The 51,705-nt window shown below is 40.4% G+C and carries 45 protein-coding genes and 2 pseudogenes; 17 read left to right on the top strand and 30 right to left on the bottom strand.

The window, feature by feature from the left end; genetic code table 11:
• Nucleotides 1-318: 318 nt before the first annotated feature.
• Together ACE1CC_RS32380 and petN are read right to left on the bottom strand one after the other, a co-directional pair.
• On the bottom strand, nt 319-471 hold the full coding sequence (locus ACE1CC_RS32380) for a hypothetical protein (protein ID WP_413274550.1): 153 nt from the start codon (nt 469-471) through the stop codon (nt 319-321).
• 4 nt (nt 472-475) lie between these two features.
• A complete protein-coding gene (gene petN, locus ACE1CC_RS32375) occupies nt 476-565 on the bottom strand; it encodes a cytochrome b6-f complex subunit PetN (RefSeq protein ID WP_413264374.1) in 90 nt (29 codons plus the stop codon).
• A gap of 75 nt (nt 566-640) precedes the next feature.
• Here petN and ACE1CC_RS32370 point away from each other — a divergent pair, with 75 nt between their 5' ends.
• Nucleotides 641-1,078 carry a hypothetical protein gene (locus ACE1CC_RS32370; RefSeq protein WP_413274549.1) on the top strand — a complete coding sequence of 146 codons (438 nt, stop codon included), beginning with the start codon at nt 641-643 and terminating at the stop codon, nt 1,076-1,078.
• A 110-nt stretch (nt 1,079-1,188) separates the two neighbouring features.
• Here ACE1CC_RS32370 and ACE1CC_RS32365 read toward each other — a convergent pair whose 3' ends face one another.
• On the bottom strand, nt 1,189-1,860 hold the full coding sequence (locus ACE1CC_RS32365; protein WP_413274548.1) for an SDR family oxidoreductase: 672 nt from the start codon (nt 1,858-1,860) through the stop codon (nt 1,189-1,191).
• Between the two features lie 185 nt (nt 1,861-2,045).
• On the opposite strand from ACE1CC_RS32365, the pseudogene crcB (ACE1CC_RS32360) reads away from it, so the two are divergent.
• Together crcB (ACE1CC_RS32360) and crcB (ACE1CC_RS32355) are read left to right on the top strand one after the other, a co-directional pair.
• A pseudogene (gene crcB, locus ACE1CC_RS32360) lies at nt 2,046-2,368 on the top strand (fluoride efflux transporter CrcB).
• A gap of 67 nt (nt 2,369-2,435) precedes the next feature.
• The gene (crcB, locus tag ACE1CC_RS32355; protein ID WP_413274547.1) at nt 2,436-2,855 is read left to right on the top strand and encodes a fluoride efflux transporter CrcB; all 420 of its coding nucleotides are present in this window, start codon (nt 2,436-2,438) and stop codon (nt 2,853-2,855) included.
• 115 nt (nt 2,856-2,970) lie between these two features.
• Here the strand turns inward: crcB (ACE1CC_RS32355) and ACE1CC_RS32350 are convergent, their stop codons facing one another.
• Nucleotides 2,971-4,026: a mevalonate kinase family protein gene (locus ACE1CC_RS32350; protein WP_413274546.1), complete on the bottom strand. Its 1,056-nt coding sequence runs from the start codon at nt 4,024-4,026 to the stop codon at nt 2,971-2,973.
• Between the two features lie 131 nt (nt 4,027-4,157).
• Here ACE1CC_RS32350 and ACE1CC_RS32345 point away from each other — a divergent pair, with 131 nt between their 5' ends.
• From ACE1CC_RS32345 to ACE1CC_RS32330, 4 genes are all read left to right on the top strand, one after another.
• Nucleotides 4,158-4,496 carry an SRPBCC family protein gene (locus ACE1CC_RS32345; RefSeq protein ID WP_413274545.1) on the top strand — a complete coding sequence of 113 codons (339 nt, stop codon included), beginning with the start codon at nt 4,158-4,160 and terminating at the stop codon, nt 4,494-4,496.
• A gap of 177 nt (nt 4,497-4,673) precedes the next feature.
• A complete protein-coding gene (locus tag ACE1CC_RS32340; RefSeq protein WP_413274544.1) occupies nt 4,674-5,495 on the top strand; it encodes a squalene/phytoene synthase family protein in 822 nt (273 codons plus the stop codon).
• Between the two features lie 269 nt (nt 5,496-5,764).
• The gene (locus tag ACE1CC_RS32335) at nt 5,765-7,423 is read left to right on the top strand and encodes a B12-binding domain-containing radical SAM protein (RefSeq protein WP_413274543.1); all 1,659 of its coding nucleotides are present in this window, start codon (nt 5,765-5,767) and stop codon (nt 7,421-7,423) included.
• 33 nt (nt 7,424-7,456) lie between these two features.
• Nucleotides 7,457-8,470 (top strand): lysylphosphatidylglycerol synthase transmembrane domain-containing protein, encoded by a 1,014-nt coding sequence (locus ACE1CC_RS32330; RefSeq protein WP_413274542.1) that lies wholly within the window; start codon nt 7,457-7,459, stop codon nt 8,468-8,470.
• Nucleotides 8,471-8,651: 181 nt separating this feature from the next.
• Here the strand turns inward: ACE1CC_RS32330 and ACE1CC_RS32325 are convergent, their stop codons facing one another.
• Together ACE1CC_RS32325 and ACE1CC_RS32320 are read right to left on the bottom strand one after the other, a co-directional pair.
• Complete coding sequence (locus tag ACE1CC_RS32325; protein ID WP_413274541.1) at nt 8,652-8,948, bottom strand: type II toxin-antitoxin system RelE/ParE family toxin; 297 nt, start codon at nt 8,946-8,948, stop codon at nt 8,652-8,654.
• Nucleotides 8,945-9,172, bottom strand: a complete 228-nt coding sequence (locus ACE1CC_RS32320; RefSeq protein WP_413274540.1) for an addiction module protein — start codon at nt 9,170-9,172, stop codon at nt 8,945-8,947. The genes ACE1CC_RS32325 and ACE1CC_RS32320 overlap by 4 nt, the downstream gene beginning before the upstream one ends.
• A gap of 580 nt (nt 9,173-9,752) precedes the next feature.
• On the opposite strand from ACE1CC_RS32320, the gene ACE1CC_RS32315 reads away from it, so the two are divergent.
• Entirely contained in the window at nt 9,753-10,769 is a 1,017-nt protein-coding gene (locus tag ACE1CC_RS32315; protein ID WP_413274539.1) for a lysylphosphatidylglycerol synthase domain-containing protein, read from the top strand.
• A gap of 61 nt (nt 10,770-10,830) precedes the next feature.
• Here the strand turns inward: ACE1CC_RS32315 and hpnH are convergent, their stop codons facing one another.
• Genes hpnH through ACE1CC_RS32300 form a run of 3 tightly spaced genes read right to left on the bottom strand, consistent with a single transcriptional unit; the run spans nt 10,831 to nt 15,518 of the window.
• Nucleotides 10,831-11,847 (bottom strand): adenosyl-hopene transferase HpnH, encoded by a 1,017-nt coding sequence (gene hpnH, locus ACE1CC_RS32310; RefSeq protein WP_413274538.1) that lies wholly within the window; start codon nt 11,845-11,847, stop codon nt 10,831-10,833.
• 18 nt (nt 11,848-11,865) lie between these two features.
• On the bottom strand, nt 11,866-12,873 hold the full coding sequence (hpnA, locus tag ACE1CC_RS32305) for a hopanoid-associated sugar epimerase (RefSeq protein WP_413274537.1): 1,008 nt from the start codon (nt 12,871-12,873) through the stop codon (nt 11,866-11,868).
• A 17-nt stretch (nt 12,874-12,890) separates the two neighbouring features.
• Nucleotides 12,891-15,518 (bottom strand): efflux RND transporter permease subunit, encoded by a 2,628-nt coding sequence (locus ACE1CC_RS32300; RefSeq protein WP_413274536.1) that lies wholly within the window; start codon nt 15,516-15,518, stop codon nt 12,891-12,893.
• A gap of 240 nt (nt 15,519-15,758) precedes the next feature.
• On the opposite strand from ACE1CC_RS32300, the gene ACE1CC_RS32295 reads away from it, so the two are divergent.
• Together ACE1CC_RS32295 and ACE1CC_RS32290 are read left to right on the top strand one after the other, a co-directional pair.
• Complete coding sequence (locus ACE1CC_RS32295; RefSeq protein WP_413274535.1) at nt 15,759-16,583, top strand: ferritin-like domain-containing protein; 825 nt, start codon at nt 15,759-15,761, stop codon at nt 16,581-16,583.
• Between the two features lie 197 nt (nt 16,584-16,780).
• A complete protein-coding gene (locus tag ACE1CC_RS32290) occupies nt 16,781-17,479 on the top strand; it encodes a phosphorylase family protein (protein ID WP_413274534.1) in 699 nt (232 codons plus the stop codon).
• A gap of 218 nt (nt 17,480-17,697) precedes the next feature.
• Here ACE1CC_RS32290 and ACE1CC_RS32285 read toward each other — a convergent pair whose 3' ends face one another.
• The 3 genes from ACE1CC_RS32285 to ACE1CC_RS32275 form a co-directional block, all read right to left on the bottom strand.
• Entirely contained in the window at nt 17,698-18,876 is a 1,179-nt protein-coding gene (locus ACE1CC_RS32285; protein ID WP_413274533.1) for a glycosyltransferase, read from the bottom strand.
• Between the two features lie 359 nt (nt 18,877-19,235).
• Nucleotides 19,236-23,687: a two-partner secretion domain-containing protein gene (locus tag ACE1CC_RS32280; RefSeq protein ID WP_413274532.1), complete on the bottom strand. Its 4,452-nt coding sequence runs from the start codon at nt 23,685-23,687 to the stop codon at nt 19,236-19,238.
• A 244-nt stretch (nt 23,688-23,931) separates the two neighbouring features.
• A complete protein-coding gene (locus tag ACE1CC_RS32275; RefSeq protein ID WP_413274531.1) occupies nt 23,932-24,204 on the bottom strand; it encodes a GlsB/YeaQ/YmgE family stress response membrane protein in 273 nt (90 codons plus the stop codon).
• 252 nt (nt 24,205-24,456) lie between these two features.
• Between ACE1CC_RS32275 and shc the strand changes: the two genes are divergently transcribed.
• Entirely contained in the window at nt 24,457-26,373 is a 1,917-nt protein-coding gene (shc, locus tag ACE1CC_RS32270) for a squalene--hopene cyclase (RefSeq protein WP_413274530.1), read from the top strand.
• 105 nt (nt 26,374-26,478) lie between these two features.
• On the opposite strand, the gene ACE1CC_RS32265 is transcribed toward shc, so the two are convergent.
• The 6 genes from ACE1CC_RS32265 to ACE1CC_RS32240 all read right to left on the bottom strand — a co-directional run bounded on the left by ACE1CC_RS32265 (nt 26,479) and on the right by ACE1CC_RS32240 (nt 34,481).
• Nucleotides 26,479-26,658, bottom strand: coding sequence for a DUF2949 domain-containing protein (locus ACE1CC_RS32265; RefSeq protein WP_413256575.1), 180 nt, complete (start codon nt 26,656-26,658; stop codon nt 26,479-26,481).
• Between the two features lie 144 nt (nt 26,659-26,802).
• Nucleotides 26,803-27,228, bottom strand: coding sequence for a DUF1824 family protein (locus tag ACE1CC_RS32260; protein ID WP_413274529.1), 426 nt, complete (start codon nt 27,226-27,228; stop codon nt 26,803-26,805).
• Between the two features lie 98 nt (nt 27,229-27,326).
• Complete coding sequence (locus ACE1CC_RS32255; protein ID WP_413274528.1) at nt 27,327-28,838, bottom strand: hydroxysqualene dehydroxylase; 1,512 nt, start codon at nt 28,836-28,838, stop codon at nt 27,327-27,329.
• Between the two features lie 78 nt (nt 28,839-28,916).
• Nucleotides 28,917-29,438 carry a DUF1499 domain-containing protein gene (locus tag ACE1CC_RS32250; RefSeq protein WP_413274527.1) on the bottom strand — a complete coding sequence of 174 codons (522 nt, stop codon included), beginning with the start codon at nt 29,436-29,438 and terminating at the stop codon, nt 28,917-28,919.
• A gap of 391 nt (nt 29,439-29,829) precedes the next feature.
• Entirely contained in the window at nt 29,830-31,290 is a 1,461-nt protein-coding gene (locus ACE1CC_RS32245) for a glycosyl hydrolase family 57 (protein ID WP_413274526.1), read from the bottom strand.
• An 86-nt stretch (nt 31,291-31,376) separates the two neighbouring features.
• Nucleotides 31,377-34,481, bottom strand: coding sequence for a PAS domain S-box protein (locus ACE1CC_RS32240; protein WP_413274525.1), 3,105 nt, complete (start codon nt 34,479-34,481; stop codon nt 31,377-31,379).
• A 390-nt stretch (nt 34,482-34,871) separates the two neighbouring features.
• Here ACE1CC_RS32240 and ACE1CC_RS32235 point away from each other — a divergent pair, with 390 nt between their 5' ends.
• On the top strand, nt 34,872-36,248 hold the full coding sequence (locus ACE1CC_RS32235) for a cytochrome P450 (protein ID WP_413274524.1): 1,377 nt from the start codon (nt 34,872-34,874) through the stop codon (nt 36,246-36,248).
• 125 nt (nt 36,249-36,373) lie between these two features.
• Here the strand turns inward: ACE1CC_RS32235 and ACE1CC_RS32230 are convergent.
• From ACE1CC_RS32230 to ACE1CC_RS32195, 8 genes and pseudogenes are all read right to left on the bottom strand, one after another.
• Nucleotides 36,374-36,520 (bottom strand): annotated as a pseudogene (locus tag ACE1CC_RS32230) (Tn3 family transposase); the annotation flags it as partial.
• A gap of 395 nt (nt 36,521-36,915) precedes the next feature.
• Nucleotides 36,916-37,239 (bottom strand): Grx4 family monothiol glutaredoxin, encoded by a 324-nt coding sequence (gene grxD / locus ACE1CC_RS32225; RefSeq protein ID WP_413274523.1) that lies wholly within the window; start codon nt 37,237-37,239, stop codon nt 36,916-36,918.
• Between the two features lie 159 nt (nt 37,240-37,398).
• Nucleotides 37,399-37,635: a BolA family protein gene (locus ACE1CC_RS32220; protein ID WP_413274522.1), complete on the bottom strand. Its 237-nt coding sequence runs from the start codon at nt 37,633-37,635 to the stop codon at nt 37,399-37,401.
• A gap of 54 nt (nt 37,636-37,689) precedes the next feature.
• Complete coding sequence (locus ACE1CC_RS32215) at nt 37,690-38,193, bottom strand: hypothetical protein (RefSeq protein ID WP_413274552.1); 504 nt, start codon at nt 38,191-38,193, stop codon at nt 37,690-37,692.
• A 638-nt stretch (nt 38,194-38,831) separates the two neighbouring features.
• The gene (locus tag ACE1CC_RS32210) at nt 38,832-39,557 is read right to left on the bottom strand and encodes a lysophospholipid acyltransferase family protein (RefSeq protein ID WP_413274521.1); all 726 of its coding nucleotides are present in this window, start codon (nt 39,555-39,557) and stop codon (nt 38,832-38,834) included.
• 164 nt (nt 39,558-39,721) lie between these two features.
• A complete protein-coding gene (tadA, locus tag ACE1CC_RS32205; protein WP_413274520.1) occupies nt 39,722-40,192 on the bottom strand; it encodes a tRNA adenosine(34) deaminase TadA in 471 nt (156 codons plus the stop codon).
• Nucleotides 40,193-40,264: 72 nt separating this feature from the next.
• The gene (gene grxC, locus ACE1CC_RS32200) at nt 40,265-40,579 is read right to left on the bottom strand and encodes a glutaredoxin 3 (protein WP_413274519.1); all 315 of its coding nucleotides are present in this window, start codon (nt 40,577-40,579) and stop codon (nt 40,265-40,267) included.
• A gap of 180 nt (nt 40,580-40,759) precedes the next feature.
• Complete coding sequence (locus ACE1CC_RS32195; protein WP_413274518.1) at nt 40,760-41,182, bottom strand: VOC family protein; 423 nt, start codon at nt 41,180-41,182, stop codon at nt 40,760-40,762.
• A 138-nt stretch (nt 41,183-41,320) separates the two neighbouring features.
• On the opposite strand from ACE1CC_RS32195, the gene ACE1CC_RS32190 reads away from it, so the two are divergent.
• Complete coding sequence (locus ACE1CC_RS32190; protein ID WP_413274517.1) at nt 41,321-41,506, top strand: hypothetical protein; 186 nt, start codon at nt 41,321-41,323, stop codon at nt 41,504-41,506.
• A gap of 2 nt (nt 41,507-41,508) precedes the next feature.
• Nucleotides 41,509-41,766 (top strand): hypothetical protein, encoded by a 258-nt coding sequence (locus ACE1CC_RS32185; protein ID WP_413274516.1) that lies wholly within the window; start codon nt 41,509-41,511, stop codon nt 41,764-41,766.
• Between the two features lie 234 nt (nt 41,767-42,000).
• On the opposite strand, the gene ACE1CC_RS32180 is transcribed toward ACE1CC_RS32185, so the two are convergent.
• From ACE1CC_RS32180 to ACE1CC_RS32170, 3 genes are all read right to left on the bottom strand, one after another.
• Nucleotides 42,001-42,702 carry a hypothetical protein gene (locus tag ACE1CC_RS32180; RefSeq protein ID WP_413274515.1) on the bottom strand — a complete coding sequence of 234 codons (702 nt, stop codon included), beginning with the start codon at nt 42,700-42,702 and terminating at the stop codon, nt 42,001-42,003.
• 185 nt (nt 42,703-42,887) lie between these two features.
• The gene (locus ACE1CC_RS32175; RefSeq protein WP_413274514.1) at nt 42,888-43,877 is read right to left on the bottom strand and encodes a hypothetical protein; all 990 of its coding nucleotides are present in this window, start codon (nt 43,875-43,877) and stop codon (nt 42,888-42,890) included.
• Nucleotides 43,878-44,066: 189 nt separating this feature from the next.
• Nucleotides 44,067-44,720 (bottom strand): Uma2 family endonuclease, encoded by a 654-nt coding sequence (locus ACE1CC_RS32170; RefSeq protein WP_413274513.1) that lies wholly within the window; start codon nt 44,718-44,720, stop codon nt 44,067-44,069.
• A gap of 317 nt (nt 44,721-45,037) precedes the next feature.
• Here ACE1CC_RS32170 and glpX point away from each other — a divergent pair, with 317 nt between their 5' ends.
• The 3 genes from glpX (at nt 45,038) to ACE1CC_RS32155 (ending at nt 51,113) form a co-directional block, all read left to right on the top strand.
• Nucleotides 45,038-46,075, top strand: coding sequence for a class II fructose-bisphosphatase (gene glpX, locus ACE1CC_RS32165; RefSeq protein ID WP_413274551.1), 1,038 nt, complete (start codon nt 45,038-45,040; stop codon nt 46,073-46,075).
• 305 nt (nt 46,076-46,380) lie between these two features.
• Nucleotides 46,381-47,676: a glutamyl-tRNA reductase gene (locus ACE1CC_RS32160; RefSeq protein WP_413274512.1), complete on the top strand. Its 1,296-nt coding sequence runs from the start codon at nt 46,381-46,383 to the stop codon at nt 47,674-47,676.
• A 437-nt stretch (nt 47,677-48,113) separates the two neighbouring features.
• Entirely contained in the window at nt 48,114-51,113 is a 3,000-nt protein-coding gene (locus ACE1CC_RS32155) for a UPF0182 family protein (protein ID WP_413274511.1), read from the top strand.
• A gap of 108 nt (nt 51,114-51,221) precedes the next feature.
• Here ACE1CC_RS32155 and ACE1CC_RS32150 read toward each other — a convergent pair whose 3' ends face one another.
• Complete coding sequence (locus ACE1CC_RS32150; RefSeq protein ID WP_413274510.1) at nt 51,222-51,455, bottom strand: hypothetical protein; 234 nt, start codon at nt 51,453-51,455, stop codon at nt 51,222-51,224.
• Nucleotides 51,456-51,705 lie beyond the last annotated feature (250 nt).

Here is a 51,705-nt window from a genome sequence, read left to right as displayed (position 1 = left end):
AAGTTTGTTAGACTTCCACCATCGCCAAGCTGTTTGGTATGAGATCCCTAAGTGCTTAGCATAGTCTGATAGCTTCATTGTTATATGATACTATGCCTGATTATATTTGTTTATATAATGAGAGAAGTTTTATAATACTTTGATTTCCAGTAACGGGCAATTGTTAGCAGTGTTGCAAGGAGTTCAAGCTAATACCATTACTCAAGCAGATTTCTATATTTTGTAAGGCAGAACTAGGGAGGTGGGGAGATAGGGAGGTAGGGAGAGCCGGGGGAGTATTTTTTCCGCCATCCCCCCATCTCCTAGAGCCCCGAAGTTTCAGCGACGACGAGAAGAACGTTTATCTCGGTCTTGCCTTCTGCGATCGCGCCACTCTGCTAACGTTAAATAGATAACGCCACCAGTGACAGTAAATAGCAGCACTAAGGCTGCTACGGCGAGAATGTTGTAAATAGGTATTGTTGATTCCACTTTTCTACAAACCGTTACGCGCCCAAACTACCATTGAAATCGAATAGGTAAAGAGAACTAACAGAGCAACCCAACCTAAAGAGAGAATATCCATAAGCTTTGTTTACAACCAAAAGATCGAAAATGACTCCAAGGATTATCATACTTCGTTAGTGGTGGGATCTGAACTTTGGACGACTTAAACGCAGAACGGATAGAATCTCTCAAGGCTGGTATTTTCAGTGCTTTGTCGCTGTCGCTGGCATTTAGCGCCCTGACGCTGTTGCATTTGTTTTTGGCAAAGCAGTTTCCAGCTGTCGGTATTTGGCAAACTCCAACGTTGATTAATCTGTTATTTAGTGGGGGAGTAGCTTTTTTAAGTGGTTTCCTCTTCGGTATCACTTACCGCTACATTATTCGCCAAGATGAAAATTCCCATCTCCAAGAAGGTGCGGTTTTATCTTTTGGGCTAGTTCGAGGTTTAGCCCAAGTGGATATCGGGTTAAAGTTAGAAAATACCCTTTGGTCTTTGGGTATTCTCTGTATTGAAAGTCTTTTACTATTCGCTTTCGCCCGTTTCGCCCTCGATTTAGCAATTTACCGTCAGTGGGTGAAGTCTGCAAGGTAGCAGGGATAGGGGGATGGGGAGGTGGGGGGATGGGGAGATAACTTAAAATTCATAACTTTCTCCCTAACTTAAAACTTTCCCAGTCCCTAGTCCCCAGTCCCTAGTCCCTGTTAAACTGTGAATTCGGTAAATTCTGGTTGTCCGTAGATCATGTTGCGATCGATCGCACAGAGAATTTTATTGTCGGCAACTTGGGAAAATAGACAGCGACAAACTAATTTTGCTACATCAGCGCGGTGAATTGTTCCGGCAATTTTGTAGTCTTCTGTAAGTACTCCATTGCCAGTGCTCGGTTCTGATTTTAATCCCCCTGGTCGGATAATTGTGTAAGTTAGTCCACTTTCGATTAAATGTTGTTCCGCTTTTTCTTTTTCGGCTAAAACTGCGCCCAAGGTTTGCATTGCTTGGGGCGGTAAGGCAACGGCACTATTGCCAGTACCAATAGAAGTAACTAAAATAAATTTTTGCACTCCGGCTTTAACTGCGGCATCAATCAGGTTTTTGTTACCTAAATAGTCCGCCCGTTCGCCATCTTTAGGTAAACCGCCTATTGTGCTAATAACTGCTTGAATGGTATCACCTTGCATTGCTTGTTCCATTGCAGTTTTGTCTAAAGCGTCTCCCATGACAATTTTAATTCCCATCGCTTCCAGTTCTGGGCGAGTTGTTTCGGCACGCAGTAGTGCTTTGATTTTTTGGTTTTGTTCAGTTAAATTTATGGCAATTTCTCGTCCTACGCCGCGACTTGCCCCGGCTAGAAATATATAGGATGCTTCTGTCATGTTGGTTCCTAAAATTTATAATTGACCTTAATTATAAGGCATATTGCTTTATTATTCTTTGTACATACATATATGTTGCTGATTTTGATTATATAAGGAGAAGTTAGTTGCTGCAAAATGTTACTTTGTCTGGTGTTATTGCGATCGCTCTTGGTGCGATTCCTGGTGCTTTAACTCGCTATTATGTGACCCAATGGTGTAAAAGTGCGATCGGGAAAAACTTTCCTTACGGCACTTTTATTATCAATTTTACAGGTTGTTTACTAATGGGGTTTTTCTTCACCTTATTTAAGGGGATTCCCGGATTTCCACCAGAAATAGATTTGATGGTAAGAACGGGTTTTTGGGTTCTTATACAACCTTCTCAACCTACGGATACGATACCTTAACACTGTGGCGGAATAACAAGCAAAGAAGCACCATTTTTTACTGGGCAGGTAGCGCAATGTTAGCGATTTTTGGTATTGTAATAGGTCGTTATCTCGCGCAGCTAATTGTAGGACAGTAGCAATTCTCTTGAGTATAAATTATCAAACTTTATCCAATAATTTAATTACTGAGGAAACTCTTCAATCATGCAAAATAGTATTGCTCGCACGATATTAGCAATCTCTGTTGGTGCTATTCCAGGTGCAGTAGGGCGCTACCTGATCGCTGAATTAACTAAAGGAATAATTGGGAAAGACTTTGCTTACTATGGAACATTTTTTGTTAATATAACTGGTTGCTTTATCATGGCGTATTTCTATACATTAAACGAGACAAAGTTTAGGAGTATTCCCACTGAATATAGGTTAGCGATCGCCACTGGTTTTTGTGGTGCTTATACCACTTTCTCGACTTACGGATTAGAGACTGTTGGGCAAATAGATAAAGGTGCTACAACAGTCGCTTTAATCTATTGGTTAGGCAGCATGATCTTGGGAATGGTGGCTGTAAAATTGGGTGTAATGTTAGGTAGCCTTAATTCTAATTCCGAAGAATTTGATAGCTGAAGGGAAATATTTTACAATCTCAATAAACAGAAACCCGGTTTCTTGAAGAAACCGGGTTTCTTCTGGGGTTTAGTGCGATCGACAATATTGATAAAAGCATTTATCAAAGTTGTGGTTATTTCTCGCTAGTTTGGAGAGTCAAATTTAAACATGGTAAACCTAAATCTTTTTCAATTATTGACTGCGTTAATGTTCTAGCTTCGGCGCTACGAGTTAGTAATTGGGCAGTTCCATCGCCTTGAGAACCGACTCCTTTGCCACCCCAAATTAGGTTTTGAATGGGGGAATAGTTTAGTAAATGATGCAGTTTTGGCGCTTGTAATTCTGTGGGGGAGGCGGGGGCGATTAGGCGATCGAATATTTCCTGCGCTTCTCTCATTAATTCTCCAAGTCTTTCAGCATTTCCGGCAATTAATGCTTGCTTTGCTTGGGTGGTAATTTCTTGATTTAAAGAACCAAGGGCGCGACGCATTCCTTGGGTTAATTCACCTTTTTGGCTACAAAATTGAGCATTCAAATCTCGGAGAATTGTCACAGTGTCTTTTTGCCCTTGTAAATCGACAATTAAATAGTGAAAGCTGCCATTTAAGGGAATTGGTTCAATTTCTAATGCTTCGCCATCGAATGTAAGAAAGGTTGGGATTTGTCCAAAAGCACAAATTTGATCCATCCTGCCACAACGCGAAGGTGTCAGGGTTTCTCCGCGATAAGCTAAGTCCATTTCTTGTTGTTTGGAAAGACTTAAATTATAAATTTGGTTACAAGCTTGAGCGACTAAAACACAAATTGCGGCTGAGGAGGAAAGCCCTTTTTTTAAGGGTAAATCCATGCGATAACAATCTATTTCTAATCCCTTAATTGGATAATTATGCCAAATTTCGTGAAAAGTTCCAGCGACGTAACTCCAAAAATCACTTTTTTTGGCTTGTGCTAATAATTGTTCTGATTCTAATGGTAAAGAGAGGCTTTGTTGTTGGTTGTTGGGAAGGATGGAACGAACTATTAATTGATTTTCTTGTTGACGAACACGAGCATAAATGCCTTGGTTAGTACCAACTGCAATGCAGTAACCGGGGGTTTCGCGAAACTGAAGGTAAGCACCAGCCCAGTCTGAGTGTTCGCCAAATAAGCAAAGTCTACCAGGAACAAATAAGTTTAGCCAATCAGACATTTGCCCGGAGGTAAAGTATAAATGTAAACATAGATACCATTTATTGCCGCTAAATTTCTAGCTTTTGCCTTTTCAATTAGTTTATGAGTGGAGAGAATGATTTGTATTCTCTTGCTTTTTTGGGAGGGTTCATGAGACTAAACCATTCTACTTTATTGTCGGCTTTTCCCAATCTGTTTCTGAGTCTATTTCCTGATTATGTGATGGTGCATCGACTATTGCCACAAAGCAAGAGTGAAACTCAGATTGTTTGTGAATGGTTGTTTAGTCCAGAAAGCTTTAACCAAACTGGGTTTAATCCATCTGATGCGGTGCGGTTTTGGGATCGAGTCAATCAGCAAGACTGGCAGGTGTGCGAATTGATGCAAGCTGGAGTAAGTTCTCGCGCTTATACTCCTGGGCCTTATTCTAGTGCAGAAAGTTTGCTGGCACAATTCGATCGGGAATTTCTCCGACTAATGGGACACTAAGTATAACAGGGAGTCGTATTGCGTCATCAAAACATGATTTTATTTTTCTTGAGTTCCTTAATTTTCGGGCAATTCCTGCCTTTCCAGAACAGGGTGTTTACTAACTGTCAGCTATTTGGGCTGCGTATTTTTTCGGCATTGGTTTAAACTCCATACATATTCAGAGGAGTGAACAGAATGGATTTACGTAGAGATGCTTTGGAGATTCTTAAAGAAACCAGCCGGACTTTCTACATCCCAATAAGTCGTCTACCGCTAGAACTACAAGCAGCTGTGGCTTCTGCTTATCTATGTATGCGTGCCATTGATGAGATTGAAGATCATCCTGAATTGGAAAATTCCGTCAAGGCAAAATTGTTACGCAGTATTAGCCTGAGTTTACAGGGCGCAGCTGATGGGGTGATTCCTGATGATTTTTATCAGGAGTTCCACTCTCAGGATGTTTTGTTACCCGAAGTGTCCCTGCGGGTGAAAGAATGGGCTTTGCTGGCACCAGAAAGCATTGCGCCTCGTGTTTGGGATGCTACTGCGGCTATGGCCGATCGCATGGCTTACTGGGCGGAACGCAACTGGGAAATTCACACGGAGGCAGATCTTGATCGCTATACTTTTAGCGTGGCTGGTGCTGTGGGTCTGCTGCTTTCTGATTTGTGGGCTTGGTACGATGGGACTCAGACTAACCGGAGTTATGCGATCGGTTTTGGTCGGGGTTTACAAGCGGTTAACATTCTTCGCAATTACAAGGAAGATTTACTACGTGGAGTAAGTTATTTTCCCAATGGCTGGAGTGTTGACGATCTGCAAATCTATGCCCGTCGTAATCTCAAGCTGGCTGATGCCTACACTCGGTCTTTACCTCATGGCCCAGCTTTGGACTTTTGCCGCATTCCTCTGGCTTTAGCTTATGGCACTTTGGATGTGCTGGCTCATGGCGAAAGTAAACTGACTCGTAGCGCAGTTATGGCTCTCATTGAGCAGGTAACTAGCTCGAAAAAGTAGTTGCTAGGGAACAGGGACAAGGGAACAGGGACAAGGGGACAAGGGAACAGGGACAAGGGAACAGGGACAAGGGAACAGGGACAAGGGGACAGGGACAAGGGGACTCTTGAGAATTTTTTTACTTTCTGCCCCTGGAGTCCCTGGAGCCCCTGGAGTCCCTGGAGCCTACAGCAGCAAAAAGGCGGAAAAGGGGATAAACTAAAGCCATTTACCGCTTTATTGCGCTAAAACTCTAAATAGCATCATCGCTTGTGAGGAGAAAATTTTAGATGACTGCTAAGGTCAAATCTTTTGATTCGCCTGTGCCGGAGATGACTACTGGGAGAAAGCGCTACGTTCCCCGAAATTATCGGCGTATTCTTTGTGCTTTTCCTAAGTATGCTCCTTCATTTGGTACTTTTTATCATGCTTACCCACTTTCAGGTCGTCGGGTGAAGGCGATGATGCCTCCCCAAGGTCTTTTAATTGTGGCTGCTTATTTGCCTCAAGAGTGGGAAATTCGTTTTATTGATGAGAATGTTCGACCTATTAAAAAGTCTGATTTTCAATGGGCTGATGTGGTAATTGTTAGTGGAATGCACATTCAACGCCCAGAAATTAATTATATAAATGAACGGGCGCATCAAGCTGGTAAAATTACGGTTTTGGGTGGGCCTTCGGTTTCTGGTTGTCCAGAATATTACCCCGATTTTGATATTTTAAATCTGGGGGAATTGGGTGATGGGACCGAGCGCTTAATTGAGTATTTAGATCTACATAAAGAACGCCCAAAAAGTCAAATTCGCTTTGAGTCTAAGGAACGTTTACCTTTAAGAGAATTTCCGATTCCGGCTTATCATTTGATAGATTTAGATAATTATTTTATGGGGGATATCCAGTTTTCTAGCGGTTGTCCTTATCGTTGCGAATTCTGTGATATTCCTGAGCTTTATGGACGCGATCCTCGAATTAAATCACCGTCACAAGTTTTGGCAGAATTAGATGGGATGCTCAAGGTGGGAAGTCCGGGGGGAATTTATTTTGTTGATGATAATTTTGTGGGCGATCGCAAGGCGTTAATGCAGTTATTACCTGCTTTAATTGACTGGCAAAAACGCAATGGTTATCCGGTACAATTTGCTTGTGAAGCTACTTTGAATTTAGCCCAAAGTCCGAAGATTTTAGAAATGATGCGGCAGGCTTATTTTACTACGGTTTTTTGTGGAATTGAAACGCCCGATACCAAAGCTTTGCACTCAATTTCTAAGGTACAAAATTTGAGTATGCCGATTTTAGATGCGGTAAAGACTTTGAATAGTTATGGCTTGGAAGTAGTATCGGGAATTATTTTGGGATTGGATACGGATACTCCTGATACGGGCGATCGCATTTTAGAATTTATCCGACTTTCTAATATTCCGGTTTTGACAATTAATCTACTTTACGCTTTGCCCAAAACTCCTTTGTGGCGCAGGTTAGAAGCGGAAGGTAGATTGGTTTTTGATGAGAAACGAGAATCGAATGTAGAATTTTTAATGCCTTACGAACAAGTGGTGGAAATGTGGCGGCGCTGCATTACTAAGGCTTACGAACCTGAGTTTTTATATCAAAGGTTTGCTTACAATATGGAGCATACTTATCCTCATCGAATTAAAGTGCCAAATAGCCCGCAGCGTGCTTCCTCGGCAAATATTAAAAGAGGTTTATTTGCTTTGGGAAATATCCTAGTGCGCGTTGGGATATTTGGTAATTACCGACAGACTTTTTGGAAGTTTGCCAAGCCAGCTTTCCAAGCGAAAAAAATTGAAAGTGTCATTCATGTGGGGTTAATTGCCCATCATTTAATTACCTTTGCTCAAGAGTGTGGTAAAGGTAAAGAGTCGGCTTCTTTCTATTCTCAGAAAATTCGCAAAGCGGAAATGTCAGTAATCAAAATTGGTTCTCGATAATTAGCGGGAAATCTTCCCAAGGATGAAGGAGAAATGAGAAAAATTACCTCTGGTATTAGAGCAGACATTCGCTGGGTAATTCTTACCGGAATCCAATTTTTATTTAGCAAAGTTAAGCGGTTTATTCGCTGGCTAATTTTCGGGGCGATGCTGTTTTTCTTAATAGGAGTGCTGCGGAACAATTGGCAACAAGTAGCAGCAATTCGGATCGATAAAACAGGTTGGTTGTTTTTAATAAGTTCCCTAATAGTAACGATTTTAGCTCAGACTTGGGCGGGTTGGGTTTGGAGTTGGATGTTGCGGGAGTTTAAACAACCAAGAAATAGTTTATGGATGATTAATGTTTATTTAAAGACGAATATTGCTAAGTATTTACCGGGGAATGTTTGGCATTATTATGGGAGGGTGAAAAAACTCAGAGATTCGGGTGTTCCTACTTCTACTGCTACTTTGAGTGTGTTGATTGAACCAATTTTACAAGCAGCGGCGGCGGTTTTAATGATTATTATTGGGCGGCAAATCAGTGGCTCAATTTTAGATAAAACAAGTATTTGGAGTTGGCAAGTTTTTGGCGCGATCGCAGTTTTAATGCTCTTACATCCTTGGGTTCTCAATCCAATTTTACAATTTTTGGGTAAGTTTGAAAAGCCACCTAAAGGAGTAAATAATTTTGCTCCTTTGAGTTGGAAGATTGATAATTATCCGGTTAAACCTTTGGTAGGATCTCTGTTATTTTTGAGTTTACGGGGTTTAGGTTTTTGTTTGATTTTATCGGCTTTTACTACATACAATTTAAACCAATTACCCATGTTATTGAGTGCTTTTAGCATTGCTTGGGTAACAGCTTTAGTTGTTCCAGGAGCACCGGGAGGTATTGGGGTGTTTGAAGCAACGGCGATCGCACTTTTAGCTCAACCTTTTTCCACTGCTGTTGTTTTGAGTGCAGCAGCACTTTACCGTTTAATCAGTATTATTGCTGAAACTTTAGCTGTTGGCATAATTTGGTTAGATGAAAAGCGTGGGAAATACAAAAAAGCAAATACTTAGTATTTTAGCGAAAGGCTCTAATTTAGGACTAAAGCTGCGTGTCACACTTGAATCGAGTAGTAGGGTGCGTCAGACCCTAGATATTATCGACAAAATAAGCGTTTGAGGTTCTGACGCACCCTACTAATTGTGCCAGTTGCGTAAGTCCTGTAATTGTCTAGTGGCAGAAATCTAAATGACACTAAATTCTATCCAACCACTGTTTTGGATCGCGTTTTGTGTGGAAACAAGCAAGCACAAAAACTGTATCTTGGTCAAAAATGTAGAGAATTAGGTAGGGGAATCGACGGATTAATGCTCTTCTTACCTGTTTATGGATGACTTGGTAAGCAAGGGGGTTTCGTCCAATCCCAGACAAACAAGCATCGACTGCACGGACAAACTCAGAACCCAAACCTGGATTTTTAGATTCATACCACTCAAAAGCATCCTGAATATCGTATTCGGCTTCGGGTTGGATAATCAGATGATAGTTCATCGGGCGAAGCCTAACCGTTTTTTCACATCTTCCCAACTAGAACCACTTACGGGGTTCTTTTGGTAACTTTCTAACCGTCGATCTAATTCTTGTTGTTGTGCTTCAGTCAAGGGAAGTTCCTCTTGCTGCTCAAAGATACTGTCCCATAAATCTTCAGCTAGTTGGATACGTTCTGCAACACTAAGTTGAGAAATGTCAACTTTCAAGAGGGGATGGGAACTCATTAGTTAGTCCAGAGTTATAGTTTAAATTTTACCTCATTTTACAATATTGCAGTTTGAGTTGACGATCTCTATGCTTGTGGTGGCAATTTTAATCGCCGTTATTACCAAATATTAACTAAATTTTCAGATCAATTCCTGACAATTTTGCTCCAAATCCATAAAATACAGATTATTACTAGTCTTTCATCTATTCTAAAGAATCTATAAAAATTCTTGATTCTAGCAAGGAATAGGTTAACCTGAAAAACGAAGCAAGTAACTAATTAATCATTCCTTTACCTATTGGTAAAGAATGTTAAAGCTTGCTGCCTGCTACTTAGTAGTTAGTTGAGGTGTGAGTTAAGTAGCCGTTTTGACTGAATTGCACTCAGTTAGCTTTCTATTCCTTAAGACAGATGAACTGAGAAAATTAATAGTTAGATATAGTTAAAGTTCTGTAAATTAAACTGAAGCGGCAGCAGTTTAATCGCAGCACAAGTTAAGTAAGATTAACTATAAATCTAGATATTTATTTAGATTTGTGGTAAGGTCTGTTAGTTGAATTGGCAAAAATCTGTAGAATTCAAAGTGATTAAAAATCATGAACCAAGTGTGGTCTAAAGCAAAACGTTACTTGCAATGGGTAATGTTAGGAGGAGTGCTGTTTTTCTTCGCCAAAGCATTCAGCCGTCACTGGCAAGAAGTAACAGAGAAATTAACAGAGATAGATGGTTCAGGGATGATATTTTTGGGACTAGGTGTTACTTTGAGTTTATTAGCTTTTGCCTGGTCTGGAATAGTTTGGCATTGGACGTTAGGGGAGTTTAAGCAAAAACTGAAACCTTTTTGGTTAGTCAAGCTTTACTTAAAAACACATATTGCCAAATATTTACCGGGGCACGTTTGGCACTATTGCGGGAGAATTTGGGGCGTTAAGCAAGTGGGAGTACCCGGAGAAATTGCCACTCTCAGTGTAATTATTGAACCTTTCTTGATGATAGCGGCGGCTTTGACGACTGCGATCGTCAGTTGTCAGTTAGCTGGAGAAGGGACGAGAGACTTTAATAATTTCAATAATTGGGGTTGCCAAATTATCTCATTGATGGGAGTAATGTTGATTGTACATCCCAAGTTTTTAAATCCCGCTTTGGGAATTTTGGGGAAAATTAAAGGTAAGAAAAAAGACTGCCCTGGGATAGATTTAAAACATTATCGTATAGAAAGATATCCTGTCAAATTGTTAATTGCTGAATTAGTTTTTGTTGCTTTGAGATGTAGCGGTTTTATCTTCACTTTCATGGCTTTAAACCCAGTTGCACCACATCAATTACCAATTTTGGTGAGTGGTTTTAGTTTAGCTTGGTTAGCAGCTTTGGTGTTACCGGGAGCACCCGGAGGCGTGGGGGTATTTGAAGCGGCGGCGATGATGATTTTAAGTAAATCATTTTCACCGGGAGTGGTTTTGAGTGTGGTGGCTGTGTTCCGTTTAGTCACTATTTTAGCAGAAGCTATTGGTGCAGGTTTAGCTTATTTAGATGAACGCCGCACCAAAAAAGCTTATCAATTAGCATTAGTTGAAGAACGATTTGTAGACAGGGAATTTATTACCCTGAAATAAGAAAAAATTGGTCAAATGACAAATGACAAATGACAAATGACAAATGACCAATAACAAATGACTAAATCCCCAAAACGCTGGTAATGGCGCGTCCTACGTTGTTCGGCTGCATTGCGTCAACTGCTGCTGTGGGTTCATAGCCGCAATGTACCATGCAATCTGCACATTTGGGATTTCCGCTTTTGTTACCGTATTTACTCCAGTCTGTGTTTTCTAGGAGTTCTTGGAAGGTGGCGTAATGTCCTTCGTTTAACAGGTAACAGGGTTTTTGCCAACCTAAAACGCTGTAACTGGGACTTCCCCAAGGGGTGCATTCGTAATCTTTTTCCCCGGTGAGAAAGTCTAAAAATAGGGGGTTATGGTTGAAGTTCCATTTCTTTTTCCCGGCTTTGTAGGGTGCTAATATTTCCCGGAATAAGGCTTTTGTTTGTTCCCTTTTTAAGAAGTGTTCTTGATCTGGTGCCCATTCGTAACTGTAACCGGGGGAAATCATCATTCCGTCGATGTTTAGGGTTTCGAGAAAGTCGAAAAACTGCTGCATTTCTTGAGGGTTTGCACCTTCAAAAACTGTGCTATTTGTGGTGACTCGGAAACCTTTGGCTTTGGCGGCGCGAATGGCTTTTACTGCGGTGTCAAATACGCCTTTGCGATCGACACATTTATCATGTAATTCCTGTAACCCATCTAAGTGAACGCTGAAAGTTAGGTAAGGTGAAGGTTCAAATTTATCTAAACTTTTTTCTAGTAAAATACCGTTTGTACAAAGGTAAACAAATTTTTTCCTTTCTACTAAACCTTTAACTATTTGGTCAATTTGTGGGTGTAAAAGTGGTTCTCCGCCAGGGATAGAAACTACTGGTGCGCCGCATTCTTCCGCTGCTTTAAAGCATTGTTCGGGGGTGAGGTTTTGCTTGAGAATGTCGGTTGGGTGTTGAATTTTTCCGCATCCAGTACAAGCTAAGTTGCAGCGAAAAAGGGGTTCTAGCATTAAAACTAAGGGATATTGTTTGCGTCCTTTCAAACGCTGACTGACGATATATTTGCCGACTTCAAACGCTTGCAGTAAGTTAATTGCCATTGAGTGTTTATCTCCTCGTCACCGTGCGGAATTATACTTGAAATCTAACGCAAAATTTTTACTAAACCAGTCTACGGCATTTTTTAAGGCTGTGGGAATTGGTGTTTGGGGTAAACCTAATTCTCGCACAGCTTTAGAGGCATCATAATACATTTTTTGTTCGGACATTCGCACGCTATCTAAGGAAAGGAAAGGGGGTTTACCTAATGGTGCTAACACATATTCATCAATCCAAGCTACTGTCAAAGGTATGAAGGAGGGAAGGGTGCTTTGTGGTGCTGGTATTCCGGTAATTTCTGAGAGTTGATCTAGGAATTGTTTGAGGGTGAGGTTTTGGTTTCCCAGAATATAGCGATCGCCCTTCTTCCCCTTTTCTAATGCTAGCAAATGTCCTTGGGCGACATCTCGCACATCTATAAAGTTTAACCCAGTATCTACGTAAAAAGGCATTTGGCGACGGAGGAATTTTAAAATTATATCACCTGTGGGAGTGGGTTTGATATCCCAAGGACCGATCGGACTACTAGGGTTAACAATTACCACATCTTGTCCTAATTTTACTGCATTTTGTGCTTCTTGTTCTGCCCAAAACTTCGATTTTTTATATTCGCCAATTAGCTTGTCTACTGGACTTTGGTAGGTTTCGTCAGCTATTGAGCCTTCTTTTACGCCTATTGCGGCTACAGAACTAGTATAAACGGTACGCTCTATTTTGGCTTTTCGGGCGGCGGCTAAAATGTTCTTGGTTCCTAACACATTTTGCTGATAAAGTGGGTCTTTATCTGATTGCCAAAGGGAGTAAAGGGCGGCAACATGAAATAATGCCTCACAACCAATCATTTTATCAGCTAGCTCTGGGTCGTTGAGGTCGCCTTTGACGATTTCAATATCTAAGTTTTGCAGGTTATCTAATTTGCTAGTCGGACGAACTAAGGCTTTTACTTTGTACCCTTCTTGTAAAAGTAACCTGACCAAATTTGCGCCGATAAAACCTGTTCCGCCTGTGACAAAAGCTGTTTTAGTCATTGGTTATTTGTCATTTGTCATTGGTTATTTGTGATTGGTTCTTTTAATTTTAACTTAGAACGAAAATCATCTAATAAAGTGTAGACTACGGGAACGACTATGAGGCTGAGTATAGTTGATGATACTAAACCACCTGCGATCGCAATTGCCATTGGTACTCGTAATTCTGCACCTGCACCTCTACTTAAAGCTAATGGCACCATCCCCAAAATTGTCGATGCTGTTGTCATCATAATAGGTCGGAGACGTACTGGCCCTGCGGTTAAAATTGCTTCATTTCTCTCCATTTTGGAATTTCGTAATTGGTTGATGTAATCTACCAAGAGAATCGCATTTTTGTTGCTAATTCCTAAGAGAAACACAAATCCAATTAAAGATATCATTCCGAAGTCGCTTTTAGTTAAGAATAGTGCCAGTAAAGCACCCACCAATGCTAAAGGCAAAGATAAGCCAACTACAAAAGGATCGGCCCAATTTTTAAACAGCAACAACAATATTACAAAAATACAAAGCGCCGACAAAATTAAGGTTGTCCCAAAACTGGTAAATATTTCATGGCTACGTGCAGAATCTCCGCCTAAACGTAAAGTAACACCTGGAGGAATTATTGGGTTAGCAATAGCTACGATTTGATCGGTAGCTTTGCCAATGGTAATTCCTTGGCCTAAATTGGCGCTAATATTAACTACTCGTTGTCGATCGTTGCGTTCTATTTGGAAAATAGCACCTTGTTCGTCTGTAGCCCCAATTAAAGATACATCTTCTAATCCGGGGATTTTGGTAATTTCGGCTTTAATTTCTCGTGCTGCTTTACTGCTAAGTGCTAAATCTTTACCAATTAAACCAATTTGTAGGGGTTTTTGTCCGCCAGTATCGACAAATTGAATATCTTCGATGCTAGTTGAAACGCCTGGTAATTCTGGTAATTCCTGACGAATTTTATCTTGAAATTCGGCGGTAGTAATTCGGCGTTCTGGCTTTAATTTAACGTAAAGATTGCCGTGATTTGGTTGTTGGGGACGAGTACCAACAGTAGTGTATACTGTTGTCACTTCGGGCGCTTTTAATACTGCTGCTTCCAGTTGTTTAGCTACATCTAAAGATTCTTGTAAAGGATCGCTTTGTTGTCCGGGAACTTGTAGCCAAGAGGGAAGTAAGGAAGAAACTGATAACGGCGCGGTGTAACTAATATTGAATTCGCCGCGATCGAGTTTTGGGATAAAACCTTTAGGAATAAATGGAATTAATGCCACACCTCCAATTAAACTTAAAGTGGCTATTCCCACAACAATGCGTCGATGAGTTAAAGACCATTTCAATATTTGACGATAACCTTCAGCGAACTTTAACCAAATTCTTTGTTCCCGGCGAGTACCTTTATTTGCTGGACATTTAATCCAATAGATTGCTAACACAGGTGATAATGTTCGGGCGACTAGCCAGGAAGCGATCATAGCAGCGGAGACGGTAATACCGAAAGGCTGAAAAAATTGACCGATCACACCTCTCATCAAAGCGATCGGCAAAAACACGGCTACAGCTGTTAAAGTTGTTGCGGTTACAGTTAAACCTATTTCTCTGGTAGCGTTTAAAGCAGCGTTGCGGGGAGTTTCGCCGTTTTCAACGTGACGAGTAATATTTTCCACATCGACGATCGCATCATCGATAATACTCCCAATTACTAAGGCTAAAGCTAACAGGGTAATTGTTTCTAAATTAAAGCCAAAAAATGCCATCACGATGAAAGTTCCCAACAACGAAATTGGGATCGCTAAGGCGGAAATAAAAGTAGCTCGCCAATTCAACAAAAAGGGGTAGATTACAATTACCGATAAAATTATTGCTTCAATTAACGCATCGATAGTTGCTTGAGTGGCAGCTTTGATGTAATCTGCTTGCGTGGCGGCTAAATTGATGAGAACATCGGGTAATTGCGATCGCAATTTGTCTACTTGCTTTTCTACATTCGCCGTTACTTCTAAGGCGTTAGCGTCACCTTTTTTCACTACTTGAAAAGCTAGTGCATCATTTCCATTAAACCTAACTGCGGAAGTGCGTTTGTTTGCGTTCCCCGTCGTTCCGCCTAACAAGTTAACCCGCTCAACTCCTGGTAATTTAGAAATACTTGGAACAATTTGCTTTTGGGCTATTTGTGTCAACTGGGTGAGATTTTTTGTTGAACTATCAATGGCGTAGCTAACAACAGCAGATTCATTTAAATTTATCGGAATTACATTCAGCTTTGTTCCAGCCGGAAGAGTTAATTTCTGGAGTGCAGTTTTTACTTGCTGTTCCGCATCGTCCAATTTTGTCCCGACATTGAAAGATAAATTAACTAATGATTGTTGGGGATAGGAAGAAGAGTTAGTGCTTTTCCGCCGGGGAATATTTTCCACAGACTGTTCAATAGGAATGGTAAGTTTGGCTTCCACTTCCGTCGCTTGGGGGAGAGATGAGGAAGCACTCACGACTACTACCGGAAAAGTGATGTTCGGGAAAAGGGCGTATTTTAGGGAACTAAAAGCCAACAGTCCTGCTACCACAACGGCGATCCAAAAGCCGATGGTAAGGCGGGGGTGAGCGATCGCCACCCTGGAAATGTTAAACTTATCTCTCTTGGAGACTTTGGGAGTTGGCTTTTGCATAAAAAAACTTAGCCCAAACTAAATTAGCTTACTCGCAATCCTTTTCTTCTCATGCTAACTGCGTGACAGTTGATAATCTGTAATAATCTGCCATGTAATGTAACAAGTCTGTCTAAGGACGTAGGCTAGTGCCAGAAGGCAGAAGGGAACAAGGCTGAGACAACCCTTTTCCATCTGTGTTTAACTGTATAGTTATGTTTGCCATGCTGCACTAGTAGAGATGATAACGGAGTGTGAGGAATGAAAATCGGTTCTGAGGCGCATAAACAGCTATTTTGCCAATCCTTCATGGATAGCCATTTAAAGTATGAACCAGAAAAGTTACCTTGGCCCAAATTGAATGAGGAGGACTTGCAGCGTTTGCGGGGTATTCCGTTCTGGGAAGAAGCGCTATCTACGGAACGGAATGCGGGGACAATGGTGAAAGCTTTTGCAGATACGATCGAAGATGAGACAATTCGAGAAGCGATCGCTTTACAAGGAATGGAAGAAGCCCGCCATGCCAAACTAATTGAATACATGGTAAACCATTATCAAATTGAAACTCCTGAGCGTCCAGCCAAAGCTGTACCGGAAAATATTGAAACGGAATTTATCAAATTTGGTTATGGTGAATGCTTTGATTCCTACTTCGCTTTTGGCTTATTTGGTATTGCCAGAAATTCCGGCTTTTTCCCCGATGAATTCTTCGCCATTTTCGATCCGGTAATTCACGAAGAAGCGCGTCACATTGTCTTTTTTGTCAATTGGATTGCTTACAAACAAATCCAAGAAGGTAGAGGTGCAAAAATACTGCGCGGTGCCAATTCTTTATGGCAATATAGCAACGCATTAAAGCGCAGATTGGGCAGTTTTAAAGGTACTAAAAAAGGCAGTGGCAAAGGTTTTACTGCTAGTGGTGCTAAGTCGGTAACAGGTAGTTTGACTTTAGAAAAGTTTCTCGCTACTTGCATTCAAGAATATGACAAACGCATGAGTGTTTTTGAACCGGAATTATTACGCCCTGAGTTTCTTTTATCTGCTACTAAAACTGCTTACGGAACTCTCAAACTTCTACCATCTTAGGGACTGGGGACTGGGAAAGATTTTAATTAGTAGGGTGCGAAGCGTGATAACGTAACGCACCATCCCACTGATATCATGCCCGGTCGATCGACCATAATATGCTTAATCCATAATCATAATGTAGAGACGTTATATATAACGTCTCTACATTATGATTATGGATAATCAAACAGACATAATATAACACAAAACTTCTAATGACCAACGAACAATTAATCATTTTAGTTCCCAAAGGTGCAGAATACAATTCTGTGTGTCGAGGTGTAAAATCCCCAGATCCCCGACTTCTTGAAGAAGTCGGGGATCTAGAATCCAAGGTTTTTTCAATTCCTGTGGGTGTGAAAGCTTTAAGGCAATATTTGGAAAATGATTTTTCGGCTTTTCCATCTAAAGTTTTAATCATGGGTTTGTGTGGTAGTCTTTCACCTAAATATCAAGTGGGTGATGTGGTTTTGTATGAAAGTTGTGTTTATGGGGGAGAGGTGTTAGAGTGCGATCGACCTTTCACCACCCAACTTTACCACCACCTGAAAACCAAAGTTACTTTAGTTAAAAGTTTAACCAGTGATTCAGTTGTTTACTCAACTTCCGAAAAACGCCAATTAGCCGAAACTTATTCAGCAGAAGTCGTTGATATGGAAGGTTTTGCTGCTTTAAAAATTTTGAGTCAAAGAGGAATTTCTGTGGCAATGTTAAGAGTAGTGAGTGATGATTCACAACACAATATTCCTAATCTTAACTCAGCAATTGATAATCAAGGAAATTTACAACCTCTGCCTTTAGCTTGGGAAATGATTACCCAACCAATCGCTGCATTTAATTTAATTAAAGGTTCCCTAAAAGCGTTAAAATTATTACAGGAAGTAGCAAGTGAATTATATCGTTTACCCAATTGATTGAGTCCAATTAAATTGGTGTAAATAAATAAAGTGATAATAGTTATCTTTGGATGGGGCGGGCAGGATGCCCACCCCACAAGAAAGCTATAAATCTTGTGGGGTGGGCATCCTGCCCGCCTTAGTTTTCACGAAATTATCAGAAGCCGATCGAATTTGGGTCGATGGGCTATTAGCTACACTACCCAGATCCCCGACTTCTTAAAGAAGTCGGGGATCTAAATTCGGTAAACTCTCCCTTTCCAAGCGCCACCTTTTCCGCGCCAATGTCGCCAAGCAGAGTCGATCGTCATTAAGTTGTAAAGTAAGGCAATTATTGGTAAACAAAAAGCGAAAATGGGGGAACAATGGTATAATTTGATGGTGGGGAAATAAGCTATTGCCATCAGCAACCAAGTGATTAAGCCTGGGAGTGCGATCGCCAAATTACCCGTTAACAACCCACCAATTAAAGCTAATGGCGGAACCAAATAAACTAAAGTCATCCCCAGCACAGTTCCCAATAATAAAAACGGCGAATAATTCAATTGAGTATATGCCGTTCTCGCTACCATATCCCAAATACTTTCTAAACTTGGATAAGGGCGTAAACTGCGAGTTGATTGAGTTAAACCTAACCAAATTTTACCCGGATTTTTCACCGCAGCCGCTAAAGCACAATCATCAATTAACGCTTGTTTCACTCTTTCAATTCCGCCAATTTTAGTTAAAGTTTCCCGCTTAATTAAAATACAACCTCCCGCAGCAGCAGCAATAGATTTTTTCGGATTATTCACCAAAGGAAACGGGTAAAGTTTTTGAAAGAAAAACACGAAAGCCGGAATTAACAGCTTTTCCCAAAAACTCTCGCAGCGCAGCAAAACCATTAAAGAAACTAAATCTAAATTCTCTTGTTTTGCTTTAGTGACTAATTCGTAAAGATTTGTTGAATGATGTTGAATATCTGCATCAGTTAAGAGAAAATAATCAGGTAATGGGTTGAGAGTTTCGGCGTAACGAATACCTTGTTCCATTGCCCAAAGTTTGCCACTCCAACCAGCAGGTAAAGGGGTGCCAGAAAGAATATGTAATTGTTCGGTTTTATTTAATTCTTGAGCAAGTTCTTGGGCAAGAATAGCCGTATTATCTGTGCTATTATCATCAATTAAGATGATGGTGAAAGAACCGGGATAGGATTGTTGAAAAAGCGATCGCAAACTAAAAGCAATCACCTCCGCCTCATTCCGTGCCGGGATGACAGCACAAATTGTCGGATAATCTTTTAATAGCGGTGAATCTGGAGAGAGAACAGGTAACAGTTGATTGCAACGCCAAAACTGACCCCGAAAAGCAAGTAAGAATATCCAAATTACTAAAGAGAGAAAAGATAGGAGTGAGGGAAGATTTGCGATCGGCATAAGTTAAAATAACTAACATCAAAAAGCAGGATACAACATTTCCCAAGTACGTAGGGCTTGCTGAAAAAGTCTGTTGGTGAGGGTAGGGACACGGCATCATAAATATTTGCAATTCTTACCGTTATCTCTTTCATGCCTTGCTGAAAAAGTCTGTTGGTGAGGGTAGGGACACGGCATCATAAATATTTGCAATTCTTACCGTTATCTCTTTCATGCCGTGTCCCTACAATTTCCTGGAAAAAGGCCAGGATGAAAGCGCCAAAAGGTCAGAAAAACTTACACTTGTTTTGAGCAAAAAAGGCGCTTTCACCCTTGCCTATCTTACTTTTTACCTTTATTCAGTAAACCCTACATACTTCCTACTGCGGACATTCCCAACCCAAAACCATTTGACCATTTTCCAACTTATAAACCCCTTGCGCCTCAATAATTCGCCCATTAACTTCTGACCTATCAGAAGAGTTATTTTCCGGGATAGAACGCACTTCCCCAGTAGGCAAAGGCGACATCAAACCATCCCCCGGACGATGTTGAAACCCACCATTCCCAGTAATATAAAATGTTCCGGTTTCCTTTCTCCTAGCAACACAACCTTTAGGAACTAATCGCGAAACATCAACCGCATTTTCTGGTAAATTCACCAACCCCGAATTAGGGTCAACATCAGGAGTATTAATTTGCACCGAACCACTAAATTGAGGGCCGAGTTTAGAAGTAGCAGTAATATCACTTTCAGGAGTAGTATCAGGACGAAACTTAGTACCAAAAATCCCTTGAGCATTAATAATAACTCGACCACCGAAACTATCTTCAGCATTGGCGCTAATGTCGCTGTTTTCTAAAGCGGCTAAAACATCAGTGTTGATAATAATATTGCCACCTGTAGCTTTACCTTTAGCATTGGTAGAAATTTCGCTGCCACGACGCATAATTAAAGAAGAAGTTTGCAAATTAATATTACCTTGAGAACCTGCTGTACTTGTGGCTCTCACAAGTCCGCCGTTGTCAACTAAAATAGAATTTGCTGTCACCTCTATGTTGCCAGCTGACCCAGTGCCAAAACTGTTAGCACTAAGACTTGCCCCATCTCGAACAATTAATCGCCCAGTATTTATTATCAAGTTTCCCCCATCACCAGCGCCTTCAGTGCTAGCGAACAAGCCGGAAAACAGACCATCTGTACTTTTTCCTGTTAATTCGACTATTTCAGCTGTAATCTTTAAATCACCTGCCTTTCCTGTACCAGCAGTAGCAACAGCTATCCGTGCCCCATCTCGGACAATGAAACTTCTGGCATTAATATTCAAAATTCCGCCATTGCCAGCATCTGAAGTGCTAGATTCTATCAACCCCTCGCTTTGAACAGTCAATTGCTTAGTTTTAATACTTATGTTTCCAGCATTACCAGTTCCTAGAGTACCAGCTGATATTTGTGCATTATCGCTAACAATTAATTGCCCTGTTTCAACTATCAAGTCTCCTCCATTGCCAGTTCCAGAAGTACCAGTCGATAGAAAGCTGTTATTAATTTCCACTGACTCGCTAGCACGTACTGTCAGAGTTCCCCCTTGTCCTTGACCAAAAGAGGAATTTCCTATGTAAGACTGATTAGCAAGCTGCAATCTTCCAGTTTTGATAGTAATTTCTCCACCATTGCCAGTCGCTGGTTCGGTAGTATTAGCCAATATACGGCTATTATTGTTCAACTCCACTGCTTCGGATACTCGTAGCAAAATATTGCCAGCGTTTCCGTCTCCAAAGGTGAAAGTATTAATATTACTACCTGTGAGAGTTAGCCGTTTAGTCTCTACAGTAATGCTACCACCATTGCCTTTCGCGCCAAACACACTAGCTGTTAGGCTACTTCCAAATGATAGTTCAGGGTCGGCTGATTTTCCTATTAGTTCTACTGCTTCTGTTGCCCGGATGTAAATATTGCCTGAATCTCCTACACCACCTGAATCTCCTACACCAAAAGTACCAGTAGATAATAGACCATCATCGCGGAGACTTAAGAGTTTGGTATTGATAGTAATATCTCCGCCTTTCCCTGCTCCACTCATTCTTGTAGAAATAATGCTAGGCAAATTTTGGCTATCGGTTCCCACGACCTCTACCAGTGCGTTAGCTTGTATCCGAACATTGCCTGCATCTCCTTTACCATAAGTATTGGCAGAAATACTTCCACCATCCCGGAGGCTTAATACCTGAGTATTAATATTAATATCACCCCCAGAACCCATACCATTTACTGACAGACTTGTATCAATGCTACTAGAAAATCTAAAACTTTCATTGTCTTCAAATTTTCTAATTCTCCCGGCTCCAACTACTTCTACCTGTTCACTGGCTTTTATTTGGATACTCCCGCCTTTCCCTTGACCATTCACTCTTGCTGATACTTGACCGCCATCTCTAACACTTAACCGTTGAGTTTCAATATTAATATCCCCTCCAAAACCTTCCCCATCTCTCGTTATTCTTGTATCAATGCTGCTAGACCGTCTAATACTACTGTCTTCAAACTCTCTAATTTTCCCAACACCAACTACTTCTACTAGTTCACTAGCTTTTATTTGGATACTCCCGCCTTTCCCTTTACTTAAAAGACTTGCTGAGATTTCACCACCATCTCGAACGCTTAATCTTTGAGTCTCAATAGTTAAATTCCCGCCATTAGCAACATCATCAGATAAAACACTTGAACTGAGGCGACTGGTGAACCCAACAGGTGAATTAGAGGTAGCTGGCCCTTCTCCCACAACTTCTACAAAGTCTCTTGCCCGAATGTAGATATTACCTGAGTTTCCCACACCAAAATTATCAGTAGATACTTGTCCTCCTTCCCGCAAACTTAGCGTTGGCGTATTGATATTGATATCCCCGCCTTTCCCTACAACACCACCCAACACTATTGTATTAATCGTACTGGAACTTCCAAAACTTGTAGTTCCTACTACTTCTACACTTTTGCCAGCTTTTATTTGAATATTGCCAGCGTCTCCTTTACCAGAAATACCAGCAGATATTTCTCCACCATCGCGGAGGCTTAAAACCTCAGTATTGATACTAATATCTCCACTCTGTCCTTGCCCTCCCTTAAACATTGTTGTAGAAATTGTACTAGGAAGACCTTCACTCATGGCTCCAACTATTTCTACTACTTCGTTAGCTTTTACTTGAATATTTCCCCCTTTCCCTTGACCAAACAGATTCGCTGAAACGTGACCGCCATCTCTAACACTTAATCTTTGAGTCTCAATAGTTAAATTCCCACCATTACCAGCAGCACCAGATGAAACATCTGAATTGAGGCTACTAAATATAATCGGACCTTCCCCCACAACTTCTACTAAATCTCTTGCTTTCACTAATAAATTACCTGCATTTCCCTGACCAAAAGTTCCTGTAGAAACATTACCTCCATCGCGAATGCTCAATGTACCCGTTTCAATTGTTAGATTACCACCTAACCCTCTGATGCCTTCCCCTCCACCAACTCCCGCTGATAACTCTGTTGCAAGTCCATTGGGCATCGTTCCCAGAACTTCCACAGAGTCTCTAGCTTGTACCAGTAAATTTCCGCCGTTTCCAGTTCCTCTAGTTTCTGTTGAAACAAATGCACCATCTTTAATAATTAATCGTCCCGTATCAATATCTAAATTCCCGGCTTTACCACCAGCAATACTAAATGTTTGCAAACTAGTGCGAAACTGACTATCGGCAGAAATTCCACTTACTTCTACTGAATCTTTTGCCTTAACAATCAAATTCCCAGCATCACCCGAACTAAACGTACCACTAACTAAAAACGAACCACCAAAAAGACTTAACTGTTCTGCTTCAACAGTGACACTTTTCCCATTTTCATTCCCTATTGTATTTGCACCAATACTCGATATTTCATTAAGAGTTATCTTTCCCCCACGAACTCGAATTTCTCCTGCACCTTCTCCCGATGCTGCTACCGCAGATGACTGCGACATTTGAATTTCACCAAAGTTGGAAATATTTTCGTATCCCAAAACAAATCCGGTTTCTGTGGGATTTAAACTAACTACACCGGAATTAACACTTCCGATTTCAATTCGTCCTTGCCTAACTGTAACTAATCCACCATTAAATGTTAAATTTCCCCCGACTAAACCTATAGTTTTTCCTGGTTGTACTTGCAATCCTTGGAGATTATTGAGAACTTCTTCTTCAAATGCAATCCCTCTAGTAACTCGTTGTTCGAGTGTTTCTCCTTCTACTGGCAAAGGGCGATTTAATCCGGTTCCATTAACTGTAATATTGCCTGGATTTGAACCCATTTGCAAGCCAATGGGTACGTTAATACTTAACAAAGGTGCAGCTTGGGGATTTGTCGCACTAAATTCTGTGCCATCAGCAAATTTAAAACTATTAGCAGTAGTCGCTAAAAATGAACCGCCAATATTTAATCTGGCATTCGGCCCAAAGATGATTCCGTTGGGATTAAGTAAAAATAAATTAGCTGTTCCATTAGCCCGAATTAAGCCGTCAATGTTAGAAATTGACCTGCCTGTGACTCTACTAAATATATTTCGGATATCGAATGCGTTGTTGAAAAATGCTTCGCTACCTGTGGGAATAGAAAATTCTTGAAAACTATGGAATAGATTATTCCCGGCTCTGGTTCCGCCTTCAATTACATTAATATTACCATTTGGTGTAACTTTGGTGTTAACTGTATTATCTGGGATAATTTGTGCTGTCGCTGGGTAGGCGGCTAATAATGTTAAGAGAGTGCTGGTTTGGGCGATGTAGAATAACGAAGGTGAGGGTTTCATTTGGGTTGGTAGATATTTTTCTCAAATATACAATGTTGTTGAGGGCGATTCAAATCGCGGCTACACATACAAAGTCCGCCTGCACGAACTAAAAAAATCCCTTTAGACATCTTCAAAAAAGTAGAGACGTTTCATGCAACGTCTCTACAATGGTTTTCTGTTCCCTGTTCCCTGTTCCCATAACAAAAGCGCCCCGACAAATTGAGGAGGCGCTTAATATATTTCAAGTAGGAGAAATGTTTACTTAACGATATGCTTTGCGATTGAAGTAATTCCAAATCCAAATGGCAATTATAGCGCCTAAAACTGCGAGAAAAACTCCAGGGAGACTCAGAGATGTAGCCGTAAGTTGCAAAGTTCCTGTTTGCAATAAAGTAGCTAAAGTTCCGCCAACGAAAGCACCAACAATACCCAAAAGTAGCGTACCTAAAATCCCGCCGCCTTGATATCCGGGATAAATAGCTTTAGCGATCGCACCCGCCAACAAACCTAAAACAACCCAAGCTAAAATATTCATAATCACCGCTCCTTTTTAACTTTTTTATTTCATGTTTTTAGACTAACAAATGCTCATCTATTAGCCATCAACCCAAGGAAATAAGCAAGTAGAGAGAACTTGCAAATTTGGGGCAATAAAATATAAAAAATCTCGCTCTAATCGGGAATACTGTTGCCATTTGTGGGCTAGTTCTGTTATAAAACGCAACAAATAAAGGATAATCCTTTATGCTGCATCCCCGCAGTTGCGATCTAGGGTGAACGGTAAATTATGCAAACTCAAGACAAAACCACAGTGTCCCGCAATAGTCTAGAAGCAGCGATTAAAGCTTCTCAGGACTACCTACTTTCTATTCAATATCCCGACGGTTACTGGTGGGCGGAATTACAATCTAACGTAACGATTACCTCAGAAGCGGTGTTGCTGCATAAAATCTGGGGAACAGACAGCAGTAGACCTTTACATAAAGTAGAAACTTACTTGCGAAAAGAACAGCGCAAACATGGAGGCTGGGAACTATTTTATGGCGACGGGGGCGAACTAAGCACCACAATTGAAGCTTACATGGCGTTGAAATTACTAGGAGTCTCGGAAACTGACCCCGCCATGAGCAAAGCGCGAGAATTCATTTTAGCCAAAGGTGGTATTAGTAAAGCCCGGATTTTTACCAAACTTCACCTAGCATTAATTGGCTGCTACGATTGGCGAGGTCTTCCTTCCATCCCACCTTGGGTAATGTTTTTACCAGAGTTTTTCCCCGTCAATATTTATGAAATGTCGAGTTGGGCGAGAAGTAGCACAGTACCTTTGTTAATTGTATTCGATCGCAAACCCATTTTCATCACCAATCCCGCCATAAATTTAGACGAACTCTACGCCGAAGGTGTAAATAATGTAAAATTTGAATTACCCAAAAACAACGATTGGAGTGACATCTTTCTTCACCTCGATAACGCCTTCAAATTCGCCGAAAAACTCAACTTAGTTCCTTTCCGGGAAGAAGGAATTAAAGCCGCCGAAAAATGGGTATTAGAACGCCAAGAAGCTACCGGAGATTGGGGCGGAATCATTCCCGCCATGTTAAATTCCCTCTTAGCATTACGAACTTTAGATTACGATGTCGCTGACCCAATTATCGAACGAGGATTGCAAGCATTAGATAACTTTTCCCTTGAAAATGAAGACACTTACCGAGTCCAAGCTTGCATCTCTCCCGTTTGGGATACCGCATTAGTCATGCGAAGTTTAGTAGACTCAGGAATCGCACCAAATCACCCCGCCTTAGTTCGCGCTGGAGAATGGTTAATCGAAAAACAAATCCTTGATTATGGCGATTGGGCTGTTAAAAATAAAAAGGGAAAACCCGGTGCTTGGGCATTTGAATTTGTCAATAATTTCTATCCTGATGTAGATGATTCCGCAGTGATAGTCATGGCATTAAATCAGGTCAAACTACCCAACGAAAAATTAAAACAAGCAGCAATAAATCGCGCCGTAGATTGGATTGCATCCATGCAATGTCAAGATGGGGGATGGGCAGCTTTTGACCTTAATAATAATGCCGATTGGTTAAATGCCATTCCCTACGGCGACTTAAAAGCGATGATTGACCCCAACACCGCAGATGTCACCGCCAGAGTTTTAGAAATGTTAGGAAATTGCCAAATTTCCCTCGACGATTACAACATGAATCGCGCCTTAGAATATCTCAAAAAAGAACAAGAAACCGAAGGTTGTTGGTATGGTCGTTGGGGAGTAAATTACATTTATGGAACCAGCGGCGTATTAGCAGCATTATCTTTAGTTGCGCCCAAATTCCATCGCAGTAATATCGAAAAAGGTGCAGCTTGGTTAGTCAGTTGTCAAAATGCCGATGGAGGATGGGGCGAAACTTGCTTCAGCTACAATGACCCCAGCTTAAAAGGAAAAGGAGATAGTACCGCATCTCAAACAGCTTGGGCTTTAATCGGATTAATCGCAGCAGGCGAGGCGACGGGAAAATTTGCAAAAGAAGCAATGGATAGGGGAGTAAACTATCTATTGGCGACTCAGAAATCCGATGGCACTTGGGACGAGGATTATTTCACTGGTACTGGCTTTCCTTGCCACTTCTATATTAAGTACCACCTCTATCAACAACACTTTCCACTCACAGCCTTGGGTCGATATCATGCGTTAAGCCTTTAAAACATTAACAACAGAGGGGCTTCAGGAGTTAGCGATTTTAGGGTTATGAATCGTTTCCTTAGCTTCTCTGCTGTTTTTGGGCTTAAACATACTTAATTGTGATTACTATGCTGTTTCTAACCAATCAAAAATTTGGTCTAACTGTGGTAATGTCACCAGTCCATACTGCCAAAGAATCATGTGTAAGAAACCAGGAGTTCCTTCATTGTGCCGTAAAGCAAACTCAATGGAGGAAGAAGGAATTGCCAACTCGTCTGTTAAGAATTTGATCATTTTTGCTTGCATGATAGCTCACCTCGCCTTGGGTGGCTAATTTACTCCCACAACCCAAGATATAAATAATATGCTTTAGAGAAAGTCGGGTTAGCGTGATTGAACTCAAATTTTGTCGTGATATTGATCACATTATCTTGATGATCAAAGATACTCCTAGTCAAATAAATCTAATGGTAGATGACCGTAAGTACCACTGACATCTTCTCGCGCCGAAGACTGGCATGAAACAAGCACTCCACGATAATTTCCGGTGTAAGAATCTAAGTAAAAACTCTGTTTGTTGGTGTTAAATTTGATGTACACAGAACCAGTGATTTGAGTAGTTTTATCAGTATCTAAAGAAACATTGTAACCCAATCCACTTAAGTAGTTTTGTAAAGCCATAAAACCTTGTTCTGTCGTCTCGGCGCAAATACCAAAGTTCACGTAATCCGCTAAATCAGCAATTAGCTTCAATGCTTGACGCAGCAAGGCTTTTTCCGTTTCTGATTCTACGACCTTGATATCTGTACAACTATATTCTTTAAGTATTTTTTCCGATTGTTCTACGGTTAAGTTGGTTGGGTTCTGTTCATTCATAGATTTTGCCAGCCAGGGAAGGAAAAACTTTTTAGGTACGTTGTTGCGCTTCAGCGCTAAAGATGGCGAGTCGAGCGCAACAACGTACATTTTTTGGGTTAGGGTAGCCAAAAGTTTGGTAGGAGAGTTTTACTTAAATCTCGCGCCCACTGATTCACAGTTCTTGCTACTTGAATGTGTGGTTCGTCGGGTTCAACTGGGAGAATTTCGGCTTTACTTCCTAATTTAAACTGTTCAATTACTAAATTTGCAGCTTCTAAACCAGTAACGTAAGCTTTTTCCTGTGACCATGAACCGTGACGGTTGACAATCCAATCACCACTCATAAATACATTAGCGAAACTTGTCTTTGCTGGCAACATATATTGATAGCTACCGGGGAAGAAATGGGTAACTGCTTTGGGTAAACGAATCACGCTGCTATCAATTACTTTTGCTTCCCGAAATGCTGGAACACAAGTGGCTAAATATCGCTGCACAATGGGGACAATCTCTTCGTTGCTTAAGGGTAAAAACTGGTTGGCGTGGTAAAAATCTGCTTCGATAACTGTTCCGGGTTCGTCGCGGTATTCGTCATGAATAGCATTTAAATCGAAAAATGTCCAACCTGTAGTATTGTCAAATCCAAAGCAAGCATTGGAAGGTAGGGGAATGTCAATTTTTCTGTCAAACCAGAGGCGGGTTGCTAAGACATCAACTGCTGATAAGTTGTTAAGATTGCGGAATTCTTGGCGATTTTGTAAAGTCGGACTTCCGCTGAGAATTTTCTGCATTCCGCTAATTCCAACGGCAAAAATTACCGCATCTGCATCAAAGACTTCTTCGCCACAAACAACTGCTGTCGCCCTATTGTTACTATCAACTATTAAATCGCTAACTCGCCTTTGAGTTAAGACTTTTCCGCCAACTTTTTCGATTTGTTCTACCCAAGGACGAAAGATTTTTTCTCCCACTGTTCCCCGACACCAAACAACATCAAAGTTGGGTTGATGCGCCAAGATGAAATAATACAACATTCCTAAAGCAGCGGCGGCGGAACATTGTTCGCCAGGGGCGAATAATCCGACTAATAACATTGGTTCAAAGGAGTCTTTGTACAGTCTGGCGGAAACTCCAAATTGTTTGAAAAGTTCTCTGGCGGTTACTGTGTCGTAGCGTCGCCAAGCTGCATCTGAATTGTCAAAGTCTACTAAGGTATAAAGTAAAGGTAAGGCGGAAAGTCTGTCGATTAAAGGTAAGCGTTTAAATTTAGTGTAAATGAATGTTCCTAAAGGTGTGGGAAGTAATGGTTCTTGCTGAAAAATGGGGGATTCTACTTCTAATCCAGCGGGGGAATATTGGGAAGAACGAGTCCAATCTGTAAAGGGATTTAGTTCTAGTTCGTTAATTAGGGAAAAGATGTTTTTATAAGGATACCAAAAGCCGTGAATTCCTGCTTCTACGGAACGCCCGCCAGGAGTTTTCCAACCTGCAACTAAACCGCCAGGATAAGTGCCAGCTTCTAATAATGTGACATCATATCCTTGTTTTGCTAGATGATAAGTTGCTCCTAATCCTGCCCAACCTGCACCAATAACTACTACTTTTTTATTGTGGGTTTCTGTTGTCATTATTTAACCTTAGTTTGCGATCGCAAATCTCCATTTCTCGTTTCTAATATAAGGTGGGAAAATCCCACCCTACTCTGCTTAGCCTTTCAATGTATCAAATCCGGCTCTAATTGTTTCAATTCTGTTCCGATTCACGCCTAAATCCGATTGTCCTAATCTGGAAGCAGAACGCACATGAATTACTTTTGCGGCTTCGTCTAAGTAGAATTCTACATCATCTACATATCCCATAATCTTGCTTTTAAATTCAGCATAGATGTAGTTAGGAGATTCGGAGATAATTGTAGTTCTTTCTTGGGATTCAATCACCTTTTTTAAACTCGCCATTGCTTCTGCCGCAGAGGTATTATAGGTTAATGGCTCAATTTTGTGCAGGGTATCTGCACTTTGGCTACTAACACAATTAGGCGAACTGGGACAAGGTGCTAATTTACCATCTTGCACACCAAGGTTAGTAGGTCTTTTCCCTGCAAACATTGTCATTCCTCCGGGAGAAACTATATTGATTCCAAGCAAAAGAATAGTCGCAATTAGCAGAGATAACAAGCTAATAATTAAACGGTTTAGAGGCGATCGTTTTTCTACTTGGCTTTCCACCATAAACTACAATAACCTGGATGCAACTATTAGATTATCCCACATCCCCCGCCAAAAAACCATAGAAAAATCCCAATGAACTCCATAAATCATTAACTTCATAATCGTCCGTTGTGACGACTTCAGTCGTTCTTTTTTCTCAATAATCGCACTAAAGTCCTTACAACAGACCTGTTCTTTGTGACGACTTCAGTCGTTTTTTTCAGCTAAGTAGGTAAATGTAAATAAACTGAAAACTGGGCGGGCAGGATGCCCACCCCACAGTAGGGGCAATTCATGAATTGCCCCTACTGTGGGGTGGGCTCTCCTAGCCCGCCCCATCTTTAAATAACTATTTTCACTTTATTTATTCGCACCTACTTAATCGCACTAAAGTGATCACAAAGAACCTTGATTACAACTTATTTACAGCTACTTCTCCACGACGATAAATTTCCTTAGCAAAATCAGTCCACATTCCTTGTCCCCAATAGCGAAAACAACTAGTTTGCAACAACAAATTATACATTAAAGCTTCTCGATAATCAGCTTCTTGAGTTACTTCTTCTGGCAAGGAATCAACTTTTTGATGAAACAAAACACTCAATTGATTCATCGGAGACAAAACATTTTCGTACCCTTTCACCCAACTTATATGATTCGTCCAAGAAGCGCCATCAACATGAAAATTATGATTGGTTTCTTTCAACTCCTGAATCGCCTTAGCTACTGCTTCAGGAGTACAATTTTCTGGCGCAACTTTCTGCCAAATCAAATGTTGATTAATTGGTTGACAAGTGGTATAACTATCAGGATGGCAACCTGCTTCTTCAATTAATTCTAAATATTCTGTGCCATTCATCGCCACAATTCCCGATTTTCCCCCGCCATTATCTTTGATTTCATAACAAGCGCGGAAGAAAGCACTGGGAAATTCATTCATCATCACTCCGCCATTTTCCCCATCACCAATTTGACTAACTATTGGCGGAATTTCTACACCGCCTAACATCTGTCGAGAAAGGGTTTTTGCCTCGTAATAAGGCTGCATTTGTCCGACTAATTTAGTATCCGAACCTTGGGTTTTAATTAAAGCGGTAATACTGATTTCTTCTCCTTGGGAATTTCGGGCAATTAAACGATGGGGTAAATGGCGATTTTGTAAAGGTTTACCATCAAGAGTTTCGACGGAATGTTCTTGTACTAATAACCAACGATAGCCGCATTCTTTTAAAGCTTTGACGAATTCAAACAAGGTATCGGGATGATTTGGTAAGTGCATTTCTGGTGGAGAAAAACCTTTAACTCTGGCTAAAGCTTCCCAACCGAAAATTGCGGCAAAATGATGTTGCCAAGCTTGAATGTGTAATTTAATATCTGGAATGGGAGTGGAAGGAACAACTGAATGACTCCACATTGTTCCTAACCATTCTACGTAAGGTTGATAGTTAGGATCAATGGTAATTCGTTTAAGATTTTCTAATATATCTCCTCCCCATATTTGTCGCAAGCCCCATAAAAGGTTGCCAGAATAATCTAACATGATGCGAGGATTGCAGCCATTAGCTACTAATTCGGGGATGAAATCTGCCATGCGTTTGTAACAATTGGCAAAGGGTGTAGCGTTGTGATTATCCCCTTCGTTGGGATGTTCAAACATATATTGTAAATTGCTAATTAATTCGCCATTTTGTCCGGCTGGAATTGTGGGCTGGTGTAGGTGTAGGGCTATAGCAAATACAGCTTGGATTTGGGATAAATTAAGATTCGTTTTCGGCAAGAATACTGGTTGATTTTGTTGCGTTACTGCGAAAAGTTCGCTTTCGCAACCGCAAATGTTAGGAATTCCGTTAAGGTTTTCTGGTAAGTTTTGCATGAGTTAATATGTTAGTAGGAGAGGTTGATTTTTGGGAACCGCTACAGGCGCAGAGGGCGCAGAGGAAGGAGGAAGAGAGGGTTTTTTTAGTCAGGTTCTTCTGTGAGAATGAGGGAGGGATTTTCTAATATTGGTAATTTTACTGTAAATGTTGCTCCCATGTTTTGACCAGGACTTTCTGCTTGAATAGTTCCGCCGTGCATTTCAACTAATTTTCGCACAATTGATAAGCCAACTCCTAATCCCCCATGTCTTCTGGTAATTGAGGCATCTGCTTGCCGGAAATGTTCAAAAACATAAGGGAGAAAGTCTGGAGAAATGCCAATTCCTGTGTCAGTAATTTGAATTTGGGCGTAGGTTTTGGGTGATGATGTTTGACTGTGTTCTCTCAACAGGGAAAATCTAATTTCTACTCTACCTTTTTCTGGGGTAAATTTGATTGCATTGGACAGTAAATTCCATAATACTTGTTGTAAGCGATTGGGATCTCCTTTAATCAGAATAGGTTCATTATGGGCTAATGGCGAATCTAAGATTGTTAAGTTTAATTCAATAGATTTAGCTTCTGCTGATAATTTTACATTTTCGATCGCAGCTTCAATTGTTGCTAGTAAGTTGACTTTGGTAATATTCAAGCTCAGTTTACCACGCAGAATGCGAGAAACATCAAGTAAATCATCAATTAGTTGGGTTTGTAATCTGGTGTTGCGTTCAATAGTTTCTAAGGCTTTATCAATAGTGTCTTGATTAAACTGGCGTGTTCTGAGTAGTCTTACCCAACCTAAAATGGGGTTGAGGGGGGTTCGCAATTCGTGAGATAATACGGCAAGAAATTCATCTTTAATTCTATTGGCTGTTTCCGCTACGTTACGGGCTACTTTTTCGGCTTCTAAAAGTTGTTCCCGTTGTTGTTCGGCTATTTTGCGATCGGTAATATCATAAAAAGCTGCTACCCCAGCAATAATTTCTTCATTACTATCTTTAATCGGCGCAGAATTGACATAGATAATTGCCCTGCTTCCATTGTCTTTTTCAAGAGTAATCTCTTCTCCGATAATGACTTCGCCTTTAATTATAGAACGTGCTAAAGGCATTTCCCTAGCTGGGTAGCGATTCCCATCAGCATAAAACAATTTCCACTCACTATATTCTTCTACATTTTCAGAGTACAATAAAGAATGTCCAAACATTTGTACAGTGATTTGATTACCAAAAAGTATTTTTCCCGAAGGTGCTTCGGCGAGAATTACGCCTGCGGGAAGTTGCTGTAAAATTACTTCTAAAAGTTCCTTTTGGCTTTGTTGTTGAATTAGTAATCTTTCCCTCTCTGCTTCTATTCGTTTACGTTCAGTTAAATTTAAAACAAAACACACACATTCATCTTCGGTTGTCTCTAATTTAGCTACACCTAATAAAATGGGAATGCGACTACCATCTTTACGAATGTATTCCTTTTCAAAGGGTTTACAAGTTCCGGTAGCTTTGACTTGCTCGATCGCTTCTTCATCCAAAATCTGATATTCTGGAGGAGTCATCTGTGCCCACCTCATTTTACCCGATCGCAAATCTTCTAACGAGTAACCTACTAATTCTAAAAAAGCTTGGTTAGCATCTATAATTTCACCTTGAAAATTAGCAAATAATACTCCTATTAAATTAGAATCTATTAACCGTCTTAATCTAGATTCACTTTGTCGCAAAGCTGCTTCTGTTTGCTTTAATTTAGTAATATTCCGAGTGACAGCTAAAACTGATGCGATCGTACCATCAGGCGCAAATTCTGGAACTAACCGCGATTGATAATAAATAACTCCTTGTGATGTTAAAAGAGCAAACTCAATTACCTGTTCTTCCCCAGTCTCAAATACTTCTTGAATACAACTTTCCCACAGGTGACATTTGGCTTCAGGAAACCCCATTTCTAAGTGAGTTTTACCAATATATTCTTCTGGAGATACTCCGGTTACTTGTTCAACTGCGGAATTAATATAAAGATGACGCAATTGGCGATCGAACCTAGCAACAATATCCGGCGAGTTTTCTACTAACGCTTTGAATTCCTCTTCTCGCTGATAAAGTTGTTCATGGGATGCTTCTAACTGGGTATTAACTATCAGCAAATCTTGATTTAATTTAATTAATTTATCTGATAATTGCGCCTGTCTTTGATACTCCACCGCCCGCACTTGTTCTATAGCTAAAGCTACTTGCGTGGTTGCTCTTTCTGTACTAGCAGCACCAATTAATAAACTAGTCGCACACTGAATTAAAAGCGTTAATTTGTGGACGTGCATAACTTCCGAAGAAACTGGAAATTCTGCCAAAGAAATAGCATTAGGATTGAAAATTAAATAATTTAATAATGTGACTAAAACACAAAAAGTAGTAGTCAACATTCCCCCTGTGACTCCAAAACGACTAGCTGCCCAAATAATTGGTACAAAACTCAATAGGGAAAACTGCTGAAAAGCAAAGCCTCCTTGATGAGCTAAAGAAACAGTAAAAGTCGCAATAAATATACATAACAAAAGGATAATTATAATTTCTAATCCTCGATAAAACTGAGAAGGAAAAGGCCAAATTTCCGCCAGATTATTGGGATTATTATCAGCACTTTTTGAGGTTAATTTAGGGAAACAATTTTGAACTTGAGGTGTGAAAACTAACAAAATTGTCGGAGCAATTGCCATAGTTCCCAAAGCATTACCTAACCACCAATTAGGGATACTAGTACTCAGCTTGGATATAGGCATTTTGTCTATAGCTATCAAAGTTAAATTACCAACTACAGCAGAGGTAGCACAAGCTGCTAATGGGGCACTCAAAATGAAAGTAGCAGCATCACTAAGTCGGCGGAATGATAATTCACCTTTGGCAAATTTTATGTAGAGTAACCATGCTACTAACGGTTCTAAAATATCAGTTAACCCAATTAACCGAGTCCAACTTTCAAAACCCCAAAATGGTGCCATTAAAACTGAAGTTATCCCTGTAATAATTATACCGATCGGACCAAACCAAAGAGTTAACGCGATCGCTATTCCCGAAGGCGGAAACCACAAAGATACGGCTGGTTGAATCCGATAGATTACCGCCATGCCATGAGCTAACATGAGAGCTAATAAACTTAGCACTATTACTAGCCACCATTTTCTCCAAAGATTGAATCTTAAGCTTGACAATAAAAGCATAGATGTTAAATTAATTCCGTATCACTACTGTATTATTTAGGTAGGTTTCTATTATTTTAAATCCTGAAATCTATTTCCAAAAACTTTTAGCTTAACAGAGTTATCAGTAACTTTAGTTAAACTTATTAACCTTAACATAGCAAAACTAACATCGGAAATCATCTTAAGAGGTATTTTGCTAAAACTTACCTCTATTGTTCCTCAGCATTTCAAGGTAGCAATAATTACCCTTATTAATTTTATAACTCCAGAGATATTCTAGCTTTCATCAGATCGATCGCTTTTCCCCTTCCCTCTTTACTATTGAATTTGCCATAGTTATGATGATAGGTACAAAATAAAATAGTTAGGTTACAGAATTAGCGATCGATCCCCACAGGAGAATTGAACATGGTAACAATATCAGAAAATCGGCAAGCTCAACCCATTAAAAATCTACCTGATGGCCCGAAAGTTTCCCGATTTATTCAAACAATCCGTGCCATTTTCCAACCATTTAAATACCTAGAAAAATACGCCCAAGAATACGGAGATTTTTATACATCAAAATTTGCCGGATTTCCCACCCAAGTAGTTATTAGTAATCCCCAAGCAATTCAAGAAATCTTTACCGCCGACTCCAAAACCTTTAATTCTGCTAAAGGGAACGAAGTTGTCCGCCCTTTACTAGGCGATTATTCTCTCACCTTGCATGATGGCAATTATCATCAACAGCAAAGAAAACTGTTGCTTCCCTCATTTCATGGCGAAAGAATGAAAGCCTATGGTAACACTATTTGCGAACTTACCGAACAAGTAATTAACCAATGGCAAGTTGGGCAACTTTTTTCAGCGCGGGAAGCAATGCAACAAATTTCCTTAAGGGTAATTTTACGCAGCATCTTTGGTTTAGATGAAGGAGAACGTTACTACCAACTCCGCGAACTAATGGGGACACTTATAGAAACAATTGGCTCACCTTTAAGGTCTACTTTTATTCTGTTACCATTATTGCAAAAAGACTTAGGTGCATGGAGTCCTTGGGGTCAATTTATCCGCCAAAAACAGCAAATTAACGAATTACTTAATGCGGAAATTCGAGAAAGAAAAGCAGCTAACGACTTCTCAGGCGAAGACATTCTCACATTAATGATGTTGGCAAAAGACGAAGCCGGACAACCAATGACAGAAGCCGAATTAAGAGATGAATTAATGACGCTTTTGTTTGCCGGACATGAAACCACAGCCACAGCCTTAGCTTGGGCATTATACTGGATTCATCATCTCCCAGAAGTCAAAGAAAAATTACTCAATGAGTTAAATTCCCTTGGCGAAAATCCCGACTTAATGGCAATTACAAAACTACCTTACCTCAACGCTGTTTGTTGCGAAACCCTGCGAATTTACCCAGTAGTTTTATTTAGTTTTCCTCGGATTGTCCAAGCACCAATCAAGATTATGGACTATGAGTTTCAGCCGGGAACTATACTCGCACCCTGCATTTATTTAGTACATCATCGAGAAGACTTATACCCGCAATCCAAACAATTTAAACCAGAACGTTTTTTGGAAAGGCAATTTTCCCCTTATGAATTTTTCCCCTTTGGTGGTGGAAATCGTCGCTGTATAGGAATGGCATTTGCCATGTTTGAAATGAAATTAGTTTTAGCAACAATATTACGCCGCACAGAACTAAAACTTGCCGAAAATCGTCCCGTATTACCTGCACGTCGCGGCATCACAATGGCACCAGCCGGAGGTGTGAAAATGGTAGTAACTAAAGTGTGAAATAAATGTTTGTTGTGAGGACTTTAGTCCTTTTAGTCATTGGTCATTAGTTGGGCCTTAAATGCTTAATGAACAATGGCTGATGACAATTTTTTTGTTGGGGGTTTGTTGATTTTTCACGACTTTACTTTTTCCCAAGTTCCACAAGGAATAAAATGACTAAATAAAGCTACATAAGTATCAGCAACATGATGATAAGCAATCCCACCATAACCCCCATAACGAATGTGATACTCAGATAACAAATTCTGTTCGTATAAATCATATAATGTGTTAATAAATCATTGAGGTGATTGCGAGTTGGACGATTTGGTAATTGTTTGAGGTCATTATAAGGACTGCGAAGATGCACTGAATGACTCTTTAACAAGTTATCCAAACGCTCAATGTACTCCTGATTTAATCGGCTAATTACTAGCAAAAAAAGTTTGGCTCTCCCGTACTTGTGGTGATAAGTAAACCTGATTGTTTTGTGAAGTACTTGATTTACAAGGAATCCCAGTCCCTAGTCCCCAGTCCCCAGTCCCCAAAACTAGGATTTTCCACCACAAGTACGGGAGAGCCAAAAGCGCCTACAACGCAAAAGTTTTAGCAAATGCTTGTAGACGTTTTCATAAGTTAAAACCCAGTTAGTTAAAGGGAATACTGAGTTAATTAATCACAGAATTTAGGATGCGAGGGCAACTTCTACCTTTTGTTGTAATTCCCCATTTTGAAAAAGCTCAATCATCACATCTGAGCCACCAACGAATTCACCATTGATGTAAACTTGGGGAATAGTAGGCCAGTTAGAATACTCTTTAATTCCTTGACGGATTTCAGGATCGGCTAACACATCTACAGTTTGGTATGGTACTCCCAATGTGTTGAGAATTTGTACCACATTGTTGGAGAAACCGCACTGGGGCATGAGTTTGTTGCCCTTCATGAATACTAAAACCTTATTGTCTTTGACTAACTTATCAATCCGGTCTTTGAGTTCTGGTGTCATAGTTGTTTAGTAAGTTCGCGCAGAGTCGAGCTAATTGCGATCGCCTTAATTAGAATGTTACAACTTGCTTTGGGTTGCGCCCAAGTGGATGTAAATTCTACCGTAACTTTGTTAGTTTAACGATAACATCCAGCTTGGTCAAGCAAACCAAGCTACAGTTTAAGATTTTGGGGTAGAGGTTTTTAGTGCTAAGGCGTGGATAGCCTCAGTAGACATTGCCTGTTGTAAGGCACCATAAACCATTTGATGCTGTTGAACTAGCCCTTTACCTGCGAACATCGAAGAAACGACACTAACTTGATAGTGATCTCCACCACCAGTCAAGTCTTGCACTTCCACTTTGGCATCAGGCATTTGTGCCACAATCATCTCTTTAACCTGTTCTGGGCTAATCATGCAATTCCTCTCACGTAACAAAGATTTGAGCGTTTGTTTTTAGTGTAGATTAAATTATTGGGTTGATGAAGTAGGTTGGCGATCGCTATTACTTCTCGGATAAGGAGAATCCACAAAGCCCAGTTCAAATAGTTGCTGATAAGCCTTTTTACCTAAATCTCTTGTGGGATTTTGCGAGCGAATAATTTGTACCAGCAAGGGTACAGCTAATTCTGGCTTATTTTGCGCCCGATGTACCAATGCTAATTGATAGGTAGCCTCATCCCGCTTTTGGGCAGTCTCTACCGCGTTTTTGCGTTGGCTATCCGCAATGCTATTGTCAATTCCCGAAAAACTAGCCGCCAATTCTTGATAAAAATTAGATAACTGGTTAAAAACCTGACGTGCTTCTTGAAGTTTCTTCACTGCTAAATCATAATTTTGGGCAGAAACAGCACTACTAGCTTCAGCCATTAGTGTTTGCCCACCTGACAAGCTTAAAACAGTGTTCTCTTGACTTACAGTTAGTGCTTCATAAGCCTTTTTTCCTAACTCTCGCGTCGGATTTTGGGAACGAATAACTTGTACCAGCAAAGGCACAGCTAATTCTGGCTTATTTTGCGCCTGATGTACCAAAGCTAATTGATAGCTAGCTTCATCCCGCTTTTGGGCAGTGTCTACCGCATTTTTTCTCAGTTTATCCGAAATGCGGTTGTCAATTCCCGAAAAACTAGCCGCCAGTTCTTGATAAAAGTTAGACAACTGGTTAAACACTTGCCGAGCTTCTTGGAGTTTCTTCACTGCTAAGTCATAATTTTGAGCAGAAGCTGCACTACTAGCCTCAGCCATTAGTCGTTCTCCTCCCGGCAAGCTCAGTAAACTGTTATCTTGACTGAGAGGACGTAATTGGTTAGTGTCTGTCTCTTCCAAAGGCAGGGCTGGGGAAGGAGATGTGGGAGTAGCAGGTTGTTCTGTTTGGGCACTTACTGATAAAGGCAAACTAAAAGCTGCGATAAGTGCTAGAGAAGTCAAACCGCTAAGGCGAGAGAAGCGAACATTTGCAGGAAACACCATGAATTCAGCTTTTTTTCTTTGCAGAAATCTAGGATGAATATTAACTTCGGAGTATATTAACATTACCTGGTCGAATCAGGTTGGGATTTGAGTGTAACAACCTGAACAATTTTTGGTTTGGCGACGATCAAAAATACTTATCTTTAACTCAGGCTTTGATTGAGCGGGCATTGATAAAGCTTACTGAGGGAAGCTTGCAATTCCTCTGTTAAACGCTGGGCGCTGCGTTTGGCATTATTGCCTCGATAGTCAGCTACTTTGAGGGGAGAACCGATGTTAATGGCAACGTTGCAGCCACGATGGGGGATTTCTTGACTATACTTGATGGCGATCGGAATAACTCTAATTCCTAAATTACATTTACTGGCTTCTGCTTGCAATGCGATCCGAGCAAAACCAGGTTTGAGTGGTTGAATGCAGTTTTCCCGGAAAATATTGCCTTCGGGAAACATCACCAAAACTTTTTCCTCTTGCAGTAACTCAATGCCGTGACGGATGCTACTAATTCCGGGATGATCTGTATCTACGGGGAAACCTCCCATGCGACGGATGAACCAGCCTTGAATTCCTAACATTTCATTGGCAGAAACCATAAAATGCAGATCTCGACCTGTAATATCTCGTCCGGCTGCATATCCTAACGTAAATGGGTCCCAGCGAGAACGATGGGTAGGAGCAAATATTAAAGGCCCTTCTTTAGGGATATTTTCCCTACCCGTTACAGAAATTTTCCCAAAATAAACCGGAAGTACAATATACCTTCCTATAGGGTAAGCCAGAGAAGCTACCCAAGGAGAAACTTTAGAAGTAAGATTTGTCGGTGTGATGGTTGTCAATGAACGTGAGGGCGAATCAACTTGAGTCATCATACAAAAGATGGCTAGTAAATATATTTAATCATCCTAATTTCCACCGTAAAGTTTTCTGGCTGAATTGTCTCGGATGCAGGGACAGTTAAAATGCTGTCATTACTTTGCAAATCTCACTCTTTTAGACGATTTGCTGAGTTTTTGCATCTGTTATTTGTTTCTGGCTATGGTCTTTTTTGCTTAAACCAGGATTGTAACTGTTGACGACAGGGAGATTCTAAAATTCCGGCAAGTACGGATATGCGATGATTAGAGCAGGCGCTATCGGGAATGTTGGCTACTGTACGCACTGCGCCTGTTTTGGGATCGTCTGCGCCATAAACTAACATTCCTAATCTAGCTTGGACGATCGCACCTGCACACATCGGACATGGTTCCAAAGTAACGTAGAGGGTGCATTGGTTTAAATGCCAATCTTGCAAGGCTTTTCCGGCTGTTCTCAAGGCAAGAATTTCGGCGTGGGCGGTGGGGTCTTTGTCCCGTTCCTTGCGGTTCTCTGCCTCTGCTAATAAGTTACCATCGCCGTCAATAATTACTGCTCCTACGGGGACTTCTCCCGCTTCTCCCGCAGTTTGGGCGAGTTCAATGGCGCGACTCATCCATTTTTGGTGTGTTTCGTAGGTTGAGGGGGTCATTATTTAAATCCCTCAGACTGAAGTCTGGGGCTATACATACTAAGTCCGCCTGCGCGGACTAATTTTTTGGTTTTATGTGGCTGGTTGAGTTAATAATGGGTCTAGTTTGGCTTCGGTATCTAATTTGTAAATGTCGTCACATCCGCCAATGTGTTGATTATTAATAAATATTTGGGGAACTGTTCTGCGTCCGTTGGCGCGTTCTGCCATTTTGTTTCTCGCTTCTTCATCCCCATCTATTTTATATTCGGTATAATTTACGCCTTTCCACCACAGTAACATTTTGGCACGAATACAAAAAGGGCAAGTTTGCCAGGTGTAAATTTCTACGTTGGCTTTGATCCGTTCTGGGTGTCGTCCTAAAATTGGGTTGAGGAAGTCTAACATTTTGGTTTTCCTGAAATTAGAGGGCGTGTCTATTTTTTACCACAGATATCCACAGATGCACACAGATAAACACAGATGTGGATTTATATTTATGGTGTGAGATAAAGATTGATTTAATGAATTAGTTAGAAATGGGAGAAAAAGCTTTTTACAAGTCTTATTTTCTTCTGCCTTTTTATACTAGACATTCGCGGTTTTTTCCACTGTCAGACCTATTTCTTGCCCATAAGATAGTTCTAGCGTATGACCATCTGGATCTCGCAAGAAAGCCCAATATCCAACAGGATAACCAGAATCTTTGGGTTCTTCAACTAATATGCCTTCCTGACGAGCTTTGTCACAAAGGATATCCATTGCTTCCCGACTTTTACAACCTACTCCAAGATGGGCAAATGGAGAGAGAATTGGCTGCACTGATTGAGTTTGAATTAGTACAATTACAAATGGTCGAGTATTGTCACTTAGCCAAGCGACTGCTACCCCTGCGTTTGCATCAATGCGACGGTGAACTACCTGCATTTGAGCATAAGTTGAGTAAAATTCAATACTTTTTTCGATATTTGAGACAGGAAGTGCAATATGTGTAAGTCCAATATCAACCATGTTGGGTTCCTTGAGAGAGTTTGCCTTTATTTAGATTAGATCATCTTTAGGAAGTGGTAAAAATATGGTACTCATTGCCCAGACAAAGTAATTCTCTAAACTGTAGAACTGTGGAGTAGAATTTTTAGACTAGTCAATATGGGTAAAAAGAACCATAAAAAGGCAATTCGCAGTTTAAGGCAACCTATTGCTGAACATTTAGAAAAGATTAGAATAGAATCGGAAAAGGATTTTCCCGATCGAGGTTTAATAAGACATTGGGAAAATGAGATTCGAGCTTTTGAGAAAGGAATTCAGCAAGCTCAAAAACGTTTAGGTAAATAGTTATGCAATTAAGCGATCGCCCCCTTCCCATTAAAAGTCCTACTCTCAACACTTTAATTACAGAGTTGGGTGAAGAATGTACTAAAGTTCAAGCTTTGATTTATCAACTTCAGTTAACTAATCTCAGTGGAAAACAGCAAGCTGAAATTTTGGCGGAGTTGTTGGCTTGTGCTGTACATTTAAATGTTCATTGTGGGGAAGATTTCCAAAATTTGATTGCTGAAGAGATGGAAAGTTTGCCGGATGATGATGAGGAGTGAAGGTTTGGCGATCGCACTCCATTATCGCAGATTTATAACCTGCTATAATTAGCACTATTTCGCGGGTAATCCTGCCAGTTTTAGCGTTACTAATGTCATCTAACAGTTTAACACTTGCTTATGTGGCAGGATTGCTCTTTATTATGTAGTTTGCTGTCCGTAATTAGTATGATTATTATCCGTTTAATCAGCAAACTTGTTAATACAATTTTGTGTAAGGTGTTGATTACTTCATTATGTTGATTTGGAGGAACTTAACTTTTTTTGACCTAGCAAAGCAACACTAAAAATCATGGCTGTCAGCAAACCAAAAATCGAAGATGATTCAGGAACAGATTTACTTGTGGGAACCACTGCTTCTAAACGGATATTATCAAAGTAAACATCACCAAAAACTCCCCAAGAATAAGAGTAGTCTTCCAAAGTTAACTGAATGCTTTTATTTGTCGTAAATGTAATGGAGATTGGTTCCCATTTTCCTGTGTCGGGTAAATCAAAAAAATTCGATGCTAATTTAATAGAATATCTGCTTGTTCCTGCTAACCACAAATCTGCATCTCCTGATAATGTAGTGCGATATCCAACAAAACCTCCTAAATCATTTAGCCAACTACCGGGTTTTGGTAAACCAAGATAATCGAAAGATAATCGGTATATTTGCGAAGGACTACTGAAACTGTTTAGGGTAAAAATGTCGCCACCACTTTGGCGGCTATTAAAAGAAAGTGCCTTGTCATTTCCAAGAGGATCGTTAACTATTACCCCGGAATGTGTAGTGTTATTTTTTCCTGTCCATTGAGAGAGATTGGATTCAAAATCTTCAAAGAAAAGAGTGGTAAAACTTGCTGCTTTAGCAGGGTTATTTTGGATAACTACCAAAGATAAAACTGCGCCAGTAGTAGCAACTAAGAATTTCTGAAACTTGTGATTCAGCATAGGTTAAAACCAGTAAAAATTACTTTCTCAATTAGTTTAGGTTCGCTTCCCTAGCTGGCGATCGATCTTGATCCAGATGTGAAGTTTTATTAAGATGACTGACAAAGATTCTCTAAATGTAGGGTCTAATCATGAATTGACCTACAAGATATAGTGTTTGGTGGGACTCGCTGCGTAAGTCCTAATTAATTTTGGCGATAGACTCCGCCAGATGAGGAAGAGTAAACTATTTTCCCTTTATCCCAAGCAAAACCACGAATTTTGCGGCTGGCTGTAACTGCTAGAGTGAGTGCTTCTTTTAGAGATTGGTTATAGGTGATTAGCTTTTCCCTAAGTAATTTGTTTTTTGGTGCTTCCAGTTGACATACAAAGAGAGTTAAACCTAACCAAGAAAAGCCGACTTTATCCCAAACGAGTTTACTTTTTAGGTTTTCAACTTCTTTGAGTTTGAGTTGAGGATAAGTACCATCTTGATTGGACTTATCTAAAATCTCGGTAATTTGCTTAGTGGCTTGCCCCCACTTTTTAATCGGTACTTCATAGTAACTAAAAGAACAAGAGAAAGTCTCATTCTTTTCTTCTATTAAAGTTTGGGCGAATAAATCGTAAGCAGATTGAAAAGGATATTCTTTTAAAGTAACTTTTTGGAAAAACTTATACCATATTTGGCGGGGCATTTGGCGGAGCGGTTGAGGTAGCTTTTCTATGTGATTGGTTAAATCTTGCAACTTTAAATGGAAGCTTTTGACATATTTTTCTGCAACTTGGCAAAGTTCCCAACGAGCTATATACTGTTTTACCATCAATAAAATTAAATCTCGTTTATGTTGAGATATTTCTTTTCGATCGACAGCTTCATCAAGGAAATAACTTGGCTGGTTATGGAAATGCGATCGCCAAGTTTTAGCAAGTAAAATATTGTCTTCTCTGAGTTTATGCCATTCATTAATTTGGTCTGGGGTAAGAAGGTCTGGTTGGAACAGATAATCGCTAGGTAAATTTTCGAGAAGTTCGGCAATTTGTTCAATTATTTCGCTATCTTTTATGTTCATTGGTATAAACATCGCCTTTTTAGTTGATCTTACTACTCTTGCATCTGCCATTTCATCCCGCCCGGAAATCAATTTCCCGGCTAATAAGGGGCGGTTTTGTTGTAAGGTAATTTGTGAAACCAAAGGGTTATCTGCTAAACCCGCCCCTACAAGTAGACTGAAGATTTTAATTGTTAAGTTAGATATTTAGTTCTCTTCAGAGGAGTTTCGCTATTAGCCTGCGAATTGATTCGCAGGCGGACGTTGCGACTGGTGCAAGATATGAGTACAAAAAATTAGTAGAAGGTAGCATCCGATCGCAAATTTACCCACTCAAACCTCATCAGGATTTATACCCAAACTTCGCAATCTTTCTGCTAATCTTTCGGCTCTTTGTTCTGCTAATTCCCTTTGTCGATCGATCTCCACATAACTAACAAACTTTTGCCCATCAGGTCGATAAAGTTGTAACTCATTTTCTACTACTGCAAACCTAATTCCTAAACGAGGACTTACCCAACCTTCCATTGAGGGAATTTCACTTAGTTCTGTTTCAGATCTTAACCATCCCTCTAAATTGCCATTGTCAGGGTCATAAACATAGTATTCTTCCACACCGTAACGTTCGTAAAACCGAAATTTATTCAGCATTTTTCCGAAACGATTGCCAGGGGAAAGCACTTCAAAAACTACTTGAGGCGCAATATTATTTTCGCGCCATTGTTGGTAGGAACCTCGATCGCCTTTTGGTCTACCAAACACTACCATTACATCAGGTGCTTGCCGAATTGTATTATTTCCTTCGACGGGATACCAAAGTAAATCACCAGCAACAAAAACATCGGGATTATCTTTAAATAGCGAGTCTAATCCCCCTTGAATTGTCACGATATAGCGGAATTGTTTAGTATTATCTGCCATTGGCTGACCGTCGCTTTCGGGGTAAAAAATCTCTGGCTGACTCAGAGGTTGAATTGGTGCTGTCATGGGATGCCGACCAAAAGCCTTACTAAAATCAAAGATAACAGTATTAATTTTTAATTGCCGATCGCAAAGAGTCTACTTGAATCTGCAAAACTATCACCTCAACAAGTTATTAATGAGCAACAAAAACATTAGCATTTACCCAGTCCCCAGTCCCCAGTCCCCAGTCCCCAGTCCCCCAAGGCAGGCTTTAGAAGCAAAACTTTACAGAGGTATTACAAAGACGGTTCAGCAGAGGTATCCACGCTCTGATAGACTTGAAAACTGTTAGAGCCAGACGAACTATTGCCTAAATAAGCCTTGGGAGGACAGACCCCGTGTTGGAAAGTACGCTCGGATTGGAGATTATTGAAGTTGTTGAACAAGCGGCGATCGCTTCTTCTCACTGGATGGGTAAAGGAGAGAAAAACACCGCTGACGAAGTGGCTGTAGAAGCCATGCGGGAACGGATGAATAAGATACACATGCGGGGTCGCATTGTCATCGGAGAAGGGGAGCGTGACGAAGCCCCCATGCTTTACATTGGTGAGGAAGTGGGTATTTGCACCCGTGAAGATGCCAAAGATTTTTGTAACCCAGATGAATTAGTCGAAATTGACATTGCTGTTGACCCCTGCGAAGGTACTAACCTAGTAGCTTATGGACAACCAGGCTCAATGGCGGTTTTAGCAATTTCCGAAAAAGGTGGTTTGTTTGCTGCGCCTGACTTCTACATGAAGAAACTGGCTGCACCTGCGGTTGCTGCTGGTCATGTAGATATTAACAAGTCAGCCACAGAAAACCTGAAAATTCTCTCGGAGTGCATGAACCGTTCCGTTGAAGAATTGGTAGTAGTAGTGATGGATCGTCCCCGTCACAAGGAGTTAATTCAGGAAATTCGCAACGCAGGCGCAAGAGTTCGTTTAATTAGCGATGGTGACGTTTCTGCGGCTATTTCCTGCGCTTTTGCGGGAACCAATATTCACTGTTTGATGGGTATTGGTGCAGCACCGGAAGGTGTAATTTCAGCGGCGGCAATGCGCTGTTTGGGTGGACACTTCCAAGGACAGCTGATTTACGATCCAGAAGTGGTGAAAACTGGCTTAATTGGTGAAAGCCGGGAAGGTAATATTGCCCGTTTGAAGGAAATGGGAATTAATGACCCTGACAAGGTTTACAATGCCGATGAACTAGCTTCTGGGGACACTGTGTTGTTCGCTGCTTGCGGGATCACTCCCGGAACTTTAATGGAAGGGGTACGCTTCTTTCACGGTGGCGCAAGAACTCAAAGCTTAGTAATTTCTACTCAGTCGAAGACGGCTCGCTTTGTCGATACAATTCACTTGTTCGATAATCCCAAGAATTTGCAATTGAAATAGTCATCAAGAAAGGGAACGGGGAATAGGGAACGGGGAAGAGTTTTTTCTTTTTCCTGGTTGCCTTTCCTGGTTTTCTGATGTCTTCGAGTCACAAGGGGAAGGGTAAAGGTAAAGATTCTTTTCTAAACTTTACCTATTCCTCTTTTATCTTGTAATATATTCGGGTTTTCTGTCTGATTTTCCAGCTGCCTGATTTTTTTAAGATAGTAGGTAATTGGTAATCAGTAATGGATAATAGATAAGAATATCAGCCAATTACCAACTACCAAATTAACAGTTAGCCGTTAGCAATTAACCATTAGCAAATGAATATTGCAGTAGTAGGGCTTAGTCACAAAACAGCACCAGTTGAAATTCGTGAAAAACTGAGCATTCCCGAAGCACAGACTGAAAGTGCGATCGCGCAACTGAAAAATTATCCTCATATTGAAGAAGTTGCGATCCTCAGCACTTGTAACCGTCTGGAAATTTACGTGGTACTCTCAGAAACCGAACAAGGTATTTCTGAAGTGCGTCAGTTTCTCTCAGACTACAGCAAATTACCAATGGGTGAACTCAGAAGACATCTGTTCATTTTGTTGCATGAAGATGCTGTCATGCACTTAATGCGGGTATCTGCTGGTTTAGATAGCTTAGTCTTGGGAGAAGGACAAATTCTCGCTCAGGTTAAAAATACCCAAAAAGTTTGTCAACAATACAAAGGTGTTGGACGAATTTTAAATCAATTGCTGAAAGCAGCAATCACTGCTGGTAAGCGAGTTCGTACTGAAACTAACATCGGTACTGGCGCTGTTTCCATTAGCTCCGCTGCTGTGGAATTAGCACAAATCAAAGCTTCCTGTTTAACTACCAGTCGGGTAACTATTTTGGGTGCTGGGAAAATGTCGCGCCTTTTGGTACAACATTTAATCAGCAAAGGAGCAACACAAATTTCTATTGTGAATCGCTCTATGCAACGTGCCCAAGAGTTAGCTAAACAGTTTTCCGAAGTGGAAATTCAGTTACATCCGCTATCAGAAATGATGTCGGCTATTGCGTCTGCTGATATCGTTTTTACTAGTACTTCTGCAACTGAACCAATTTTAAATCGCTCTAAGTTAGAGCAGGTTTTGGATGGTAGTCGTTCTTTGATGTTGTTCGATATTTCTGTACCGCGCAACGTGGCTGCTGATGTTAATGAAATTTCCCATGTTCACGCTTTTAATGTGGATGATTTGAAGGCTGTTGTGGCTCAAAATCAGGAAAGTCGCAGACAAATGGCGCAGGAAGCGGAAGCACTTTTAGAGGAAGAAGTTGCAGCTTTTGATATGTGGTGGCGCAGTTTGGAAACTGTTTCTACTATTAGCTGTTTGCGCGATAAAATGGAAACGATTCGGACTCAAGAGTTAGAAAAAGCTCTCTCTCGTTTGGGTACTGAGTTTGCAGAAAGACATCAAGAAGTAATTGAAGCGTTGACTAGGGGAATTGTGAATAAAATTCTCCACGATCCAATGGTGCAGTTACGTGCCCAACAGGATATTGAGGCGAGACGTAGAGCAATGCAATCTTTGCAATTGCTGTTTAATTTGAGTACGGAAACTCAATCGGGTGAAGCGGTATAATTGAAAACTTCAGTTAGCTGTTTAATAACCATATAATTTTAGATTTTGGGTTTCGGGTTTTTGTGGGGAAAATCTGAAATCTGAAATCTAAAATAGTTTTTAGGGGTAGAGGAGATAATTTTTAATTAGAATAGTTGAAAAAGATTATCGTTAGATCCCCCCTAACCCCCCTTAGTAAGGGGGGAACTAGATTGAAAGTCCTCTTTAGTAGAGACTATCGGTTAGATCCCCCCTCACCCCCCTTAGTAAGGGGGGGAACTAGATTGAAAGTCCTCTTTTGTGAGGGGGAAACTAGATTGAAAGTCCCCTTTTGTGAGGGGGAAACTAGATTGAAAGTCCTCTTTTGTGAGGGGGAAACTAGATTGAAAGTCCCCCTTGGTAAGGGGGATAATGGGGGATCGAAAAGGCTAAAGTTTAATTTTTTGGGCTGGAATGTAATGCAATCTAACATTGAAAAACAAAAGTCCGATCGCATTTTCCGCAAATTTGCCCAAGTGATTTTATGGTTATTGGGTTTGTGGTTGGGTGTAGAGTTATTGTGTCGGCTAATAGCAGAGGCTTTATGGTTTGCTGAGGTTGATTTTCAAGCTGCTTTTTGGATACGGTTGTTTACTCAGCTGGGTTTATGGACAATCGCTCTTTTCTCAGTAAGCTTTTTGTTGTTTAATTTAAATATTGCGGAACGCCATCGTTATCCTGCGCCTAATTCGTCATTTCCTGAACCTAGAAAAAGTCCCGTTCCAACTAACTATCCAACTAAATATAAGATGGAAGACGATCGACTTAGTTTTAGTTTAGGTTTACGTTGGCTTTTAACTTTCACAATTGGCTTAACTTTACTAGTTGGATTATTACTTTTTCATTATGCTACAGTTGCCTTCAATTATTGGCAACCAAATGTAGATGTGACTGCTGTATCTACTACGATTCCTGCACATTTTGACGGAGCTTATGTTTGGAAAAATTGGCGCAATTATAGCAATTTGCAGTTGATTTTTCTGCCTGTTGTTTCTTTGTTAATTATTATTAAAGCTAGAATTGTTTTAAAAGCGATCGCCATCCTAATCAGTTTCAGTTTGGGAATGGTTTTATCGGCGCAATGGATAAAGTTTTTAGAGTATTTCCAAGCGCAAAGTTTTCGGATTACCGATCCTTTATTTAATCGAGATATTGGCTTTTATATTTTTGGTTTACCGATTTGGGAACTATTGGAATTTTGGCTAATTGGATTATTTGGCTTTGCTTTTGTAGCTGTTGCTTTAATTTATTTACTATCAGGGAATAGCTTAAGTGAAGGAAAATTTCCTGGGTTTAATAAGGCGCAACAAAACCATTTATTGTTACTTGGCGGCGCAGTCATGCTGTGCGTAGCTTATAGTTATTGGTTGCGGCGTTATGAATTATTGTATTCAACTCAAGGGGTGGTTTACGGCGCGAGTTTTACTGATGTAACAGTTCAGTTACCAATTTATACTTTGCTGAGTTTGTTGGCAATTGCGATCGCGTTTTTACTGCTTTGGCGATCGATTTTTCCAGAAGCAGCTAAACTGAGAAAAAATCAGCAAGGAAAACGCAGTAGATATTTTTTCGTTTCTACTGGTGCGCTATTACTATTTTTAAGCTTGTTTGTGTCTTCGTTGATCTTTCCTGAAGTTGTGCAAAAATTAGTGGTTCAACCTAACGAAGTAAGCAGGGAAAGACCTTTTATTGAAAATAATATTAGATTAACTAGACAGGCATTTCAACTCGATAAAGTTGAAGTAGAAACTTTTAATCCCCAAGGTGGATTAACCGCAACTGATATTGCTAATAACGATCAAACAATTCGGAATATTCGCCTTTGGGATACCCGTCCATTGTTAGACACTAATCGACAATTACAACAATTCCGACCTTATTATAGATTTCCCAGTGCAAATATCGATCGCTACACTTTAGCAACTACACTACCCAAAGAAACCGAGAAACGACAAGTAATTCTAGCTGCTAGAGAGTTAGATTATCAAGAAGTTCCCGAACCTGCTAAAACCTGGGTAAACAAACATTTAGTTTATACTCATGGTTATGGATTTACCATGAGCCCAGTTAATATAACTGCACCGGGAGGATTACCATATTACTTCGTTAAGGATATAGGTACAGTAACAAATAGCGGCAATTTGCAAACATCAGATCCGCTAATTCGTTACAGTATTCCTACTAGTAATCCGCGAATTTATTATGGGGAAATTTCTGATACTTATGTGATGACTAACACCAAAATTAAAGAGTTTGATTATCCCAGTGGAGATGAAAACGTTTATAATACTTACGATGGTTTGGGGGGAATTACAATTGGTGATGGTTGGCAAAAATGGGTGTTTGCTAAATATTTGAATGATTGGCAAATGTTGCTAACGGGGAATATTACTGAGCAAACTAAGGTGTTATTTCGCCGCAATATTAACGAGCGAGTGAGAGCGATCGCACCTTTTTTAAATTATGATCGAGCACCTTATTTAGTAGTAACAGATAATCCCCAAGAACCAGAGATAGCAAATAATACGAAAAACCATTTGTATTGGATTATTGATGCTTATACAACTAGCGATCGCTATCCCTATTCTGACCCAGGAGAAAATAAATTTAACTATATTAGAAACTCAGTAAAAGTAGTTGTTGATGCTTACAATGGTGATGTCAATTTTTATGTAGCTGATCCCGACGATCCAATTATTAAAAGCTTATCTGCTATCTTTCCAAAAATGTTTCAACCGCTGTATGCGATGCCTGCACCACTTCGCACTCATATTCGGTATCCGATCGATATTTACAGCATTCAATCGGAAAGATTACTCGCTTATCACATGACAGATCCCAGAGTTTTTTATAATCGGGAAGATTTATGGCAAATTCCTACAGAAATTTATGGAGGTAAACCACAGTCAGTCCAACCTTATTATTTAATCATGAAATTGCCCACTGCCAGAGAGGAAGAATTTATTTTATTACTTCCTTTTACACCTACAGCTAGAACCAACTTAATTGCTTGGTTGGCAGGTCGTTCTGATGGTCAAGAATATGGTAATTTATTACTGTATCAATTCCCCAAACAACAATTAGTTTTTGGCCCTGAACAAATCGAAGCTTTAATTAACCAAGATCCGGTAATTTCTCAGCAGATTTCCCTGTGGAATCGTCAAGGTTCAAAGGCAATTCAAGGTAATTTATTAATCATTCCGATCGAACGATCGTTACTTTATGTAGAACCACTTTATTTAGAAGCAGAACAAAATAGTGTACCAACTTTAGTGCGGGTAATTGTTGCTTATGAAAACCGCATTGTCATGGCAGAAACTTTAGAACAAGCATTGAATGCAATTTTCCAACCTAAACAACCAACTACCGCACCTATTGTTCGTCCGGTGGAAACTGTACCGTCAGAAAGTGTTCAATAATTAATTAAGTAGGTGTAAATAAATAAAGTAATAATAGTTATTTAAGGATGGGGCAGGCAGGATGCCCGCCCCACAAGAGTTTTCACTTTATTTATATCTACCTACTTATTACTTACTAACAATAATTGTCACGCCACTCACTCCCCAAGCGGTAAAAAATCCGCGAAATAATTCTTCACTAGCAGCACTCATTTCCCCATCTTCACCGATAATTCCCCCGGTAACTAATTTGCCGCGATCGCTCAAAAAACTCAACCGCTGTTCGCCATTTTCATCCTTCTGGATTAACAAACGACCTCTGGCCAAAATTTGACCAGCACTACTCGAAATTGCACAACGCATTGTTTATTTATTGTTCATAGTTCCTTGCTTATTTTAGAACAATCTTGCATCCAAAAAACCTGGTTTTTTTGAATGTACGTTGTTGCGCTTCAGCGCTCTTATCACAATCTTGCATCCAAAAAACCTGGTTTTTGAATGTACGTTGTTGGGGGGGAGGCGGGGTGTAAAACAAAAGTGGAGTTGGCGGGTGGGGCACCAACCACAAACCGACCGGGGGGTAAAAAAAAAAAAAAAATTTTTTTGTATAAAA

The organism is Floridaenema aerugineum BLCC-F46 (assembly GCF_041929345.1).
Classification (GTDB): domain Bacteria; phylum Cyanobacteriota; class Cyanobacteriia; order Cyanobacteriales; family Aerosakkonemataceae; genus Floridanema; species Floridanema aerugineum.
The sequence above is the reverse complement of the archived record's forward strand: the minus strand, read 5'-3'. Positions and strand labels throughout refer to the sequence as shown.

Excerpts from the sequence above, each read along its gene's own strand:
- hpnH (WP_413274538.1), bottom strand. The coding sequence starts at position 11,847 with ATGGCAATTAACTTACTGCAAGCGTTTGAAGTCGGCAAATATATCGTC.
- hpnA (WP_413274537.1), bottom strand. The coding sequence starts at position 12,873 with ATGACTAAAACAGCTTTTGTCACAGGCGGAACAGGTTTTATCGGCGCA.
- ACE1CC_RS32240 (WP_413274525.1), bottom strand. The coding sequence starts at position 34,481 with ATGCTTTTATTGTCAAGCTTAAGATTCAATCTTTGGAGAAAATGGTGG.
- grxC (WP_413274519.1), bottom strand. The coding sequence starts at position 40,579 with ATGTTAGACTTCCTCAACCCAATTTTAGGACGACACCCAGAACGGATC.
- ACE1CC_RS32325 (WP_413274541.1), bottom strand. The coding sequence starts at position 8,948 with ATGAACTATCATCTGATTATCCAACCCGAAGCCGAATACGATATTCAG.
- ACE1CC_RS32210 (WP_413274521.1), bottom strand. The coding sequence starts at position 39,557 with ATGATGACTCAAGTTGATTCGCCCTCACGTTCATTGACAACCATCACA.
- ACE1CC_RS32220 (WP_413274522.1), bottom strand. The coding sequence starts at position 37,635 with ATGATTAGCCCAGAACAGGTTAAAGAGATGATTGTGGCACAAATGCCT.
- ACE1CC_RS32300 (WP_413274536.1), bottom strand. The coding sequence starts at position 15,518 with ATGCAAAAGCCAACTCCCAAAGTCTCCAAGAGAGATAAGTTTAACATT.
- ACE1CC_RS32345 (WP_413274545.1), top strand. The coding sequence starts at position 4,158 with ATGAGACTAAACCATTCTACTTTATTGTCGGCTTTTCCCAATCTGTTT.
- ACE1CC_RS32335 (WP_413274543.1), top strand. The coding sequence starts at position 5,765 with ATGACTGCTAAGGTCAAATCTTTTGATTCGCCTGTGCCGGAGATGACT.
- ACE1CC_RS32275 (WP_413274531.1), bottom strand. The coding sequence starts at position 24,204 with ATGAATATTTTAGCTTGGGTTGTTTTAGGTTTGTTGGCGGGTGCGATC.
- ACE1CC_RS32320 (WP_413274540.1), bottom strand. The coding sequence starts at position 9,172 with ATGAGTTCCCATCCCCTCTTGAAAGTTGACATTTCTCAACTTAGTGTT.
- ACE1CC_RS32195 (WP_413274518.1), bottom strand. The coding sequence starts at position 41,182 with ATGGTTGATATTGGACTTACACATATTGCACTTCCTGTCTCAAATATC.
- ACE1CC_RS32265 (WP_413256575.1), bottom strand. The coding sequence starts at position 26,658 with ATGCAAGCAAAAATGATCAAATTCTTAACAGACGAGTTGGCAATTCCT.
- ACE1CC_RS32330 (WP_413274542.1), top strand. The coding sequence starts at position 7,457 with ATGAGAAAAATTACCTCTGGTATTAGAGCAGACATTCGCTGGGTAATT.
- ACE1CC_RS32235 (WP_413274524.1), top strand. The coding sequence starts at position 34,872 with ATGGTAACAATATCAGAAAATCGGCAAGCTCAACCCATTAAAAATCTA.
- ACE1CC_RS32245 (WP_413274526.1), bottom strand. The coding sequence starts at position 31,290 with ATGCAAAACTTACCAGAAAACCTTAACGGAATTCCTAACATTTGCGGT.
- ACE1CC_RS32260 (WP_413274529.1), bottom strand. The coding sequence starts at position 27,228 with ATGAATGAACAGAACCCAACCAACTTAACCGTAGAACAATCGGAAAAA.
- ACE1CC_RS32155 (WP_413274511.1), top strand. The coding sequence starts at position 48,114 with ATGCAATCTAACATTGAAAAACAAAAGTCCGATCGCATTTTCCGCAAA.
- ACE1CC_RS32315 (WP_413274539.1), top strand. The coding sequence starts at position 9,753 with ATGAACCAAGTGTGGTCTAAAGCAAAACGTTACTTGCAATGGGTAATG.
- ACE1CC_RS32365 (WP_413274548.1), bottom strand. The coding sequence starts at position 1,860 with ATGACAGAAGCATCCTATATATTTCTAGCCGGGGCAAGTCGCGGCGTA.
- ACE1CC_RS32160 (WP_413274512.1), top strand. The coding sequence starts at position 46,381 with ATGAATATTGCAGTAGTAGGGCTTAGTCACAAAACAGCACCAGTTGAA.
- ACE1CC_RS32350 (WP_413274546.1), bottom strand. The coding sequence starts at position 4,026 with ATGTCTGATTGGCTAAACTTATTTGTTCCTGGTAGACTTTGCTTATTT.
- ACE1CC_RS32255 (WP_413274528.1), bottom strand. The coding sequence starts at position 28,838 with ATGACAACAGAAACCCACAATAAAAAAGTAGTAGTTATTGGTGCAGGT.
- ACE1CC_RS32290 (WP_413274534.1), top strand. The coding sequence starts at position 16,781 with ATGACCAACGAACAATTAATCATTTTAGTTCCCAAAGGTGCAGAATAC.
- ACE1CC_RS32250 (WP_413274527.1), bottom strand. The coding sequence starts at position 29,438 with ATGGTGGAAAGCCAAGTAGAAAAACGATCGCCTCTAAACCGTTTAATT.
- ACE1CC_RS32285 (WP_413274533.1), bottom strand. The coding sequence starts at position 18,876 with ATGCCGATCGCAAATCTTCCCTCACTCCTATCTTTTCTCTCTTTAGTA.
- tadA (WP_413274520.1), bottom strand. The coding sequence starts at position 40,192 with ATGACCCCCTCAACCTACGAAACACACCAAAAATGGATGAGTCGCGCC.
- ACE1CC_RS32190 (WP_413274517.1), top strand. The coding sequence starts at position 41,321 with ATGGGTAAAAAGAACCATAAAAAGGCAATTCGCAGTTTAAGGCAACCT.
- petN (WP_413264374.1), bottom strand. The coding sequence starts at position 565 with ATGGATATTCTCTCTTTAGGTTGGGTTGCTCTGTTAGTTCTCTTTACC.
- ACE1CC_RS32340 (WP_413274544.1), top strand. The coding sequence starts at position 4,674 with ATGGATTTACGTAGAGATGCTTTGGAGATTCTTAAAGAAACCAGCCGG.
- ACE1CC_RS32180 (WP_413274515.1), bottom strand. The coding sequence starts at position 42,702 with ATGCTGAATCACAAGTTTCAGAAATTCTTAGTTGCTACTACTGGCGCA.
- ACE1CC_RS32150 (WP_413274510.1), bottom strand. The coding sequence starts at position 51,455 with ATGCGTTGTGCAATTTCGAGTAGTGCTGGTCAAATTTTGGCCAGAGGT.
- shc (WP_413274530.1), top strand. The coding sequence starts at position 24,457 with ATGCAAACTCAAGACAAAACCACAGTGTCCCGCAATAGTCTAGAAGCA.
- ACE1CC_RS32280 (WP_413274532.1), bottom strand. The coding sequence starts at position 23,687 with ATGAAACCCTCACCTTCGTTATTCTACATCGCCCAAACCAGCACTCTC.
- ACE1CC_RS32170 (WP_413274513.1), bottom strand. The coding sequence starts at position 44,720 with ATGACAGCACCAATTCAACCTCTGAGTCAGCCAGAGATTTTTTACCCC.
- grxD (WP_413274523.1), bottom strand. The coding sequence starts at position 37,239 with ATGACACCAGAACTCAAAGACCGGATTGATAAGTTAGTCAAAGACAAT.
- crcB (WP_413274547.1), top strand. The coding sequence starts at position 2,436 with ATGCAAAATAGTATTGCTCGCACGATATTAGCAATCTCTGTTGGTGCT.
- ACE1CC_RS32295 (WP_413274535.1), top strand. The coding sequence starts at position 15,759 with ATGAAAATCGGTTCTGAGGCGCATAAACAGCTATTTTGCCAATCCTTC.
- ACE1CC_RS32185 (WP_413274516.1), top strand. The coding sequence starts at position 41,509 with ATGCAATTAAGCGATCGCCCCCTTCCCATTAAAAGTCCTACTCTCAAC.